The following is a 57,368-nucleotide window of genomic DNA, read 5'->3' as shown; positions in this document are numbered from 1 at the left end:
GGATCCAAAGGTCACTGAGCCCCGGGACCTTCGTCCCGTCCCCGCTGCGCCCTCACGGCCGGTCGAGCCGCAGCCGCTCCGCCCTCGGCAGACCCGCGACCACCAGGTCGTACGAGTCCTCGATCAGCTCCCGCACCAGCGCGTCGGGCAGAGCGCCGACCGTCACGGTGTTCCAGTGCCGCTTGTTCATGTGCCAGCCCGGCGCGATCGCCTCGTGCTCCTCCCGCAGCCGCACCGCCAGCTCCGGTTCGCACTTGAGGTTGACCTTCAGCGGTTCGCCGTCCAGCGCGGTCAGCGCGAACATCTTCCCCAGCACCTTGAACACCGAGGTCTCGGGCGTGAAGGGGAACTCCTCCACCGCCGCGTTGAAACCCAGGCAGAACGCACGCAGCTCCGCCGGCGTCATTCGCCCTCCTCGCCCTCGCCCGCCGCCGGGCCCACCGGCTCCACCAGCACCGTCACGATCTTGTTGCGCCGGCCGGCCGGGGACTCGGCCGTGAGCCGCAGCTGCCGCCCGTCCGGCAGCTCCACGACCGCCGAGGCGCCCGCGATCGGCACCCGGCCGAGCGCCTTCGCCAGCAGTCCGCCGACCGTCTCCACGTCCTCGTCGTCGTAGTCCTCGACCTTGAACAGCTCGCCGAGGTCGGTGATGTCGAGCCGCGCCGTCACCCGGTAGCGGTCCCCGCCCAGGTCCTCGACGGGCGCGAGCTCGCGGTCGTACTCGTCGGTGATCTCGCCGACGATCTCCTCGAGGATGTCCTCGATGGTGACGATGCCCGCCGTGCCGCCGTACTCGTCGATGACCACGGCCACGTGGTTGCGCACCTGCTGCATCTCCCGCAGCAGATCGCCCGCGTTCTTGGTGTCCGGTACGAACACCGCCGGCCGCATGGCCGTCGTGACCAGGTCGGCCTCCGCCTCCCGGCTGATGTGCGTCTTGCGGACCAGGTCCTTCAGGTACACGATGCCGACGATGTCGTCCTCGTTCTCGCCGGTCACCGGGATGCGCGAGAAACCCGAACGCAGCGCCAGCGTCGTCGCCTGACGGACCGTCTTGTACCGCTCGATGCAGACCAGATCGGTGCGCGGCACCATCACCTCGCGCACGAGGGTGTCGCCGAGCTCGAAGACCTGGTGCACCATCCGGCGCTCCTCGTCCTCGATCAGCGACTCCTTCTCCGCCAGGTCGACCATCGCGCGCAGCTCCGCCTCGGAGGCGAACGGCCCCTTGCGGAAGCCCTTTCCGGGCGTGAGCGCGTTGCCGATGAGGATCAGCAGCTGCGGGATGGGCCCCATGACGCGGGCGAGCGGGACCAGGACGTACGAGGCCGCCGTCGCCGTGTTGAGGGGGTGCTGGCGGCCGATGGTGCGCGGGGAGACGCCGACGGCCACGAAGGACACGAGCACCATCACCGCGATCGCGATGAGCAGCGCCTTCCAGTTGTCGCCGAACTCGTCGAGGCAGACGTACGTGACGAGCACGCCGGCCGCCATCTCGCAGGTGACCCGCACGAGCAGCGCCACGTTGAGGTAGCGGGTGGGGTCGGCGGCGACCTGCGCGAGCTTCGCGCTGCCGCGCCGGCCCTCCCGTACGGCCTGCTCGGCGCGGAAGCTCGAGATCCGGGCGATCCCGGACTCGGCGCACGCCGCGAACCAGGCCACCACCACCAGCAGCACCGCGCCGGTGATCAGCTGCGGGGCGGTCACGAGACGGTCGGGGCCGGGGACGGACCGGTCATGCCGCGCTCACCGCGCCAGCCGTCGACGATGGCCGCCTGGAGGCCGAACATCTCGGCCTTCTCGTCCGGCTCCTCGTGGTCGTACCCGAGCAGGTGCAGCACCCCGTGGACGGTCAGGAGCTGGAGCTCCTCGTCCATGGAGTGCTGCGTCGGGGCGTCCTCGCCCTGCTTCTTGGCCACCTCGGGGCAGAGCACGATGTCGCCGAGGAGCCCCTGCGGGGGCTCCTCGTCGTCCTTCGCCGGCGGACGGAGCTCGTCCATCGGGAAGGACATGACGTCGGTGGGTCCGGGCAGGTCCATCCACTGGATGTGGAGCTGCTCCATGGCGTCCTCGTCGACGACGATGACGGACAGCTCGGACAGCGGGTGGATCCGCATCCGGGTGAGTGCGTAGCGGGCGATGTCGAGGATCGCCCGCTCGTCGACCTCGGTTCCGGACTCGTTGTTGACGTCGATCGACATGGTGCGCTGGGTTCTACTTCCGCTGGTAGCCGTTCCGGGACTGCTGGGCGTCCTGGCTGTCGTCGTACTTCTCGTACGCATCGACGATACGGCCGACCAGCTTGTGCCGGACGACATCCTCGGACGTGAGCCGCGAGAAGTGGATGTCGGGAACCCCTTCGAGGATCGCCTGGACCTGGCGCAGGCCGGACTTGGCGCCGCCGGGCAGGTCGACCTGGGTGATGTCGCCGGTGATGACGATCTTCGAATCGAACCCGAGCCGGGTCAGGAACATCTTCATCTGCTCGGTGGTCGTGTTCTGCGCCTCGTCGAGGACGACGAAGGCGTCATTGAGCGTCCGGCCACGCATGTACGCGAGCGGCGCCACCTCGATCGTGCCCGCAGCCATCAGGCGCGGGATCGAGTCCGGGTCGATCATGTCGTGCAGCGCGTCGTACAGCGGGCGCAGGTACGGGTCGATCTTGTCGAAGAGCGTGCCGGGCAGGAAGCCGAGCCGCTCTCCGGCCTCGACGGCGGGGCGGGTCAGGATGATCCTGCTGACCTGCTTGGACTGCAGGGCCTGGACCGCCTTGGCCATGGCGAGGTACGTCTTGCCGGTACCGGCGGGGCCGATGCCGAACACGATCGTGTTCTTGTCGATCGCGTCGACGTACCGCTTCTGGTTGAGGGTCTTGGGCCGGATGGTGCGGCCGCGGCTGGAGAGGATGTTCTGGGTGAGCACCTCTGCGGGCGTCTCGTCCGGCCCGTTGCCGTTGCCGCTCGCCTTGAGCATGGCGATCGAGCGTTCCACTGCGTCCTCCGTCATCGGCTGCCCGGTGCGGAGCACCAGCATCATCTCGTCGAACAGGCGCTGGATCAGGGCGACTTCCGTCGCATCGCCGACCGCGCTGACCTGATTGCCCCGAACATGGATGTCGGCCTTCGGGAAGGCCTTCTCGATCACGCGCAACAGGGCATCGCCAGAGCCGAGCACCGCGACCATCGGGTGCCTGGCCGGAACGGTGAAGTGGGCTCGCGCCTGCCCCGGCGCCGGTGTCTGGGCTGTGGGTGTCTGAGTCATGGGCCGGCACTGTGGCCTGCACATACCTCCCGCTGAGGGGCCGCGCCGATCGACGACCTCCGGAGTACCAAGGGTACGACTCCGCCGCGCCATCCCCGAGGGGTTTTCCGGCGCCCCCGGAGCCCCTCCCGGCCACCCCCGGGACTTCCCCTATGCCGGGTGGCGGAAGCCGATCGTCGGGACGGCCCTGCGGCGGGAGGCCGGCTCCGTGCCCGGCGGGACCAGCTCGTCCAGGAAGCCGTAGCGCGGTCTCAGCACCTCGGGGGCCGCACGCCACCAGTGGGCCACCTCCGGCCAGCCCGGGGCCGAGAGCGAACCGCCGAACTCCTGGACCGACAGGGCCGCCGTCAGGCCCGCGAAGGCCAGCCGGTCCGCCAGCGGCCAGCCCGCCAGGGTGCCGGTGACGAAACCCGCCACGAAGACGTCCCCCGCCCCCGTCGGGTCCAGCGCGTCCACCGCGATCCCGGGGACCTCCGCCTCCTCGCCGGTCCGGCCGTCCACCGCGTACGCGCCCTCCGGGCCCATCGTCACCACCGCGAGCGGCACCTTCTTCGCCAGCGCCCGCGCCGCCGCCCTCGGGCAGTCGGTCCGCGTGTACCGCATGGCCTCCCCCGCGTTCGGCAAGAAGGCCTCGCAGTGCTCCAGGTCCCCGAGGTCCCCCAGGTCCCAGCGCCCGCTCTCGTCCCACCCCACGTCCGCGAAGATCCGCGCCCCGCGCCGCGCCGCCTCCGCGATCCACGGGTCCGTCCGCCCCGGGCCCAGCGAGGCCACGGCCGCACGGGTGCGCGGCGGGCACTGCGGGAAGGGCGCGGGGGCCGCAGGGGGCGGGGCCTCGTGGCCGTGCGAGACCATCGTGCGCTCGCCCTCGTACGCCATCGAGACCGTGACCGGGCTGTGCCAGCCGGGGATGGTCCGCGACATCGACAGGTCGATGCCCTCGCCCTGCTCGAGCGCGTCCCAGCAGTACTCGCCGTAGTGGTCGTCGCCGAACGCCGCGGCCAGCGAGGTGCGCAGGCCGAGCCGGGCCAGCGCGGTGGCCATGTTGGCCACGCCCCCGGGGCTGGACCCCATGCCGCGCGCCCAGGACTCCGTACCGCGGACCGGGGCGGAGTCCAGGCCGGTGAAGATGATGTCGAGGAAGACCGTGCCGGTCAGGAACACGTCGCACCACGGCTCCTGCGGGTCCCGCAGCGGACCGAGCGGGTCCACGGGCGGGGTGAGACTGGTGGTGCTGTCCCGACTGGTCACGGTGTACTCCCCGTTTGTGCGAAGGGCCGTTTCTGCGCGCGGGCATGCGCGGGGAAACTGCCAACCTTGCCCTCCCCCGGCACGCCCAAAACACAGTGTGTCGCAGATCACGATCGGGTCGCTCTTCTCCGCATCGTGAACCACTTGATAGACAAAGGCGCCGCGGCTCCGCGGATCCTCTCGCCGCACCTGCGCACCACCGGGAACAGCCGTGTCCGACAGCACCACCGCGCCGCCCGCCGCCCGGCCCCTGGTGGCCCTCTTCACGGCCGGCTACGTCGCCCCGTACCTGCTTCCCACCGTCGTCGGACGGCTCGACGCCCATCTCCCCCTGACTCCCGCGCAGGCGGGGCTCGTCGGCACCGCCCTGCTGCTCGGCTCCGCCACGGCCGGACTCACCCTGGCCTCCCGCATCCCCCGCCACGGGCAGCGCCCGCTGGCCCGGCTCGGCCTGCTGCTCGCCACCCTCGGCTACGGCACGGCGGCCGCGACCACGCTGCTCCCGCTCGTGGTCGCGGGTGTGGTGGTCGGCGGCTTCGGTTCCGGTACGGCCACCGCCGTGGCCGCGTCCGGGATCGCCGGGCAGCGCGATCCGCACCGCGTCTCCGCCCTCGGGCTGCTGTCGGTCTCGGCAACCGCGGGGGCCCTGTACCTGACCCTGCCGCACCTCGCCGGCGGGCACGCACTGCCGTTCGCGGCCATCGCCCTGGTCGCGGCCCTGGCCTGGCCCGCGACCGGCCGCCTCGGCGGGCCCACCCGCCCGGGTCCCGCCGTACGGGGCTCCGGGCGGCTGCCGTACCCGCGCGCCGGGGCGGTGCTGGCGGGCTGCCTGCTGCTCTGGTCGCTGACCCAGGAGGCCCTGTGGGGCGTCAGCGGCCGGATCGGCGCCGAGCAGGCGGGGCTGCCCGAGGCCACGCTCGGCGTCGTCTTCGCGGTGGCGCTGGGCGCGGGCCTGCTCGGGGTCACGGCCGCCTCCGCCTTCGGGGCCCGGCTGGGGCGGGCGGTCCCGATCGGGGCGGGCACCGCGGCCATCGCGGGCTGCGTGGTGCTGACCTCCTCCGCGGACGGGCTCGCCGGGTTCGCCGCCGGGGAGATCCTGTGGAACGCGGTCTACCCCGTCGTCCTCTCGTACGTGATCGGCCTCGCGGCGGCCCTGGACGCGCGGGGCCGCTGGGCGGTGCTCGCCGGCTCCGCCTCCTCGCTGGGAACGGCCTGCGGGCCCGTGGCCGGCAGCCTGCTCGCCGAGGGGTTCGGCTTCCGGGGCATGGGGCTGGTGCTGGGTGCGCTGCTGCTGGTGGTGGCGGGGCCGATGACCGCGGTCGCGCTCCGCGCCGGCGGGCGCGGGCCGGTTCCGGCCGAGGAGCCGGTCCGCCGCGGCGGTACCCCGGCCACGGCGGTCCGGCCCGGCCCCGGGACGGGACCGCCCGTCCGCGTACGCCGCACCCCGCGCCGGGTGCTGCTGCTCTCCCCGGCGGCCCGCCGGTCCCGGAACCAGGAGCGGGCCGGGGTCTCCGAGGCCTCCTAGGGGTGGCGTCAAAGTCCCGTCTGGCCGGCCCTCACGGGCAGACGACGCTACTTTGATGACACCCCCTAGCCCCGCTTCGGCAGGGGGACCCGGGCGAGGTCGGCGGCGATCGTCAGCTCGCCCTCGAAGCCGGCCGCGCGGGCTTGGCGTTCGAACTCCTGCGGGTCCGCGTAGCGCTGCGAGAAGTGCGTCAGGACCAGGTGCCGTACGCCCGCGTCGCGGGCGACCCGGGCCGCCTGGCCGGCGGTGAGGTGCCCGTGGTCGGTGGCCAGCGCCTCGTCCTCGTCGAGGAACGTGGACTCGATCACCAGCATGTCGCAGCCCGCGGCGAGCGCGTCCACGCCGGGACACAGCCGGGTGTCCATGACGAAGGCGAAGCTCTGCCCCGGCTTGTGCTCGCTGACGTCGTCGAGCGTGACCCCGCCCAGCCGCCCCTCGCGCTGGATCCGGCCGACGTCGGGCCCCTTGATCCCGTGCTGCGCGAGCAGTTCGGGCACCATCCGGCGCCCGTCGGGCTCGGTGAGCCGGTAGCCGAAGGACTCGACCGGGTGCGAGAGCCGGCGGGCCTCGAGGGCGTACGCGGGCCCCTGGGCCAGCGTTCCGTCCGCGGCCACGGGTTCCTCGCGGAGCGGGACGGTCTCCCGGTAGGCGGTGGCGTACCGGAGCCGCTCGAAGAACCTCTGCCCGGAGGCCGGGTAGTGCGCGGTGACGGGGTGCGGGACCCGGTCCAGGTTGATGCGCTGGATCACGCCCGCGAGGCCGAGGCTGTGGTCACCGTGGAAGTGGGTGATGCAGATCCGGTTGATGTCGTGCGCGGCCACCCCGGCTCGGAGCATCTGGCGCTGGGTGCCCTCGCCCGGGTCGAAGAGGATGCCCTCGCCGTCCCAGCGCAGGAGGTAGCCGTTGTGGTTGCGGTGGCGGGTGGGCACCTGGCTGGCGGTGCCCAGCACCACGAACTCTCGTACGGACACGGTTTATCCGGGGGGCCACTGGAGGCCGCGCCCGCCGAGGACGTGCGCGTGCGCGTGGAAGACGGTCTGGCCGGCGCCTGCGCCCGTGTTGAACACGATCCGGTAGCCGTGCTCGTCGATCTTCTCCTCGGCGGCGATCTCGCCGGCCACGCGCAGCAGGTCGGCGGTGACGGCCGGCTCGGCGGCGGCGAGCGAGGCGGCGTCCGGGTAGTGCACGCGCGGGATCACGAGGACGTGCGTGGGCGCCTGCGGGTTGATGTCCCGGAAGGCGAAGGTCGTCTCGGTCTCCCGGACCACGGTCGCCGGGATGTTCCCCGCGACGATCTTGCAGAACAGGCAGTCCGCCTGCGGTTCCCCGGCCATTGCTCCGCCTTCCGTGACAGTGGCGTTGACGGGCCGTCGACGCCGACGTTGATCAGCTCCGGCATCGTAACCGGCCCCGTCGGCGGCCCCGTACGCGTTTTCAGGACCAGCGGCCGGTGCGCGCCAGCAGGACCGCCGTCGCCGCGGTGCCGGCGGTGGAGGTGCGCAGGACCGAGGAGCCCAGGCGGTAGGGGTGGGCGCCGGCCTGCGCGAAGACGGCCAGCTCCTCCGGGGAGACCCCGCCCTCCGGTCCGACGACCAGGACGATGGAGCCCCCGGCCGGGAGCTCGGCCGTGGCCAGGGCCCCCGAGGGCGCGTCCCGGTCCTCGTGGAGGACCATCGCCAGGTCGGCGCCGGCCAGCAGCGCCGCGACCTGCTTCGTGGACATGGCCTCCGCCACCTCCGGGAAGCGGACCCGGCGGGACTGCTTGCCCGCCTCCCGGGCCGTGGCCCGCCACTTGGCCAGGGACTTGGCTCCGCGGTCGCCGCGCCACTGGGTGATGCAGCGCGAGGCCTGCCAGGGGACGATCGCGTCCACGCCGGTCTCGGTCATGGTCTCGACGGCGAGCTCGCCGCGGTCCCCCTTGGGCAGGGCCTGGACGACCGTGATCCGGACGGCAGGCTCCGGCTCCTCCTCGACGTGCAGGTCCGTGACGACCAGCCGGTCCTTGCCCTCGGCGGCCTTGACCACGCCCTGCGACCAGTGGCCGCGCCCGTCGGTGAGGACCACGTCCTCGCCGGGGTTCAACCGTTTCACGGAGACCGCGTGCCGGCCCTCCGGGCCGTCGAGCACGAACTCCGGCCCCGCGGGGACCTCTTCGACCACGAACACGGGGGCGGTCATGACGTACTCCTGTTCTGCATTGCCTTCAACGCGCTCTGGGCCTCGGCCAGTTCGGCCGCCAGCACCTCCACCAGCTCCCCCGCGGGCAGCGCCCGCGCCAGCCGGTGCCCCTGGCCCGCCCACAGGGCCATGCCCTGCGGGTCCCCGGCCGCGGCGGCCGCCTTGCGCAGCCCGGCGGTCATGTGGTGGATCTGCGGGTACGCGGCCGGGGCGTACGGCCCGTGCTCCCGCATGAAACGGTTCACCAGGCCCCGGGCCGGCCGCCCCGAGAACGCCCGGGTCAGCTCCGTGTGGGTGAACAGGGGGTCCGTCAGCGCCTTCTTGTGCAGCGGGTGCGCACCCGATTCGGGGCAGGCGAGGAACGCGGTGCCGAGCTGGGCCGCCTCCGCGCCCGCCGCCAGCAGCGCCGCGATCTGCGAGCCGCGCATCAGACCGCCGGCCGCGATGATCGGGAGGTCCACGGCCTCGCGCACCTGCGCCACCAGCGCGAGCAGGCCCACGCCCGCCGTGCCGTCCGCCTGCGGGTCGTCGCGGTGGGTGCCCTGGTGCCCTCCCGCCTCCACGCCCTGGACGCAGACGGAGTCGGCGCCCGCGGCCTGTGCGGCGCGGGCCTCGTCGACCGAGGTGACGGTGACGACCGAGTACGTGCCCGCCTTGCGCAGGGAGGCGAGGACCACGGGCGTGGGACAGCCGATGGTGAACGAGACGACGGGAACGGGATCTTCGAGGAGGATCGCGAGCTTGGCGTCGTAGCCGTCGTCGCTGGTGCCGATGATGTCCTCGTCGGCCAGGGAGATGTCGTACCAGCTGGCCTCGCCGGCCAGCTGCCCGCGGTACGCCTCCACGGCGGCCGGGTCCACGTAGCCGGTCTGCGGCATGAAGAGGTTCACGCCGAACGGGCGCCGGGTGAGCGCGCGCAGCCGTTTGATCTCCTGGTACATGCCGTCGGCGGTCTTGTAGCCGCCGGCCAGGAAGCCCAGCCCGCCCGCCTCGCACACGGCAGCGGCGAGCGGCGGACAGGAGGCGCCGCCCGCCATGGGAGCCTGCACGATCGGGTACGGGGAGAGACCGTTCGGTGCGGAGGACATGCACTGCATCGTGCCACGTCCCGCTCACCGGGCCGAATCACGGCATTCGCCTGGCATAGTCCGCTTCACCGGCGGCGTCCGGATCGATGCGGCGAGCCCGGTCCGGGGTATCCCCGGACCGGGCTCGTACGTGTGCCGACAGGCCGGTCAGCGGCCGTTGAAGGCGTCCTTCAAGCGGCTGAACAGGCCCTGCTGACCCGGCGCGAACTGGCCCATGGGCCGCTCCTCGCCGCGCAGCTTGGCGAGCTGGCGCAGCAGCTCCTCCTGCTGGGCGTCCAGCTTGCCCGGGGTGGTCACCTCGACGTGGACGATCAGGTCGCCGCGGCCGCCGCCGCGCAGGTGCGTGACGCCGCGCCCGTGCAGCGGGATCGACTGGCCCGAGCCGGTGCCGGGGCGGATGTCGATCTCCTCCATGCCGTCCAGCGTCTCCAGCGGGCACTTGGTGCCGAGGGCCGCGGCCGTCATGGGGATGGTCACCGTGCAGTGCAGGTCGTCCCCGCGCCGCTGGAAGGTCGGGTGCGAGAGCTCGTGGATCTCCACGTACAGGTCGCCGGCGGGGCCGCCGCCGGGGCCGACCTCGCCCTCGCCCGCGAGCTGGATCCGGGTGCCGTTCTCGACACCGGCCGGGATCTTGACCGTGAGGCTGCGGCGGGAGCGGACCCGGCCGTCGCCGGCGCACTCGGGGCACGGGGTGGGGACCACGGTGCCGAAGCCCTGGCACTGGGGGCAGGGGCGCGAGGTCATGACCTGGCCCAGGAAGGACCGGGTGACCTGCGACACCTCACCGCGGCCACGGCACATGTCACACGTCTGCGCCGAGGTGCCGGGGGCGGCACCCTCACCGGAGCAGGTGGTGCACACGACGGCGGTGTCGACCTGGATGTCCTTGGTCGTGCCGAAGGCCGCCTCGTCCAGCTCCAGGTCGAGGCGGATCATGGCGTCCTGGCCGCGGCGGGTCCGCGAGCGCGGTCCGCGCTGCGAGGCCTGGCCGAAGAAGGCGTCCATGATGTCGGAGAAGTTGCCGAAGCCGCCCGCTCCGAAGCCGCCGGCGCCACCGCCGCCGCCCGAGGAGGACAGCGGGTCGCCGCCGAGGTCGTAGACCTGCTTCTTCTGCGGGTCCGAGAGCACCTCGTACGCCGCGTTGATCTCCTTGAAGCGCTCCTGCGTCTTCGGGTCCGGATTCACGTCCGGGTGGAGTTCGCGCGCGAGGCGGCGGAAGGCCTTCTTGATCTCGTCCTGCGATGCGTCGCGGCGCACGCCGAGAACGGCGTAGTAGTCCGTGGCCACTTACGACTCCGCCAGGATCTGTCCGACGTAACGTGCCACTGCGCGTACCGCTCCCATCGTTCCGGGGTAGTCCATGCGGGTCGGTCCGACCACGCCGAGTTTGGCGACTGTTTCGCCGCCCGAACCGTAGCCGACCGAGACGACGGACGTGGAGTTCAGTCCCTCGTAGGCATTCTCATGCCCGATCCGTACGGCCATTCCCGACTCGCTGGCCTCGCCGAGCAGCTTGAGGAGCACGACCTGCTCCTCCAGCGCCTCGAGCACCGGCCTGATCGTCAGGGGAAAATCGTGTCCGAAGCGCGTGAGATTGGCGGTTCCGCCGATCATCAACCGCTCCTCGGCCTCCTCGACCAGCGTCTCCAGCAGGGTCGCGAGCACGGTCGACACCGTGCTGCGGTCATCCGGATCGAACGACTCCGGCAGGTCCTGCACGAGCTGCGGCACGTCGGTGAACCGGCGGCCGACGACCCTGCTGTTGAGCCGTGCCCGCAGATCTGCGAGCGAGGTCTCGCCGAACGGGGTCTGGCAGTCGACGAGCCGCTGCTCGACCCGTCCTGTATCGGTGATCAGCACGAGCATGAGCCGGGCCGGAGCGAGCGACAGCAGCTCGACGTGCCGGACCGTGGACCGGGTCAGGCTCGGGTACTGGACGACGGCGACCTGCCGGGTGAGCTGCGCGAGCAGCCGCACCGTACGGCCGACCACGTCGTCGAGGTCGACGGCGCCGTCGAGGAAGTTCTGGATGGCCCGCCGCTCGGGCGTCGACAGCGGCTTGACCCCCGCCAGCTTGTCGACGAAGAGCCGGTAGCCCTTGTCCGTGGGGATCCGGCCGGCGCTGGTGTGGGGCTGCGCGATGTAGCCCTCCTCCTCCAGCACGGCCATGTCGTTGCGCACGGTGGCGGGCGAGACGCCGAGCCGGTGCCGCTCGGTGAGCGCCTTGGAGCCGACCGGCTCCTCCGTCCCGACGTAGTCCTGGACGATGGCGCGCAGCACTTCGAGTCTGCGTTCGCTGAGCATCGCGCGCACACCTCCAGCTCTGGTCCGTTGTCTTTGGTCGTTGGCGTCATTGGCACTCTGATCGTTCGAGTGCCAGAGATCCCCCGCTCAGTGTACGGCCGGGTAGTAAGACCCTGGCAAGGGAGGCCCGCCAGGGTAGCGTCGCGGCATGGACGTGCGTTGGGAAGAGGCGGGCTGGGAGCGGCTGACCGGGCGGACCGGACGGCGACGGCTCCCGGTGTGGGACTGCACGGTGGGACTGGTGGTGGGGGACGAGTCGGTGCTCCTGATCGATCCGGGGTCGTGCGTACGCGAAGGCGCACAGCTGCGGGCCGAGGCGGAGCGGCTGACCGGCCGGCGCGTGACGCATATCGCATTCACGCACGGCCATTTCGATCACGTACTGGGCGTGGCCGCGTTCGCCGGGGCCGAGGTGTACGGGGCGGTCGGGCTGGACGCGGAGCTGAAGGCCGGCCGCGAGGAGCTGCGCGACGACGCGGTCCGGCAGGGGCTGGCGGAGGCCGAGGCCGCCGAGGCGGCGGACCTGCTGGTGGTGCCGCGGCACTCGGTGTCGGGCGAATGGACGCTGGAGCTGGGCGGGGTGCAGGTGCTGCTGGCCAACGTCGGGCCCGGGCACACCCGGTACGACCTGGCGGTGTTCGTGCCGGGCGAGCGCGAGACGGTGTTCTGCGGGGACCTCGTCGAGGAGTCGGGCGAACCGCAGGCGGGCAGCGACGCGGTGCCGGCGCAGTGGCCGGCGGCGCTGGACCGGCTGCTGTCGCTGGGCGGGGACGACGCGCTGTACGTGCCGGGTCACGGAGCGGTGGTCGACGCCGCCTTCGTGCGTGCGCAACGCGCCACACTGGCCGCCCGTTTCGGCGTGTCGTAGCCATGATCGGCGCGCTTCTCCTACTCTCTGCCGGATGCGTGAGTACTCCCCCGACCTGACCCCGCAGTGGAAGCACCCCAAGGCCGTACCGGAGGTGGCGGCCGAGCCGGACCTGGTGGTCGAGGTGGCCGGTACGGACTTCTGCGGTGCGGTGGTGGCCTGCGAGGCGGGCACGGTGACCCTGGAGGACCGGTTCGGCAAGCAGCGGGTGTTCCCGATGGAGCCGAGCGGGTTCCTGCTGGAGGGTGCGGTGGTCACCCTGGTCCGCCCGCCCCGGGGCCCGGCGGCGCCCGCCCGTACCGCCTCGGGCTCGATCGCGGTCCCTGGCGCCCGGGCCCGGGTGGCCCGCGCGGGCCGGATCTACGTGGAGGGCCGGCACGACGCCGAGCTGGTGGAGCGGGTCTGGGGCGACGACCTGCGGATCGAAGGCGTGGTGGTGGAGTACCTGGAGGGCGTCGACGGCCTCCCCGCCATCGTGGCGGACTTCGGCCCGGCCCCGGACGCCCGCCTGGGGATCCTGGTGGACCACCTGGTCCCGGGCTCGAAGGAGTCCCGCATCGCGGCGTCGGTGACCTCTGCGGACGTCCTGGTCGTCGGCCACCCGTACGTGGACGTCTGGCAGGCGGTGAAGCCGTCCGCGCTGGGCATCGGGGCGTGGCCGGTGGTCCCGCGCGGCCAGGACTGGAAGACGGGCGTCTGCAGGGCGCTGGGCTGGCCGGAGAACACCGGGGCCGCCTGGCAGCACATCCTGTCCCGCGTGACGTCCTACAAGGACCTGGAGCCGGTCCTGCTGGGGCGGGTGGAGGAACTGATCGACTTCGTCACGGTCGGCGGTGGGGCCTGACTCCCTGATAGGTGCCGAATTCGTTGGTGTCCAGCTCGATGCCGAGCATTTCCAGCGGAAGCGGCTCACCGAACTTCGTGATCTGCTGGGCCCGGTAGTCGGCTTCGTCGCCCCTGCCGACCGGGACGGTGAGCAGGACACAGTGCGCCACGACCGGGTCGATGATCAGATAAGCAGGCACCTCGCCTGCGGCGTAGATCGAGCGCTTGACGCCGTAGTCCCTGTCGACGCTGGTCTTGGAGACTACCTCCACCACCAGGGTGATCAGCTTGGACGGCAGGAGGCGCCCCGAGTCAGGGTGGACCTGGCGATCGACGACCACAAGGTCCGGGACGGGCTCGCTGGCCTCGTCGGTGACGTCGACGTCCTGGGTCTGCAGCCTTGCCCACCGCTTGCGCGGGATCTGGTCCTGCACGTCTTCGACGATCAGGTTGTGAACCAGATCGGGACTGGCCATCATCACGATTTCCCCCCGGAGGAGCTCGACCTTGACGCCCTCGGGAGGCTCGAACTGATCGAAGAACTTCGCCATCCCACGCTCGTCCACAGCGGTCATCTCCGTGGTCCTCCACATCCGCCGCGTACTGTCGACGGCAGCCTAGGGACAGAGTAGGCAGGCTCAGGCCGGTTCGTCGGGGATTCACCGCCGCGAGGGATCAGTCCACCAGGTCGCGGACCACCGCGTCCGCCAGCAGGCGCCCGCGCAGGGTCAGGACGGCGCGCCCCGCCTCGTACGGGGCGGCCTCCAGGAGGCCGTCGGCCAGGGCCCGGCGGGAGGCCGCGAGGCCGGCCGGGGCGAGCAGGGACAGCGGGACGCCGTCCACCAGGCGCAGCTCCAGCAGGATCCGCTCGACCCGGCGGTCCTCCTCGGAGAGGAGCTCGCGGCCCGCGCCCGGGGAGCGGCCCTCGGCCAGCGCCGCTGCGTAGGCGCCCGGGTGCTTCACGTTCCACCACCGGACGCCGCCCACGTGCGAGTGCGCGCCGGGCCCGGCGCCCCACCAGTCGGCCCCGCGCCAGTACAGCTCGTTGTGCAGGCAGCGACCCGCCTCCGAGGTGGCCCAGTTCGACACCTCGTACCAGGAGTACCCGGCCTGTGCCATGACCTCGTCGGCGATCAGGTAGCGGTCGGCGTGCACGTCGTCGTCCGTCATCGGGACCTCGCCGCGGCGGATCCGGCGGGCCAGCTGGGTGCCCTCCTCGACGATCAGCGCGTACGCGCTGATGTGGTCCGGGCCGGCGCCGAGGGCGGCGGCCAGGGAGGCCCGCCAGTCCTCGTCCGACTCCCCCGGGGTGCCGTAGATCAGGTCGAGGTTCACGTGCTCGAAGCCCGCCGCCCGTGCCTCCGCGACGCACGCCTCCGGCCGCCCGGGGGTGTGCGTGCGGTCGAGCACCTTCAGGACGTGCTGCTTCGCGCTCTGCATGCCGAAGGAGATCCGGTTGAAGCCGCCGGCCCGCAGCTCCGCCAGGTACTCCGGGTCCACCGACTCCGGATTGGCCTCCGTGGTGATCTCGGCGTCCTCGGCCAGGCCGAATTCGTCGCGGATCGCCGCGAGCATCCGTACGAGGTCCGCGGCCGGCAGCAGCGTCGGCGTACCGCCGCCCACGAACACCGTCCGGACGGCCCGCGGGTCGTCGCCGAGCACCTTGCGGGCGAGGCGGACCTCGTCGATCAGGGTGTCCGCGTAGTTCTCCCGGGAGGCGAGCACGCCGCCGGTGCCGCGCAGCTCGGTCGCGGTGTACGTGTTGAAGTCGCAGTACCCGCACCGCGTGGCGCAGTACGGGACGTGCAGGTAGAACCCGAGCGGCCGGTCCCCGGCACCCGTCAGGGCGTGCGACGGCAGCGAGCCGTCTTCGGGCATGGGTTCACCGTCGGGCAGTGCGGAAGGCATGCACCCATTGTCCCGCACCCGCCGCCGCGCCCGCCCCGGCTCGCATCACGCGAGACCGCGGCGGGCGCCCTGGCAGGCGCTGCGCCTGGTGCTACGCCTCGCGCGAGCCCTCGTACATCTCGTCGATCAGGTGCTTGAACTCACGCTCGACGGCCGGCCGCTTCAGCTTCAGGCTGGGTGTGAGGTCGCCGTGCTCGACGTCGAGGTCGCGGGGCAGGATGCGGAACTTCTTGACCGTCTGCCAGCGCTGCAGGCCCTCGTTGAGGGTCTGCACGTACGTCTCGATCAGCCGGTTCGTCTCCGGCGCGGCCAGGACCTCGCCGTACGTCCTGCCCTCGAGCCCGTTCTCGGCGGCCCAGCCCATGATCGACGGCTCGTCGAGCGCGACCAGGGCGGCGCAGAAGTTCCGGTCGGCGCCGTGGACCACGATGCTCGACACGTACGGGCAGATCGCCTTGAACCGGCCCTCGATCTCGGCCGGGGCGACGTACTTGCCGTTCGAGGTCTTGATCAGGTCCTTCTTGCGGTCCGTGATGCGCAGGTAGCCGTCGGGCGAGAGCTCGCCGATGTCGCCCGTGTGCAGCCAGCCGTCCTCCTCCAGCACCTCGGTGGTCTTCTCCGGCTGCAGGTGGTAGCCCTGCATGATGCCGGGGCCGCGCAGCAGGATCTCGCCGTCGTCGGCGATGCGGACCTCGGTGCCGGGGAGCGGCTTGCCGACGGTGCCGGTGCGGTAGGCCTCGCCCGGGTTGACGAAGGAGGCCGCGCTGGACTCGGTGAGGCCGTAGCCCTCGAGGATGTGGATGCCGGCGCCGGCGAAGAAGTAGCCGATGTCGGGGGCCAGGGCGGAGGCGCCGGAGACGGCGGCGCGCAGCCGGCCACCGAAGGCCTCGCGGAGCTTGGAGAAGACGAGCGCGTCGGCGATCTTGTGCTTGGTGGTGAGGCCGAAGGGGGCCGTGGCGCTGCCGGTGCGCCGGTAGTTGTCCTGGGTGACCTTGGCGTACTCGCGGGCCACGCCGACCGACCACTGGAAGATCTTGTACTTGGCGCCGCCGCCGGCCCTGGCCTTGGCCGCGACCCCGTTGTAGACCTTCTCGAAGATGCGCGGGACGGCCGCCATGTAGGTGGGCTGGACGACCGGCAGGTTCTCGATGATCTTGTCGATCCGGCCGTCGACGGCGGTGACGTGGCCGACCTCGATCTGGCCGGAGGTCAGGACCTTGCCGAAGACGTGCGCGAGCGGCAGCCACAGGTACTGGACGTCGTCGCTGTGGATCATGCCGGTGGCGACGGTCGCCTTGGCCATGTACGACCAGTTGTCGTGCGGGAGCCGTACGCCCTTGGGGCGGCCGGTGGTGCCGGAGGTGTAGATCAGCGTGGCGAGCTGGTCGGCCGTGATGGTCGCGATCCGCTCCTTGATCGCCTCGGGGTGCTTGGCGAGGTACTCCTTGCCGCGCGCCTCCAGGTCGGCGAGGGAGAGCACCCAGCCCTCCGGGTCGCCGGCGGCCGGTACCGCGTCGGCGGATTCCAGGACCACCACGTGGGCGAGCTCGGGCAGGTCGGCGCGGCGCTCGCGGGCCTTGGCCAGCTGGGCCGCGTCCTCGGCGATCAGCACGCGGCTGGCCGAGTCGGCGAGGATGAACGCCGACTCCTCGGCGTTGGTGCTCGGGTAGATCGTGGTCACGGCGCCGCCGGCGCACATGACGCCCAGGTCGGCGAGGATCCACTCGACGCGGGTGTTGGAGGCGAGCGCGACCCGCTCCTCGGACTGCAGGCCGAGGTCCAGCAGGCCCGCGGCGATGCCGAAGACCCGCTCGGCCGCCTGGCCCCAGCTCAGCGACTTCCAGTCGTCGGGGCCTCTGCCGCCGGCCGCGGGCACCGGGAACCGGTAGGCCTCGGCGTTCGGCGTGGCTGCCACACGCTCAAGGAAGAGGGCCGCCACGGTGGGCGGGCGGTTCTCGATCAAGGTCTGTGTGTCGCTCACGGACGTCCTCCGGACCACGCGGCAGGGCCTGTCATCCAAGGCGGTGAATGACGGCTTCCAACAGGGCTTGCAACCAGGGCTTGTAACTGGCGAGTAACCAACGGGCAGTGATCAGACTAGGGGCCCTCCGCCTGGCGCGTAAGAGCCCTTGAGACGCCGATTCATAACGAAACAGGCCCCCGCGCGACTGCACGGGGACCTGTTCCGTATACGGATCAAGGCGGTTCGAGGCCGTGGACGGCCCGGGGGCTACTTCTTCTTGCCGCCGGACTCGTCGCTGGAGAGGACGGCGATGAAGGCCTCCTGGGGCACCTCCACCGAGCCGACCATCTTCATGCGCTTCTTGCCTTCCTTCTGCTTCTCCAGCAGCTTCCGCTTACGGGAGATGTCACCGCCGTAGCACTTGGCGAGGACGTCCTTGCGGATGGCGCGGATGGTCTCGCGGGCGATGACGCGCGAGCCGACGGCCGCCTGGATCGGCACCTCGAAGGCCTGCCGCGGGATGAGCTCGCGCAGCTTGGCGACCAGGCGCACGCCGTAGGCGTACGCGGCGTCCTTGTGGCAGACGGCGGAGAAGGCGTCGACCTTGTCGCCGTGCAGCAGGATGTCGACCTTGACCAGGCTGGAGGCCTGCTCGCCGGTGGGCTCGTAGTCGAGGGAGGCGTAACCGCGCGTCTTGGACTTCAGCTGGTCGAAGAAGTCGAAGACGATCTCCGCGAGGGGGAGGGTGTAGCGGATCTCGACCCGGTCCTCGGAGAGGTAGTCCATGCCGAGCAGGGTGCCGCGGCGGGTCTGGCAGAGCTCCATGATCGCGCCGATGAACTCGGTGGGCGCGAGCACGGTGGCCCGCACGACCGGCTCGAAGACGTCCTTGATCTTGCCCTCGGGGAACTCGCTCGGGTTGGTGACGGTGACTTCCTTGCCGTCCTCCAGCACCACCCGGTAGACCACGTTCGGCGCGGTGGCGATCAGGTCGAGGCCGAACTCGCGCTCGAGGCGCTCGCGGACCACGTCCAGGTGCAGCAGGCCGAGGAAGCCGACGCGGAAGCCGAAGCCCAGGGCCGCCGAGGTCTCCGGCTCGTAGACGAGCGCGGCGTCGTTGAGCTGGAGCTTGTCCAGGGCCTCGCGCAGGTCCGGGTAGTCGGAACCGTCGAGCGGGTACAGGCCCGAGAAGACCATCGGCTTCGGGTCCTTGTAGCCGCCGAGCGCCTCGGTCGCACCGTTGTTCAGGCTGGTGATGGTGTCACCGACCTTGGACTGACGGACGTCCTTCACGCCGGTGATGATGTAGCCCACCTCGCCGACGCCGATGCCGTCGGCCGGGGTCATCTCCGGGGAGGAGACGCCGATCTCCAGCAGCTCGTGGGTGGCGCCGGTGGACATCATCCGGATGCGCTCGCGCTTGTTGAGCTGGCCGTCGACCACACGGACGTAGGTCACGACGCCGCGGTACGAGTCGTAGACCGAGTCGAAGATCATCGCGCGGGCGGGGGCGTCCTTGACGCCGACCGGGGCCGGGACGGTGGCGACGACCTTGTCGAGCAGGGCGTCGACGCCGAGACCGGTCTTCGCGGAGACCCGCAGGACGTCCTCGGGCTGGCAGCCGACCAGGTTCGCCAGCTCCTCGGCGAACTTCTCCGGCTGGGCGGCCGGCAGGTCGATCTTGTTAAGGACCGGGACGATCGCGAGGTCGTTCTCCATCGCCAGGTACAGGTTGGCGAGGGTCTGGGCCTCGATGCCCTGGGCGGCGTCCACCAGGAGGACCGTGCCCTCGCAGGCGGCGAGGGAGCGCGAGACCTCGTAGGTGAAGTCGACGTGCCCGGGGGTGTCGATCATGTTGAGGATGTGGGTCTTGCCCTGACCCTCGCCCTCGGTCGGCGCCCACGGCAGCCGCACGGCCTGGGACTTGATCGTGATACCGCGCTCACGCTCGATGTCCATGCGGTCGAGGTACTGGGCGCGCATCTGCCGCTGGTCGACGACGCCGGTGAGCTGGAGCATCCGGTCGGCAAGCGTCGACTTGCCGTGGTCGATGTGCGCGATGATGCAGAAATTGCGGATCAGCGCCGGGTCGGTACGGCTCGGCTCGGGCACGTGGCTGGGGATCGCGGGCACGCAGTGTCCTGATTCTCGGGTCGCAGTCGGAAGCGTTTCCGGCTCTCGTCGGATCTGTACGCAGGTTCCCATGGTCCCATGGACGGGGCGATGCGCTCGGTTTGGGCCGGTCGGAGCGTGCCTGGTAGCCTGGGCAGCTGTGTCTCGTATGCCCTCTCAGCTGTCGGGACACAATCCGAAGATCAAACTCTGAACCTGAAAAGGCTCTTTCGTGGCGAACATCAAGTCCCAGATCAAGCGGAACAAGACGAACGAGAAGGCGCGCCTGCGCAACAAGGCCGTCAAGTCTTCGCTCAAGACCGCGATCCGCAAGGCCCGTGAGGCCGTGGCCGCGGGTGACGTCGAGAAGGCCACCGTGGCTTCTCGCGCCGCCTCGCGCGCGCTCGACAAGGCTGTCTCGAAGGGTGTCATCCACAAGAACGCCGCCGCCAACAAGAAGTCGGCGCTGGCGTCCAAGGTTGCCTCCCTTCAGGGCTGAGCTCCCTGATGTGATCGCCGGAAGGGATCCAGCGGGCCCTCTCTCCCGCTCCTGACCGGCCCCCCGCGCCGCACACGAAGCGTTCGCCACGCGGGTGCGGTGCACAAGCAACACCGAAGGCCCCGGCGCCCCCCTTCCCCAGGGCGGCCCCGGGGCCTTCGCTTTTGCCCGCCAGCCTGCTGGCCCGCTGACCCATCCAGCCCCGCCGGCGTTTGAGGCGCGGGGTCCGGGGCGGAGCCCCGGGGAACGGGCGAAGGGCGGGGAGGGGCAAGCCCCGCGCAGCGGACCCCACCCTGCTCCGGGTCCGGGCCGCGACGGCCCGTCGGGGTCACGGCGGCGGCACACGTGCCAAGGCGAGCCCGACCAGCCGGGCCGGAAGCCGAAAGAACCGCCCCGCCGGAGGCTAGCGGCGCTGCGGCCGCGCAGCCCTGGCCACGGCCACGACCGCCTTCTCGAGCGCGTACTCGGGATCATCGCCCCCGCCCTTGACCCCGGCGTCGGCCGCAGCCACAGCCCGCAGCGCCTCCGAGACCCCGTCCGCAGACCAGCCCCGCATCTGCTGACGCACCCGGTCGATCTTCCACGGCGGCATGCCCAGATCCCGCGCCAGATCCCCCGGCCGCGCCCCCCGCGGCGCGGAGGCGAGCTTGCCGATCGCCCGCACCGCCTGCGCCAGCGCGCTCGTGATCAGCACCGGCGCCACCCCCGTGGACAGCGACCACCGCAGCGCCTCGAGGGCCTCCGCCGCCCGCCCCTCGACCGCCCGGTCGGCGACCGTGAAGCTGGAGGCCTCGGCCCGGCCGGTGTAGTACCGGCCGACCACGGTCTCGTCGATCGTGCCCTCGACGTCCGCGCACAGCTGCGCGGCCGCACTCGCCAGCTCCCGCAGATCGCTCCCGATCGCGTCCACCAGCGTCTGGCACGCCTCCGGGGTCGCCGACCGGCCCAGCGTGCGGAACTCGCCCCGCACGAACGCCAGCCGGTCCGCCGCCTTCGTCATCTTCGGGCAGGCGATCTCCCGGGCCCCGGCCTTGCGGGCCGCGTCCAGCAGCCCCTTGCCCTTGACGCCGCCCGCGTGGAGGAGCACGAGGATGATCTCCTCGAACGGCGCCGCGAGATACGCCTTGACCTCCTTGACCGTGTCCGCGGACAGGTCCTGCGCATTGCGTACGACCAGCACCTTGCGCTCGGAGAAGAGCGACGGGCTGGTCAGCTCGGCGAGCGTGCCGGGCTGGAGCTGCTCGGGTGCGAGGTCCCGCACGTCCGTGTCGGCGTCGGCGGCCCGGGCGGCCGCCACCACCTCCCGTACGGCGCGGTCGAGCAGCAGGTCCTCCTGCCCCACCGCGAGGGTGAGCGGGGCGAGCGGATCGTCGGTGGGGTTCTTCCTGGTGGCCATCGCGTCCAGCATCCCACGCCGCACTGACAACCCCCCGCACCGCGGGCGCCCTCGCCCCGTACCCGAGAATGGCCGCGTGAACGTGCGACATGTACTGGTGCTGCCCGACCGCGACGCCGCCGAGGAGGTGGCCCAGGAGGCCGTCGACCGCTTCGGCCTCCCCGAGGAACCGCAGCTGGTCCGCGACGCGCTGGCCGGCGAGGACGACGCCGAGGACGCCCAGTGGCTGGTGGTCGTCGAGGACCCGCAGGAACGGCTCGAAGCCACGGTGCTGGACGACCTCGCCGCCGAGTACGAGGGCTGGCTCGAGACCCCGTAACGCCCCGCGGGCCCACGCACGATGTCCGGTCAGGCCTTGTGCACGATCTGGATGTCCAGCGCCACTTCCACGCTCGAGCCGATCGCCGCTATCCCGTGGGCCAGCACGGACTGCCAGTTGAGGGTGAAGTCCTCGCGGTGCAGCTCGGTGGTGGCCCGGCAGGCCGCACGCGGTTCGCCCTCCAGCCCGGTGCCGAGGCCCAGGTACTCGGTGTCCAAGGTCACCGAGCGGCTGACCCCGTGCAGGGTCAGGGCGCCCGCGACGGTCCAGCGGCTGCCGCTGCGGTGGATGAACCGCTCGCTGTAGAACTCGACCGTCGAATGCCGTGCCGCGTCCAGGAAGTCGCCGGACCGCAGGTGGTCGTCCCGCAACCGCACACCGGTGTCGATGCTCGCCGCGTCGATGATCACGTGCATGGAGGAGTCCTCCATGCGGTCGGCTATCCGTACCGCCCCGGCGAACGTGTTGAACCGGCCGCGGATCCGGGCGAAGCCGATGTGCTGGGCCGTGAACGCGATGGACGAGTGCGTCGGGTCGAGTTCCCAGTGCCCGGGCGCCGGCAGCAGCGGCGGCTCCACGGCGTCGAGGACGATCTCCCCGGTGCCCGGCTGCGTCGCGTCCCCCACCAGCGTCGCCCCGTGGAAGGGCGCGTAGCCCTCGGCGGTGACGGAGAGCCGGTACTCGCCCTCCGGCACGGCCGCGGTGAACCCGCCGTACGGGTCGGTCTCGCCGCTGACGATGCGCCGGCCGATCGGGTCCGTGACCTCGAACTTGGCCTGCCTGACCGGCTGGTGGACGGTGTCGAGGACACGGCAGCTGAGCAGTCGCGCCGCATGAGGCAGCGTCAGTGTCGCGGATGTGTGCGGAACGGCACTTCCTGCCGTCTCCATCCCTCTTCGGCGACCGAACATGGTTGGTGCACCCCCGTGCTGTGTGGACTCGTACCGCTCTGGCGAAGACGCATTCGATCATGCTGTCGGGTTGTGGGCAAACAGAAGGACGGTGTCCGGTATGCCCGTGTCGGCGGCGCCTGCGCCGGGAGGTGAAGGCCCGTATCCGCGGGCCGTTCCCGGCGACGGCGATCGAGCCGTCGATGTCGGTGCGCAGTACGGTCGCGCCCAGGGTCCGCAGGTGGGCGAGCGTACCGGGTGCGGGATGTCCGTAGCGGTTGCCCGCACCGACGGGGACGATCGCGAGCCGGGGCCGGACCTTCGACTGCAGGCCGGGGTCCTGGTGTGCGGAGCCGTGGTGGGCGACCTTGAGGACGTCGACCGGGCCCAGTTGCGGATGGGCCGTCAGAAGTGCCTGCTGCGAAGGCGGTTCGAGATCTCCTAGCAGGAGGAGGGTCAGGCCGGCGCCACGGACCAGCAGGGCGACGCTGGCGTCGTTGGGCCCCTCCGGCCGCGGGCCGTCGGGCGGGGGCCAGAGCACCTGCCACTCCAGAGGTCCGGCCCGGCGCCGCTCCCCTGCCGCGGCCGTTACGACGGGTACGCGGGCGGCGGCCGCGGTCCGCCGGACGAACTCGGCCTGACCGGTCGGCTCTTCCAGCGTGGTGGTCTGAATCACACCCACGGCCCGCCCCCGCAGCACCCCGGACAGGCCGCCGACGTGGTCGGCGTGAAAGTGCGTCAGCAGGAGCAGCGGTACGCGGCTCACCCCGAGGGCGCGCAGGCATGCGTCCACCGGACCCGGTTCGGGACCGGCGTCCACCACCACCGCAGTGCCCGGGCCGGCGGCGAGTACGGCGGCGTCGCCCTGGCCCACCGCGCACTGGACGTAGCTCCAGTCGGGCGGCGGCCAGCGGGTGAGCGTACGGGTGAGCTGCGGCGGCCGCAGGACGACCAGGAGCAGCAGCACGGCCAGGGCGGAGCACACCCACGGCCGGTGCCGGATCCGTGCGCCGAGCCCTACGACGGCCAGGGTGGCGGCGGCCAGCAGCAGGCCGCCCGCGAATCCGCCCGGCCAGGCCAGCTCCGCACCCGGCAGCCGCGCCCCGGCCCGCGCCACGCCGGCGATCCACCCCGCCGGCACCCCCGCGCAGCGGGCGAGCAGCTCCGCGACGGGCGGGGACACCGGCGCCGCCGCGAGCGCCGCGAAGCCGAGGACGGTCGCCGGCCCCGCCGCGAGCTCGGCGAGCAGATTGCAGGGCACCGCCACCAGGCTCACCCGGGCCGAGAGCACGGCGACCACCGGCGCACAGACCGCCTGCGCGGCCGCGGCGGCACCCAGCGCATCGGCGAACCGGGGCCGCATCCCGCGCCGCTGCAGGGCATCGCTCCAGCGCGGGCCGAGCGTGAGCAGGGACCCGGTGGCCAGGACCGAGAGGAGGAAGCCGGGACTGCGGGCCAGCCACGGGTCGTAGAGCACCAGCAGCAGAACAGCGGCCGCCAGGGCGGGGATCAGGGATCTGCGCCGCCCGGTGGCGATGGCCAGCAGGGTGATCGTCCCGCAGGCCGCGGCCCGCAGCACGCTCGGCTCCGGCCGGCACACCACCACGAACGCCAGCGTCAGCGCCGTCCCGCACAGGGCCGTCGCCCGCAGGGACAGCCCGAGGCGGGGTGCGAGCCCGCCCCGCTCGGCGCGCTGCGCGGCGGCGGCCGGGCCGATGAGCAGGAACAGCACGACGGTCAGGTTGGACCCGGACACGGCCAGCAGGTGCAGCAGGTCGGTGGAGCGGAACGCCGCCTCCAGGTCGGGCGGCACCCGGGAGATGTCCCCGACCACCAGCCCCGGCAGCAGGGCCCTGGCGTCCGGTGCGAGTCCGTCGGTGGCCTCGCGCAGCCCGGCCCGCAGCCTCCCGGCGAGCCGCTGGACGGTGCCGGGGCCGCCGGTCACCCGGGGCGGGGTGTCCCCGGTGGGCCGCAGCAGCGCCACGGCCCGCTCGCCGCCCCGGCCCGGGGCCAGCCGGGCGACGACCGAGACCCGGGTGGAAGGCTGCAGCCGGGTCCACTGCGGATGCCCGGCCAGCACCCGTACCGGGGTCTCGACACGGGTCTGCTTCCCGTCGGGCCCGGTCACCCGGGTCACCACCGCATCCAGGACGACCACCGGCGGCCCGCTCCCGCTGCGCGCGGTCCGCGGGTCGGAGCCGACGGTGAGCTCGGCGAGGACCCGGGCCTGCTCCCCGGCCAGCCCCACGACCGGCCCGGCCCGCGCCTCGGCCCGCTGGAGGCCCGCCACCCCGGCGCCCGCGGCCGCGCAGAGCAGGACGGCGGCCGCGGCCGTGCCGACCCGCCACAGCGACTCCGGACGCCGGCACCCGGCCAGGAGCAGCAGCCCCGCACCGAGGACCGCGAGCCCGGCCCCGGCGGCGGTCCAGCCGGGCGGCGCATCCAGGGCCAGGGCGGCCCCCGCCCAGGCGGCCAGCGCCGGTACCGCGAGGCGCAGATCCAGCGGGCCGGCGCCCTCGGGGCGGTTCACGGCCTGACCAGCTTGCGCAGGTCGGCGAAGCGCCGCTCGCCGATGCCGTCGACCTGCCGGAGCTCCTCCACCGAGCGGAAGCCGCCGCGGGCGGTGCGGAACTCCACGATGTGCTGCGCCAGGACCGGGCCGACCCCGGGCAGGCCGTCCAGCTGCTCCACCGTGGCCGTGCCGAGGCTCAGCGGGCCGGCAGCCGAGCCGACGCCCTGCCCGGCTCCGGAACCCGGCCCGCCCGGGGCAGGCTGCGCCGGGGCGCCCACCACCACCTGCTCGCCGTCGAGCAGGACCCGCGCCCGGTTGAGCCCGGTGGTGTCCGTACCGGGCCGCACTCCCCCGGCGGCGGCCAGCGCGTCCTCGACCCGCGAACCGGCGGGCAGCCGCCGCACTCCGGGGTCGCGGACCTTGCCGCTGACGTCCACCACGATCCGCGAGCCGGCACCTCCTCCGGCGACGGGAGCCCCGGGACCGGGCGCCGGCGCCTGGGTGACCACCGGGGGCGCGGTCACCGGCTGCGGCCGGGCCGACGAGTACTGCTGCGCACCGAAAGCGACCGCGGCGACCAGCACCACCGCCACGGCGGCCACCGTCCGCGGCTCCACCCCGCACCGGGTCTGCAGCCACAGCGGCAGCCTCTCCCGCACGGCGAGCCGGAACGCCACTGCGCCGGACAGCGGGATCTCCTGGGGCGGCGGATCGGCCACGGACCGGATCCCGGCCCCCGGACCCGACGCCGCCTCAGGCCGCGGCACCTCCGATGACGAGGCCTCCCGCCCCGCCGCGCCCGGCGGCGGCGCCTGCGGCGGGCCGCTGCCGCCGAGCAGGGCTTCGGCTCGGCGGCGCACCGCCGCGGGCTCGGGATGCTGCGGGCGGGCGCGGCCCCGGCGGTGGCGCAGCCGCCCGTCGAAGAAACGGGGACGGCCGGGTCCGCTGGTGGCTCCGGAGGGATGCGAGGTACGCGTGCGAAGAGTCATGCCACGACGTTAAGGACGAATCCCGGCCGCGGTCCGGATTTATCAATTCCGGTGGATATCCCGGTCGTTGTGGATAACCGGGCCACTCGTTCCGGTGATCAGCGGGGCGAGACGACCGCCGCCAGCAGCCCCGGCCCCGTGTGCGCGCCGATCACCGCACCGACCTCGCTGACGTGCAGCTCGACCAGGCCGGGAATGCGCTCCCGGAGTCGCTGCGCGAGCTTCTCGGCCCGCTCGGGCGCGGCGAGGTGGTGCACGGCCACGTCGACGCTGCCCGCCCCGGCCCGCTCGACGGCCAGCTCCTCCAGGCGGGCGATGGCCTTGGAGGCCGTACGCACCTTCTCCAGCATCTCGATCCGGCCGCCCTCCAGCGTGAGCAGCGGCTTGACGGCGAGGGCCGAGCCCAGCAGGGCCTGGGCGGCCCCGATACGGCCCCCGCGGCGCAGGTAGTCGAGGGTGTCCACGTAGAAGTACGCCGACATCTCCGCGGCCCGCTTCTCGGCGGCGGCCACGGCCTCGTCCACGGAGCCGCCCGCTTCGGCCGTCTCGGCGGCGGCGAGCGCGCAGAACCCGAGGGCCATCGCGACCATGCCGGTGTCGACGACGCGGACGGGCACCGGGGCGGTCTTGGCGGCGACGACGGCGGCGTCGTAGGTGCCGGAGAACTCGGCGGACAGGTGCAGGCTGACGATGCCGGTCGCGCCGGCCTCCGCGGCCGCCCTGTAGGCCCGTACGAACTCCTCCGGGCTGGGGCGCGAGGTGGTGACCGACCGACGCTTCTGCAGGGCCAGGGCGAGGCTGCGGGCCGAGATCTCGGTGCCCTCCTCGAGGGCCTCGTCACCGAGCACCACGGTCAGCGGGACGGAGGTGATTCCGTGCCGCGACATGGCCGGTTGAGGCAGGTAGGCCGTGGAATCGGTGACGATCGCGACATGGCGGGACATGAGCCGGAGGTTACCGCCAGTGGGGGCGGTACGGCAGCCCAGGCCCCTGACCAGGGGGCACGGGGACACCGCGCCGCCGCTTTCGCCGCGGCGACGGAGCCGAGGCGGCGACGGAGCCGCCCTGCCGCAGGGCGCCCGCCCGCTCAGTGCCCGCGGTTCAGGTCGTCGCTTCCGGTCGCGGGGTCTTCTGCCACGGGTGGCGGGTCGGCGGGGCTGACGGGTTCAGAGCCGCCTGCTGTGGGTTCTCGGTGCGCCCCGGGTGCCCCGCCGGGGGCTCCGGAGCGCGCCCCGCGGGCCCCGTCGGCGGCTGCTGGGCGTCCCACGCCGCTGCCGCCGCCGCGAGGTCGTCCACCGATTCACGCGACCAGTCCCGCAGCGCGCCCGACTCGACCTCGATCTGTGCCGACAGCGTCGACAGGTCGTCCTCCGCGAAGCGCCGGGCCCGGTCGCGGGCCGCCCACCGCAGCGAGTCCGCGGCCTGCGTGACCTTGGCCGTGCGCTCCTTCAGCTCCGGCAGCATCCCGCTGATCCGCCCCCGGTCCGGCTCCTGCTCCAGCCGCTTCAGCTCGTCGTCCAGCTCGTGCCCGTGCGCGCTCAGCCGCTCGAACAGTCCGATCGACTCCTTCAGCGAGGCATCCGTCTGAACCCCCTGGTACAGCGCCTGCTGCGTGGCCCGCATCGACGTCCGCAGGTCCAGCCGCAGCTGCGCCAGCGCCCCCGCCACGCCCACCTGCCCGAAGCTCTTCGCCTTCAGCGCGGTGTCCTCCACGGTCCGGCGGGCCTGCGTAAGAGTGCGGTCCACGCCGCGCTTCGCCGCGCCGACCACCTTCACCGTGGCCCAGGCACCCAGCCCCAGGAAGGCGAACAGCACCAACAGGGCAAAGATGATGATCAACGCGCCCGCCTCCATGAGAGGCTCCCTTCCCCTGCCGATACCGTCCCCTCCACCGTAAACGCCACGGGCAGGTTGGGGGTTCCAAACGAACCCCCAACCTGCCCGTACGGGAATACCCCTAGATCACCGGATCAGGGGCACGGCACCTCAGACGACGATGTTCACCAGCTTCGGCGCACGCACGATCACCTTGCGGATCTCGGCCCCGCCCAGCGCCGCCACGACCGCCGCGTCGGCCAGCGCCAGCTGCTCCAGGTCACCCTCGGAGATCGTCGGCGGCACCTCCAGGCGGGCCTTGACCTTGCCCTTGATCTGGACGACGCAGGTCACGCTCTCGTCCACCACGTAAGCCGGGTCCGCGACCGGGAAGTCCTGGTGGACCACCGAGTCGCTGTGCCCCAGCCGGTGCCACAGCTCCTCCGCGATGTGCGGGGCCAGCGGGGCGATCAGCAGGACCAGCCGCTCCGCGACCGAGCGCTCCAGCGGGCGCCCCGCCTTGGTCAGGGCGTTGTTCAGCTCGGTGATCTTCGCGATGGCGGTGTTGAAGCGCAGCCCCGCCATGTCCGCGCCGGCCCCGTCGATCGCCTTGTGCAGCGCACGCAGGGTGTCCTCGCCCGGCTCCCCGTCCACGACGGTGACCTGGCCGGTCTCCTCGTCGACGATGTTGCGCCACAGGCGCTGCAGCAGGCGGTACTGGCCGACCACGGCGCGGGTGTCCCACGGACGCGAGACGTCCAGCGGGCCCATCGCCATCTCGTACAGGCGCAGGGTGTCGGCGCCGTACTCCTCGCAGATCTCGTCGGGCGTGACGGCGTTCTTCAGGGACTTGCCCATCTTGCCGTGCTCGCGCTTGACCGGCTGCCCCTCGTAGAAGTAGCCGCCGTCGCGCTCCTCGACCTCGGCCGCCGGCACGTACACGCCGCGCGCGTCGGTGTACGCGTACGCCTGGATCATGCCCTGGTTGAACAGCTTGTGGAACGGCTCGGCCGAGGAGACGTGACCCAGGTCGAAGAGCACCTTCGACCAGAAGCGGGCGTACAGCAGGTGCAGCACCGCGTGCTCGGCGCCGCCGACGTACAGGTCGACACCGCCGTGCGGCGCGCCCTCGCGCGGACCCATCCAGTACTGCTCGATCTCCGGGTCGACCAGCGCGGACCCGTTGTGCGGGTCCAGGTAGCGCAGCTCGTACCAGCAGGAACCGGCCCAGTTGGGCATGGTGTTGGTCTCGCGGCGGTACGGACGCACGCCGCGGCCGTCGCCCAGGTCCAGCTCGACGTTGACCCACTCTTCGTTCCGCGACAGCGGGGTCTCCGGCTGGGAGGTGGCGTCGTCCGGCTCGAACGTGCGCGGCGAGTAGTCCTCGACCTCGGGCAGTTCCAGCGGCAGCATCGACTCGGGCAGCGGGTGCGCGACGCCGTCCTCGTCGTAGACGATCGGGAAGGGCTCGCCCCAGTAGCGCTGACGGCTGAACAGCCAGTCGCGCAGGCGGAAGTTGACGGTGCCCTCGCCGATGCCCTGCTCGGCCAGCCACGCGGTGATGGCGGCCTTCGCCTCGACGACGCCCAGACCGTCCAGGGAGACGCCCTCGCCCGTCGAGTTCACGATGGTGCCGTCGTACGAGGAGAACGCGTCGTCCCACTCGGCCGGGTCTGCGTCGCGGTCGTCCGAGGGCTCCACGACGCAGCGCATCGGCAGCTCGAAGGCGCGCGCGAACTCGAAGTCGCGGCTGTCGTGCGCCGGGACGGCCATGATCGCGCCGGTGCCGTAGCCCATCAGCACGTAGTCCGCGATGAAGACGGGGACCTGGTCACCGCTGACCGGGTTGATCGCGTACGCGCCGGTGAAGACACCGGTCTTGTCCTTGGCCTCGGCCTGGCGCTCGACGTCCGACTTCCCGGCGGCCTGCTTGCGGTACGCGTCGACGGCCTCGCCGGGGGTCGCGGCGCCGCCGGTCCACACCTGGTGGGTGCCCTCGGGCCACTCGGCCGGGACGATCTTCTCGACCAGCTCGTGCTCGGGCGCCAGCACCATGTAGGTGGCGCCGAACAGGGTGTCGGGACGCGTGGTGAACACCGTGACGGCGTCGTCGCCGACCGCGAAGTCGACGCGCGCGCCCTCGCTGCGGCCGATCCAGTTCCGCTGCTGCAGCTTGATGGCCTCGGGCCAGTCCAGCGCGTCCAGGTCGTCCAGCAGCCGGTCGGCGTACGCGGTGATCCGCATGTTCCACTGGCTCAGCTTGGCCTTGAAGACCGGGAAGTTGCCGCGCTCGGAGCGGCCGTCCGCGGTGACCTCCTCGTTGGCCAGTACGGTGCCCAGCCCGGGGCACCAGTTCACGGGCGCGTCCGAGGCGTACGCCAGCCGGTACTGGTTCAGCACGCCGGCGCGCTCGCCCGCGGTCAGCTCGGCCCAGCCGCGGCCCCCGGGGACCTCACGGGAGCCGTCCTCGAAGGCGGCGACCAGCTCGGCGATCGGGCGGGCCTTCGCCGCGTCCGCGTCGTACCAGGAGTTGTAGACCTGCAGGAAGATCCACTGGGTCCACTTGTAGTAGTCCGGGTCGATCGTCGCGAACGAGCGGCGCTTGTCGTGGCCCAGGCCCAGCCGGCGCAGCTGGAGCTTCATGTTCTCGATGTTCGCCTCGGTCGACACGCGCGGGTGCGTGCCGGTCTGCACGGCGTACTGCTCGGCCGGCAGGCCGAAGGCGTCGAATCCCAGGGTGTGCAGGACGTTGTGGCCGGTCATCCGCTGGTGGCGGGCGAAGACGTCGGTGGCGATGTACCCCAGCGGGTGACCGACGTGCAGGCCCGCACCGGACGGGTACGGGAACATGTCCATGATGAACTTCTTGGGCCGCGCGACGACCGCGGCGTCCCCGGCCAGGTCACCGGTCGGGTTCGGGGCCTCGTAGGTGCCCTGCGCGTCCCATACGTCCTGCCAGCGTGCCTCGATGTCGGCGGCCATGGCAGCCGTGTAACGGTGCCCCTCGGCCGCCTCGGGGGCCGGGGTGTTCGTCTCGCTCATGATTTCTGAAGCTCCATCGATCGTCTCTGCCGTCTCTGCCTGCCCAAACGAAAAAACCCCTCGCACAGGAGGGGGCGCCGCGCCGATGCCGACCGTCTCGAAGGGTCGGCACTCATCAGCGCGGCTCGGTAAGCAGAAGGCGTACGGCACGCATGGCGCCAGGGTACCGCAGCGGGTCCGGCGGCCGCTCGACCGTTCCGCACAACGAGAAGCGGACCACCCGATCCGGGTGGTCCGCTTGTCTTCTGTGGAGCTAAGGAGAATTGAACTCCTGACCTCCTGCATGCCATGCAGGCGCTCTACCAACTGAGCTATAGCCCCTTGCTTCTCTGCCGCCGGGCCCCTGCTCGGTTTCCCTGGCCGGTTCCCCCTGGCGACATCGAGAACATTACACGGTCATGGCCCAGGTCCAAAAATCGATTTCCGGGCGTTCGACTTTGCCCGGTTCGTCCCGTTCCGGACCCGCGCCTCATCTCCGTTCCGCGCCGCGGCCCTAGGCTCTGGCGAACTGGTAGAACCGCTTGAGCGTGCAGTGCTCGTCGAGCAGCCGTCCGTAGATCGGCTCCCCCTCCAGCTCGCGGTAGGTCTCGATCGGGTCGCCTTTTATGATCAGCGCCCGCGCGCATTCCTCGCACCAGTACTGGTAGTCGGGGTTGACCGGGTCCATGTCCCGCACGATCGGCGTGCCGTTGTTGCACCAGTCGCACCGCCGCCGGTGTGCACCCATCCGTCAGCGACTCCCTCCCGCATCGGGCCGTCGACTCCCCCTCCGGCGCTCCGATTCTGCCACGCGGGTACGGGGCAGGTCAGCAGGCACCGAAGGAACAAACGGAAGGATCCCGCCCCCTGTTGGGGACGGGATCCTGATTGTGGAGCTAAGGAGAATTGAACTCCTGACCTCCTGCATGCCATGCAGGCGCTCTACCAACTGAGCTATAGCCCCGCTCTCCGCTGCGCTCCCCCCGTTTCCGGTGTTCTGCGCTGCGAACAAGAAGAACTCTAGCCTGTGACCAGCCGGAAAGTGAAATCCGGGTGGGAGCCGCCCTGAGGCGGGCTCAGTCGTCGTCGCCGAGCACCGGTTCCGGCAGCGTGCCGGCGTTGTGCTCCATCAGACGCCAGCCGCGCGCGCCCTCGCCGAGGACGGACCAGCAGCAGTTGGAGAGCCCGCCCAGACCCTCCCAGTCGTACGCCGCCAGGCCCAGCAGCCGGCCGATGGTCGTACGGATGGTCCCGCCGTGGCTGACCACGACGAGCGTGCCGCCCTCCGGCAGCCGGTCGGCGTGCTCCAGCACCACCGGCGCCGCCCGGTCGGCGACCTCGGTCTCCAGCTCGCCGCCGCCGCGGCGCACGGGCTCGCCGCGCTTCCACGCCGCGTACTGCTCGCCGTACTTCTCGATGATCTCGTCGTGCGTGAGGCCCTGCCACTCACCGGCGTACGTCTCGCGCAGCGCGGCGTCGCGGGTCACGGCCAGGCCCGTGACGGCGGCCAGCTCGGCTGCCGTGGCGGCGGCCCGCTTCAGGTCGGAGGCCACGATGGCGTCCGGCTGCAGCGAGGCGAGCAGCCGGGCGGCGCGGCGCGCCTGCGCCACACCCGTCTCGGTCAGCTCGATGTCCGTGGAGCCCTGGAAGCGGCGCTCCAGGTTCCACGAGGTCTGGCCGTGTCGCCAGAGGACGATCTTCCGGCCGGTCTTCCGGGTGGCGGTGGTGCTCAGAACAGATCACCGTCCAGGTCGTCGTCGCCCGCCGCCTCGCGCAGCTTGGCGTGCTCCTCCGCCTTGCCCTTGGTGAGCTTGGCGTCCTCGGGCAGCTCGATCTCGGGGCAGTCCTTCCACAGGCGCTCCAGCGCGTAGAAGACCCGCTCCTCGCTGTGCTGCACGTGGACGACGATGTCGATGTAGTCGAGCAGGATCCAGCGGGCGTCGCGGTCGCCCTCGCGGCGCACCGGCTTGGCGCCGAGCTCCTTGAGCAGGCGCTCCTCGATCTCGTCGACGATCGACTTGACCTGGCGGTCGTTGGGCGCCGAGGCGAGCAGGAAGGCATCGGTGATCGACAGCACGTCGCTGACGTCGTACGCGATGATGTCGTGCGCGAGCCGGTCGGCCGCGGCCTGGGCGGCGGCGGTGATGAGCTCGATGGAGCGGTCCGTGGCGGTCACTGGCCATGCTTTCGGGTTGGCGGGCAGATCCATACAAGGGTCTCATGTACCGCCGACCCCGCCCGCGCGCAGCGTCCCGCGCGGGCGGGCGCACTGCCCGGGGGCCGGGTCAGGCCCGGGTCATGCCCGGGTCAGGACGGTTTGTAGTCCTTGCCCAGGGTCACCACGACGTCGGCGTTCACGGCGTTCTCGCCCTTCTTCACCGCGGTCTCCGGCAGGCCCAGCGTCTTGGCGACCTCGACCGCCTTGGCCCGCTGCGCGTCGTCCTGGTACGTGATCTGCGTGGCGGGCTGGGTCTTGTCGGCCTTGCCCCCGTCCACGAAGGTGTAGCCGCCGTTGAGCAGGGCGGCCTTCGCCGCGACCTGCGTCTTGTCGTCGCCGGTGGCGTCCTTGAGGCCGACGCGCGGCGCGGTGCCGGCCTGGGCCGCCGTGAAGCTGCCGCCGAGCACCTCCTTGACGACGTTCTTGTTGGCGTCGTCGGTGAGCATGCCGTCCGGCTTCACCGCGAGGACGTCCGTGCGGTACGCGTCGGTGCCCTCCTTGGCGTGCTCGCCGAGCCTGGCGAGCAGGGCGCCGAGTGCCTGGGCGTTCAGGGAGGGGTCGAGGATCTGGCCCATGCTCTCGACGGTGACGGTCGCCGACTTCGCGTCGCCGGGGACCTTGCGCAGCACCCCGTAGAGCACCTTGCCGAGCCGGTCGAGCTGCTTGGCCTCGGGCTCGCCCTGGCCGCGGTACGTGGCGTAGGCGACGGCCATCGCACCGCTGAGGTGCTGCTTCGGGCCCTGCCCCACGGCCGGGATCTTGGCGGCGTCGTCGGCCGGGACCGCGACGTCGGTGTCGGTCTCGATGCCGCCGACCAGCTCGACCAGGTTCTCCAGGAACGGGGTGTCCAGGCGCCAGGTGCCGCCGATGTGGGTGCCGAGCACCGAGTCGAGGGAGTCCCGTACGCCCACGCCGCCGTCCTCGACCGCCTTGCCGAGGGCGGCGGCGGTGCCGTCCTCCTTGGGGACCCCCAGCGTGTTCGGCAGCAGGACGGTGGCGCCCTTCTTGGTGGTGACGTTGTCGACGAGCAGCGCCGTGGACGTGCCGCCCTTCTTGGTGTTGTGCAGGTGGACGACGATCATGTCGCGCTTCTGCGGTCCGGCCGCGGCCGCGCTGTCCTTCTTCTGCCCGGGTCCGTCGAGGAACGGCAGCTTGCCCGCGTACCAGAGGTAGCCGGCGCCGCCGACGACGAAGAGGGCGAGGACGACGATCAGCGCGACCACCCGGTTGCGGCCGCGGCGGCGGGCCTCCTCGCGGCGCTCGGTCCGGCTCTCGGTGAACTTGAGCCAGTCGATGACGTCCTCGGAGTCCTCGTCCGGCTGGTCGATGAACGCGAACTGCTCGGTGCGGTAGTCGGGGGCGTCCTGCCCGTCCTCCTCGGCCCGGCGCGGTTCGGGGACCTGGGCGGGGCGCGGGGGCTGCGGCGCCGCCGCGGGGGCCGGGGCGGGGGGCTCGGGGGCGGCCTGCTGCGGGATCCACTGCTGGCTCTGCTGCGTGTGCTGGGTGTCGTACCCGTAGCCGGGCGTCCGGGGGTACTCCTGCTGCCCGTAGTCCGGGGCGGCCGGCTGCTGCTGCGGCTGCTGCTGCTGCTGGGGGTAGTACGCCTGCTGGCCGTAGCCCTGGTCGTAGCCGTACTGCTGCTCGTACGCCTGCTCGTACTGGGCGGGCTGCGCGGGCACCTGGCCGTACACCGGCCGCCCGTACGCGTCGTAGCCGATGAGCTGCTGCTCATGGGTGGCGTACGGGTCGTACGGATCCTGTCGGTCGTTCACCGCGGGGCCCCTCTCTCCGGAAGCTCAGGCTCCCCGGTACAGCTCACGCTTGTCGATGTAGCGCACCACACCGTCGGGCACCAAATACCAGACAGGATCCCCCTGGGCGACCCGTGCGCGGCAGTCCGTGGACGAAATCGCCAGCGCGGGCACCTGCACCAGGGAGACGCCGTCCTCGGGGAGCCCGTCGTCGGTGAGCACGTGGCCCGGTCGGGTCACACCGATGAAATGGGCGAGCGAGAAGAGCTCGTCGGCGTTCCGCCAGGTCAGGATCTGGGCGAGGGCGTCGGCGCCGGTGATGAAGAAGAGGTCGGCGTCCTCGTTGAGCGCGCTCAGATCACGCAGGGTGTCGATCGTGTACGTCGGCCCGCCGCGGTCGATGTCGATGCGGCTCACCGAGAACTGGGGGTTCGAGGCCGTCGCGATGACCGTCATCAGATAGCGGTCCTCGGCGGGGGACACGGCGCGCTGCGACTTCTGCCACGGCTGGCCGGTCGGTACGAACACCACCTCGTCGAGGTGGAACAGGGCGGCCACTTCGCTGGCGGCCACCAGGTGTCCGTGGTGGATCGGGTCGAATGTCCCGCCCATCACGCCGAGCCGGCGCTTGACCGGGCCGGTAGGCATCTCCTGCTCTCCCATGAGCGCAGAGCCTACTGGCCCGGCGGAGCGGTGCGGACCCGCATTCGAGCGTGTGCGCGAGCGCGGGTTCAGCGGTCGCGGTTCAGGCGCGTGGTCACCCAGAGCATCAGCAGCAGGATGAACAGCGCGCCGCCACCGGTCAGGTACGGGCTCAGGCTGTCGTGGTTGCCGCCGTGCTGCTCGGCGCCCTCCGACGCGAGAACGACCAGGTTGTGGGCGGTGGTGGAGAGGCTCATCAGGCAGATACCTATCGAGTCGGGGAGCGAGCGGAGACTTCGCTCACATCGTATGCGGGGGCCTGGGGCACGCTCACGCCGACTCAGGCGTTGGAGAGGATAGACGCACAAGCGCACAGGCCGATCAAGGGGGAGGGCGTTATGACGGAGACCGGGTTCGAGAAGGTGCCGGCGCGGGACCGCAGGAGGTTTCCCGGTATTTCCTCGCGCGCGTACGAGCACCCGGCGGACCGCTCGGCGTTGGTGGCGCTGCGCAAGCTGAGCGGCTTCGACACCGTGTTCAAGGCCCTGAGCGGGCTGCTTCCGGAGCGGAGCCTGCGCCTGCTCTTCCTGTCGGACTCGGTGCGGGTGGGCGAGACGCAGTTCCCGCACCTGTACGCGATGCTGCGCGACGCCTGTTACATCCTGGACCTGGAGAGGGTCCCGCAGATGTACGTGCAGCAGGACCCCAAGCCGAACGCCATGTGCATCGGGCTCGACGAGCCGATCATCGTGGTGACGACGGGCCTGGTCGAGCTGCTCGACGAGGAGGAGATGCGGGCGGTCGTGGGCCACGAGGTGGGCCATGCGCTGTCGGGGCACGCGGTGTACCGCACGATCCTGCTGTTCCTGACGGGTCTGGCGCTGAAGGTGGCGTGGATCCCGCTGGGCAATGTGGCGATCATGGCGATCGTGACGGCGCTGCGGGAGTGGTTCCGCAAGTCGGAGCTGTCGGCGGACCGGGCGGGGCTGCTGGTCGGACAGGACCTGCAGGCCTCGATGCGGGGCCTGATGAAGCTCGCGGGCGGCAACCACCTCCACGAGATGAACGTGGACGCGTTCCTGGCCCAGGCCGAGGAGTACGAGTCGAGCGGTGATCTGCGCGACTCGGTGCTGAAGATCCTCAACATGCTGCCGCGGACGCACCCCTTCGCCACGGTGCGGGCGGCCGAGCTGAAGAAGTGGTCTCAGAACAGGGACTACCAGCGGATCATGGACGGCCACTACCCGCGGCGGGACGAGGACAAGGACACCTCGGTCACGGACTCCTTCCGGGAGTCGGCCGCGCACTACGCGGACGCGGTGCGCAGCAGCAAGGACCCGCTGTTCAAGCTCGTCGGCGACATCGCGGGCGGCGCGGCCGACGTCGGCGGCAAGCTGCGCGACAAGTTCACGGGCGCGGCCGGCGGCGCCGGTACGGGCTCGGGCGCGAGCTCCGCGGACAAGGGCGGCCCCGCTACGGAGCAGGGCTGACGGGAGCGGTCCCGGCGGCCGTGGGCGGCGCCAGTACCCCGCACAGCCCGGCGGTGCGCCGCGGGCTGCCGCTGGCGTACGGGTCGCTCGCGGCCGGGCCGACCGTGGTCGGTCCCGCCCCGGCCAGGACCGGGCGGAAGCCCTCGGCGGGGTCGGTGGAGCAGTCCTGCGGACCGGCCATCACGTAGGCCTGGACCAGCTCCGCCCGCCGGGCCGCCAGGTCTTCCCGGTCGAAGCGCAGCCGCAGCTCGCGCCGGACGGTGAAGAGCGAGGCGCCTTCGGCCGCGGCCGGGGATCCGGTGGCGGGGCGCACGGCGTACACGAAGGTGTGGTCGGTGATCACCTCGAGGATGTCCGCCGAGACCTCGTCGAAGGCCAGGGTTCCGCTGACCCGGACCCGGGTGTCGGCCACGGCGGCCGTGCCCGGGTCGAAGCGGACCAGCCAGCCTGTGGCCGCGTGCCGCCCGTCGCCGGAGGGCGAGGTCATGCTGCGGTCGAACTGCGCGAGCTGGTCGGGATCGAGCAGGACGCGCACGGGCCGGGTCGCGGCTCCGGCCAGTACGTCGGGGTCGAGCGAGGACTGCACCAGGTAGTCCTTGGCGATGGACAGGGCGGTGACGACCTGCCCCTCGGTGAAGTGGTGGGTGCGGCGCACGGCCGGCAGGGTGATCCCGGCCGCCCCGACGCGGTAATCGGCCGCCGGGCTCTTGGCGTACAGGTCGACGGGCCGCCCGCCGGGCACGGCGGTGCTCGGCGCGAGGGGCACGACCGTGCTGCTCAGCGGATCGGTCCGGCTGGTGGACAGGGGGACGGTCGGATTGCTCAGGCCCATGTAGACGGCCGCGGCGAAGGCCACGGCGATGAGCAGCACCAGCAGCATGCCCTGGCGGGCTCCCCGGCCGGGCGTGCTGGTCCGCGGCCGGGAGGAGCCGCCGCCGGCCCAGATGGACCGGCTGCGTACGGCTCGTGCGTGCTCGCCCATCCGCTCCTGGGCGGAGAACTCCTGGAGCCGGGCAGCCCGGACGAAGTCCTCGTCGAACACCACCGATCGGTACTCGTCCGACCGGAACTCCTCGTCGCCCCCGCCGATGCCGTCGGGGGTGCCGTCGGGTGGATCTCCTGGCACGGCCATTGCTTCTCCCCGCTGTCCCCGCTTCAGAGAAGCCCCCAGCTCCGACTGACGCGAGTGGGGTCGTACCTTCAGGGTTGGCGGCCGACGGGGTACATAAACGCTCCGGCGCCGCTGACTTCCGTCAGCGGGGTGCTGGCGGGCGCGGGAGCGTGGTCCGCGTCGCTCGAGGCGCTGCGGTAGACGGCGCTGAAGGCGAGCGCGACCATGCCGAGGCCCATCACGAAGGCGAGCACCCAGGCGACGGGGCGCAGCCAGGGCGAGCGGCCCCGGTAGGGGCGCAGGGAGCCGCCGTAGGCCCCGTACGGGCCTTCCGCGTAGCTGGAACCGTGTTCCCAGCCGGGTTCGTCGATGCCGTACCCGTCGGGGCGGCCGTAGCCGTACACGTCGTAGTCGTCGTCGGACGTCCAGCCACCGGCCACGGCGCGGGCGGCTTCCGCCTCGGCGCGCGCCCGGTCGGCGGCCCGCTGGCGTTCCGCGGCGCTCGGTTCATGGATCTCGGCGTTCCGGACGAAGTCCTCGTCGAACACCACGGAGGCGAAGTCCTGATCCGCGCCTCCGCGGTCGTCGTTGTCGGGCTCCCCGTCGTCCGGGTACTTGCCCCCCACGTCGTCCGGCACAGCAACAGCCTAGACCTGGGGGGCTGCTTTGGGCAGGGTGTCCGCTGAAATCCGGCCACCCGGTGTTTGCGGCCCGACTACCGAACGTGACCGTCGCCCGTGACGATGTACTTCGTGGAGGTGAGCTCCGGGAGGCCCATCGGGCCGCGGGCGTGCAGTTTCTGCGTGGAGATCCCGATCTCGGCGCCGAAACCGAACTGGCCACCGTCGGTGAACCGGGTGGAGGCATTTACGGCGACCGTGGTCGAGTCGACCAGCTGGGTGAAGCGGCGGGCGGCGGCCTGCGAGGTGGTGACGATCGCCTCGGTGTGGCCGGAGGTCCAGCGGCGGATGTGCGCGACGGCGTCGTCGAGGGAGTCCACGACGCCGGCGGCGATGTCGTAGGAGAGGTACTCGGCGGCCCAGTCCTCGTCGGTGGCGGGGAGCGCGGTGGCCTTGGAGTCCTCGGCGGCCGCGAGGACCCGGGCGTCGCCGTGGACGGTGACGCCGGCGTCGGCGAGGGCGTCGAGGGCGCGCGGCAGGAAGGCGTCGGCGATGTCGCGGTGGACGAGGAGGGTCTCGGCGGAGTTGCAGACGGAAGGCCGCTGCGCCTTGGAGTTGATGAGGATGTCCACGGCCATGTCGAGGTCGGCCTGGGCGTCCACGTAGACGTGGCAGTTGCCGGTGCCGGTCTCGATGACCGGGACGATGGACTCCTCGACGACGGTCTTGATGAGGGAGGCGCCGCCGCGCGGGATGAGGACGTCGACGAGCCCGCGGGCGCGCATCAGCTCGCGGACGGAGTCGCGGGACTCGCCGGGGACCAGCTGGATCGCGTCGGCGGGGAGGCCCGCCTCGGTGATGGCGTCGCGGAGGATTCCGACGAGGGCGGTGTTGGAGGCGTAGGCGGAGGAGCTGCCGCGCAGCAGGACCGCGTTGCCGGACTTGAGGCAGAGGGCGGCGGCGTCGACGGTGACGTTGGGGCGGGCCTCGTAGATGATGCCGACGACGCCCAGCGGGACGCGGATCTGGCGCAGGTCGATCCCGTTGGGGAGGGTCGAGCCGCGGACGACCTCGCCGACGGGGTCGGGGAGGGCGGCGACGTCGCGCACGTCGGAGGCGATGGCGCGGACGCGCTCCGGGGTGAGGGTGAGGCGGTCGATGACGGTCTCGCTGGTGCCGGCGGCGCGGGCCTTGTCGGTGTCGACGGCGTTGGCGGCGACGATCTCGGCCGTACGGGCCTCCAGGGCGTCCGCGATGGCCAGCAGCGCGGTGTCCTTGGCGGACCGCGGGAGGGGGGCGATGGCCGCGGCGGCGGTGCGGGCCGCCTGCGCGGTGGCGATCACGGGCGAGACGGGGGCGTCGAGCGAGGTCATGCCGCCCAGGGTAGTCCCCGGCCAGGCCGGGGCCGACGGGATTCCATCCCGCGAGATGGCGGCCGCGGGGTCCGCTGCGCGGAGCCTCTCCCCGCCCCGCCCTTCCGCCGTTCCCCGGGGCTCCGCCCGGACCCCGCGCCTCGGACGCCGGCGGGGCCGGGGTGCGACGGGCGGGCCGGCCGGGCCGGATGGGGCTAGTACGGGTGGACCCCGACCGGGTGGGCCGGGGGTGGGCCGTAGCCTTCCGCCACCCGGAGGTGGTACGTCGCGCGGTCGATGACCTCCAGGCCGACGATCTCCCACGGCGGGAGCTGCGCCGAGGAGCGGTGTTCGCCCCACAGGCGCAGGGCGACGGCCGCGGCGTCGTGGAGGTCGCGGGCCTCCTCCCAGTACCGGATCTCCGCATGGTCGTCGGCGTACCGGCTGGTGAGGAGGAACGGGTGGTCGTGGGCCAGCTGTTCCAGCCCGCGCCGGACCTCCGACAGCGGCGCCGGCTTGCCCGAGACGCTCAGGGTGACGTGCCAGAGGCGGGAGGCTTCGCCCTGCTCGCCGTCCCCGCCGCCGCTGATGCTGGTCAGCGCTCGTCTCACCAGCCCGCCTCCTGTCTGCGCCATGCCTGTCCGCCCCTCACAGTTGACCAGTCCCCGGCCCGCCGCGCGGCGGTTTTACCGAACCTCAGCCCTGCAGCAGGACCAGATCGTCGCGGTGTACGACCTCGCGCTCGTACTCCGGGCCGAGTTCCTTCGCCAGCTCCCGGGTGGAGCGGCCGAGGAGCTGCGGGAGTTCCTTGGCGTCGAAGTTCACCAGCCCGCGGGCCACGGCACGGCCGTCGGGCGCGCGCAGTTCCACCGGGTCGCCCGCGACGAACTCGCCCTCGACGGCGGCGATCCCGGCGGGCAGCAGGGAGCTGCCGCGCTCGGTCACCGCGCGTACGGCTCCCTCGTCGAGGACCAGGTGTCCCTGCGGGGTCGATGCGTGCTGCAGCCACAGCAGCCGGTCCGCCGAGCGGCGGCCGGTGGCGTGGAAGTGCGTGCCGGTCGGCCGCCCTGCCAGGGCGTCGGCCGCCTGGCTCGCCGAGGTGAGGACGACCGGGATGCCGGCCGCCGCCGCGATCCGCGCCGCCTCGACCTTGGTGACCATGCCGCCGGTGCCCACGCCCGCCTTGCCGGCGCTGCCGATGGAGACGTGCGCGATGTCCTCGGGGCCGCGCACCTCGTCGATGCGGGTGGTGCCGGGCAGCGACGGGTCGCCGTCGTACAGGCCGTCCACGTCGGACAGGAGGACGAGGAGGTCGGCGCGGACCAGGTGGGCGACGAGGGCCGCGAGCCGGTCGTTGTCGCCGAAGCGGATCTCGTCCGTGGCGACGGTGTCGTTCTCGTTGACCACCGGCAGGGCGCCCATGGCCAGGAGCTGGTCCAGGGTCCGGTACGCATTGCGGTAGTGGGCGCGCCGGCTCGTGTCGTCGCTGGTCAGCAGCACCTGGCCGACGCGGACTCCGTACCGGGCGAAGGAGGCGGTGTACCGGGCGACCAGCAGCCCCTGCCCGACGCTGGCGGCGGCCTGCTGGCGGGCCAGGTCGGTCGGGCGGCGGCGCAGGCCGAGCGGGGAGAGTCCGGCGGCGATGGCTCCGCTGGAGACGAGGACGATCTCCTTCTCGCCGCCGCTGCGGGCCTTGGCCAGTACGTCGACCAGGGCGTCCACCCGGTCGGCGTCGAGCCCGCCGGCCGCGGTGGTCAAGGAGGAGGATCCGACCTTGACCACGATCCTGCGGGCGTCCACGACACCTTGCCTAGCCGCTGACACGTCTGTCCCCTTGCCCCTTGCCGGTACGTCTGCCACCTCAATCTACGGGGTGCCCCGGAGAGGCCGCTCCGGGGTTTCAGACGGTGGACTCAGCCCGCGGACCCGCTGCGGGCCGGCGCCGGGTTCTCCGTCTGTGCGGCGGCGCCCGGGACCAGGATCTTGCGGGACAGCAGGTAGGTGAACGGGATGGCCACGACGGCGGCGACGAGCGGGGCGATGCGGGTGTCGAGCCCGGCCCAGGTCACCAGGGCGTAGAGCCCGGCGGACTGGATCACGTAGTTCGTGACGTTCGTCAGGGGGAAGAGGAGGAACTTCTTCCAGGTGGGCTTGGTCCGGTAGGTGAAGTAGGTGTTCATGAAGAACGAGCCGACCATCGCCAGCAGGAAGGCGAGGGTGTAGGCGAGGAAGTACGGCATCCACGGGTGCAGGAGCAGGTAGATGACGAAGAAGGTGCCGGTGTTGACCGCGCCGACGAGGCCGAAGCGGAGGATCTGGCCCAGCTGGGATCGCATGCCTCAGCGCACCTCGCGCTCGGCGGAGACCGTCAGGCGCGCGGCGGACAGGCCGCCGCGTTCGCGTTCCGCCTGGACCCGGGTGGTGTCGGGCCGGGCCTCCCGGTCGGCGCCGTGCGCCTCCTTGACCAGGAAGTGCGGGCGGCGCTTGGTCTCGTAGTAGATGCGGCCGATGTACTCGCCGATCAGACCCAGCATGATCATCTGAACGCCGCCGATGCCGACGATGATCGCGACGAGGGTGACGTAGCCGGGCGCGTCGACCCCGTTGGTCATGGCCATGATCGCGATGTACACGGCGTACAGGGCGGTCAGCGCCACCAGCGACACGCCGGCCCAGATGCCGATGCGCAGCGGCCGGTTGTTGAAGGAGATCAGCCCGTCCATGGCGTAGTTCAGCAGGGAGCCGAACTTCCACTTCGTCTCGCCGGCCTCGCGCTGGGCGTTGCGGTAGTCGAAGTGGACGGTGTCGAAGCCGATCCAGGAGAAGAGGCCCTTGGAGAAGCGGTTGTACTCCGGCAGCGACAGCAGCGCGTCCACGGCGGGCCGGGACAGCAGGCGGAAGTCGCCGACGCCGTCGGTGAGCTCGACGTCGACCCAGCGGTTGACGCCCCGGTAGTAGAGGCGGCTGAGCGCGGAGCGGACCTTCTTGTCGCCCTCACGGGTGCGGCGGGCGATGATCTGGTCGTGGCCCTGCCGGTAATAGTCGAGCATGGTGGCGATGAGCTCCGGCGGGTGCTGGAGGTCGGCGTCCATGATCACGACGGCGTCGCCGGTGGCCTCGCGCAGGCCGGCGAGCATGCCGGCCTCCTTGCCGAAGTTGCGGCTGAAGGAGACGTACCGGGTACGGTCGCCGTGTTCGGCGGCGATCTTGCGGAGCTTGACGAGGGTCCCGTCGCGACTTCCGTCGTCGACGTAGCAGACCTCGTACTCGACGGGCAGGGAGTCCAGGACCCTGCGGATCTCCACGTCGAAGCTGTCGATCACGGCTTCTTCGTTGTAGCAAGGGACGACTACGGACAGCTTCGTCATGAACACTTCCTGCTGGGTCCGAACGGGTGATTGTCGGCGACCGGACCCGCCACACACCTCTTCCTAAGAAGTATGCACGCCGAGGGTCGGCCTGCCGGATCCGAGCGCGGCACACGGTAGCTTTGACGGGTTAAGCGGAATGGAACGAAGGGATCGAGGTGCACGTGCCTGACGTCTCCGTGGTCGTCATCGTCTACAACGACGCAGAGCGTCTGCCGACAGCCGTCCAGTCGGTTTTGGACCAGACCCTGCACGGGGTCGAAGTCGTGATCGTCGACGACTGCAGCAAGGACCGGTCGTATGCGGTCGCCCAGGAGCTCGAAGCTGCGCACCCGGACAGAGTGCGCGCCTTCCGGCTGCCCGAGAACAGCGGCGGCTGCGGCGCCCCGCGCAACCACGGCATCCAGCAGGCCACCGGCACGTACGTCATGTTCCTGGACAGTGACGACGTGCTGGAACGAAACGCCTGCCGGAACATGCTGGCCGCGGCCGAGCGGACCGGCTCCGACCTGGTCTCCGGCATGTGCGTGCGCGTGCACCTCGACAACCGGTGGGGCAAGACCACCGAGTGGTACCCCTGGATCTACTCCCGCACCCGCACGCTGGAGTCGATCACCGAGGACCCCGACCTGCTGGTCTACGACACCCTCTCCACGAACAAGTGCTACCGGCGCGCGTTCCTGCTGGAGCAGGGCCTGGAGTTCCCGGTCGGCATCCACTACGAGGACCTGCTGTTCTCCGCGCAGGCCTATGTCGCCGCCCGCCGCATCACGCTGATCCCGAACCACGTCTACTACTGGAACGTGGTCGAGAAGGCCGCGGCCAAGTCGATCAGCAACCGGCGCCACGAGATCGCGAACTTCGTCCACCGGATGGAGATCCACCGCCGCGTCGACGAGCTGCTGGCCTCCAAGGGCCACACGGACATCAAGTCCGCGAAGGACGCCAAGTTCCTCAAGCACGACCTGGTGCTGCACCTGCGCGACCTGCCCCTGCTGGGCGATGCGTACCGCCAGGAGTTCGCCCGCCTCGCCAACGGCTACCTGGCCGGCATCGACCCGGCCGCGTACGAGCACGTCACGTACCTCCAGGCGATCTGCGCCTACCTGCTGGGCAAGGAGGACTGGGACAACCTGCTCCCGGCCGCCGACGCCATGACCAACAAGGGCCGGCTGTCCTCGCCGCTCGCGGAGCGCGACGGGCGCGTCTACTGGTGCGGGCAGCACATCGACGACCCCGACGGCGCCGAGGCCGCCGAGGCCCGCCGGATACTGGACGTCACCGGGCAGGGCTTCCACACCACCCCGCTCACCTCCCTCTCGCTGGGCAACCGCCTCACCTCGTACGAGGACGACGGGCGCGGCACCGTCACGCTCTCGGGCGCCGTGGTGAACCCGCTGGGGAGGATCAGCCCCGAAGCGGAACTGGGGGCCACCCTGGAGTTCCGGGCCCGCCGGCAGATCGGCGTGCGCTCTTTCAGCTTCCCGGCGGCAACCGTGCGCCATGCCGGTGACACGATCGAGTGGACCGCCACGGCCGACATCGCCGGCACCGTCCGCCCCCTCGGCATCATCGACGCCGTCTGGGACGTCCGTCTGAAGCTGACCGCCGACGGCGAGCGCCTCACCACCCGCGTCTCCGTCGGCGGGGTCGACCTGGAGTCGGCGGCCCGGCTGCGCGTGCGCCCGCGGCTGACGCGGCTGGTCTCCGACCGTTTCGAGCCGGAGGTGACCAAGAAGGGGAACCTCTCCTACGTCCTGACCGCCGAGAGCGCCGCCGCCGTCCGCACCCAGACGCTGATCAGCAGCGCGATGCACGGCAAGGCCGCGGGCGTGGTCAAGCGGGGCCTGCGCAAGGCCCTGCGGGCCCGCCGCAACCTCGGCTCGGGCGAGCAGAAGGTGAAGGTCTACCACGAGGTCTTCTCGAAGCTGCCGGTCAAGAAGGGCACGGTCGTCTTCGAGAGCCACATGGGCAAGCAGTACAGCGACAGCCCGAAGGCGATCTACGAGGAGATGGTCCGCCAGGGCGTCCCGTTCGAGGCGATCTGGTCGTACGCGGGCGGCAAGCCCACCGGCTTCCCCAAGGAGGCCACCCTGGTGCGCCGCTGGAGCTGGCCGTACCTGCGCGCGCTGGCGCAGGCCGAGTTCTGGGTCGACAACCAGGGCTTCCCCCTGGCCCTGGCCAAGCGCGAGGGAACCACGTACATCCAGACCTGGCACGGCTCCGCGCTCAAGCGCATGGGCTTCCACGAGCCCCGCACCAAGGCACAGGGCAAGGCCGGCCAGGACCGCTTCCAGGCGGCCGTCAACCGCTTCGACCACTTCCTGATCCGCTCCGAGCACGACACCCGCACCCTCGCCAGGGCCTTCCGGCTGCGCGACGAGGTGCTGCTGCGCACGGGCTACCCGCGCAACGACGCCCTCGTCGAGGCGCAGCGGGCCGAGGCGCAGAGCGGGGAGCGGGTGCGCGGTCCGCTCGCAGCCGAGCTGGACATCGACCCGGGGAAGAAGGTGCTTCTGTACGCGCCGACCTTCCGGGCGAGCGCGGACGGTGCGGTGGAGGGCTTCGAGTTCCCGTTCGACGTGGAGGAGTTCGCCGAGCGGCTCGGCGACCGTTTCACGCTGCTGGTGCGCACCCACTACCTCAACAGCGTCTCGCTGCCGCCGTCGGTCGCGGGCCGGGTGATCGACGTGTCCCGGCACCACGACATCACCCCGCTGCTGGCGCTCGCCGACGGGCTGATCACCGACTACTCGTCCGTGATGTTCGACTACGCGGTGCTGGACCGGCCGATGCTGTTCTTCGCGTACGACTACGAGAAGTACGCGACCGACATCCGCGGCACGTACTTCGACCTGAAGGAGAAGGCCCCGGGCCCGGTGGTGGCCACGGCCGACGAACTCCTGCAGGCCCTCTCCGCCTTCGACGAGGCGGACGCCAAGTACGCGGAGGCGCGGCAGCGCTTCCTCACCGAGTTCGGCGAGTACGACCGCGGGGACGCGGCCCGCCAGATCGTCGAGAAGTTCTTCACCAGGAGCGGCAAGTGAGCCAGCAGACCGCCGAGTCCGGCGCGCGCGACGAACAGCCTGGCGGCCGTGACGTCTTCATCGTCTCCAACAGCGTCGACGAGCTCGGCGGCGTGACGACCTGGTCGCACCAGATGGCCCGGCTGTTCACCGACCGCGGTCACCGGGTGCACATCGTCGGCATTGCCCCGGTCGCCGAGGAGATCCGGCAGAAGCTGCCGCAGGACCTGCCGTACGCGATGACCACCCTGTACGACGCCCACCCGCCGAAGGCCCGGCGCCTGCGCGGGATCAAGGGCCGGCTGAACGCCCCCGAGCGGCGCCGCCAGGCGGCGCGGCGGGCGAAGATGCGGGCGAAGGCGGAGAGGCTGAACGAGCTGTTCCGCGCCGCCCGCCCCGGGGCCGTCGTGATCGTCACGCAGGTCTGGGCGATGGAGTGGGTGGCGCTCGCCGACACCAAGGGGCTCGGCGTCATCGGCATGAGCCACGAGTCGTTCGAGGCCAGCCAGAAGTCCACCCGCGCCGAGCGGGTCCGCCGGTACTACCCCGAGGTCGACCGGCTGCTGGTGCTGACCCCCGAGGACGCGGACCTGTGGATCCGGGCCGGCATGGAGAACGTGGGCAGCATGCCGAACCCGCTGCCGTTCATGCCGGACTCCCCCGCCCCCCGCACGGAGAAGGTCGTCGCCAGCGTCGGCCGCCTCGCCTTCGAGAAGGGCGTGGACCTGCTGCTCGACGCATGGGCGGAAGCCGCCCCGCAGCACCCCGACTGGGTCCTGCGGATCTACGGAGCGGGCGTGGAGGAGCCGGCGCTGCGGGCGCACGCGACCACGCTCGGCCTGGACGACTCCGTGGAGTGGATGGGCAGCACCGACGACGTGCTGGGCGCGCTGCGCGGGGCCTCGGTCTTCGCGCAGGCCTCGCGGGCCGAGGGCTTCCCGATCACCCTGCTGGAGGCAATGGCGGCCGGCCTGCCGGTGACCGCCTTCGACTGCGCGCCGGGCGTACGGGAGATCGTCGAGCACGGCGAGGACGGTCTGCTGGCCCGGCTGGGCAACACGATGGAGCTGGCCGGGCACCTCGACGTGCTGATGTCGGACCGCGGGCTGCGCGACCGTCTCGGCGACAACGCCTTCCGCAGTGTGCAGCGCTACTCCAGCGCCGAGATCACCGACCGCTGGGAAGAGCTCTTCGCGTTCCTGGAGCGCTGAGCGAGCGCTGAGCCCGCGTACGCAGGACGAAGCCGCCCGCCCCGGAACGCATCCGGGGCGGGCGGCTTCGTCCTGTGCGCTGCGGCGTACGGGCTCAGCGCGCGACGTGCGGCAGTTCGCCCTTGCGGTTGGCCTCCCAGCCCGCCCAGGCCGAGGTGATCATCTCGCGGACGTCGTGCTTGGCCTTCCAGCCCAGCTCCGCGGCGATCTTGTCGGCCGAGGCCACGACCTTCGCCGGGTCGCCGGGGCGCCGCGGGACGACGACGGGCTCGTACGTGTGCCCGGTGCCCTCGTTCAGCAGCTGCGCCATCTCCCGTACGGAGACGCCCTCGCCACGGCCGATGTTGACGGTGAGGTCCTTGTAGTCCCCGGTCGCACCCCACTCGACGAGCTTGCGGGCCGCCACCACGTGGGCCTCGGCGAGGTCCTCGACGTGGATGTAGTCGCGGATGCAGGTGCCGTCCGGGGTCGGGTAGTCGTCGCCGAAGATGCGGGCGCCCTCACCCTTGTCGAAGCGCTCGAAGACCATCGGGACCAGGTTGAAGACCCCGGTGTCCGCGAGCTCCGGGGCGGCCGCGCCCGCCACGTTGAAGTAGCGCAGGCAGGCGGTGGAGATGCCGTAGGCCTTGCCGGCGGCGCGGACCAGCCACTCGCCGGCCAGCTTCGTCTCGCCGTACGGGCTCAGCGGCGCGCACGGGGTCTCCTCGGTGACGAGCTCCACGTCGGGCATGCCGTACACGGAGGCGGAGGAGGAGAACAGGAAGTTGCGGACGCCGGCGGCGGCCACCGCCCCCAGCAGGACCTGAAGGCCCTCCACGTTTTCGTGGTAGTAGAACAGCGGCTTCTCGACGGACTCGCCGACCTGCTTCTTGCCCGCCAGGTGCACCACACCGGTGATCTTGTAGTTCCGGAGGGTCTCGTCCAGGTTCAGCCGGTCCAGGACCGAGCCGATCACCAGCGGGACGCCCTCCGGGACGCGGTCCTCGTTGCCCGTGGAGAGGTCGTCGAAGACGACGACCTTCTCACCTGCGGCGAGCATCGCGCGGACGACGTGGGAGCCGATGTAGCCGGCGCCACCAGTGATCAGAAAAGTCATGCGTATCTCCCTGGGGTCCCCGGACCGGGTCCGGGGTCCTGTCCGAAATCTCGGGCGGCCTTGCGGCCGCCGCCTGTCTTCACTCCGATCCGCGGCCGGCCCGGGCCCGGTGGAGCCGGTTGCGTACGAGGCTCAGCGCGCCCGCGGCACCCGGCGCGAGCCGCAGGGCCAGTGAACCTCCGCCCGTGCGGAACGGCTGCGCCAGCAGAACACCGTACCTGCTGCTGGGCAGGGCCCGGCGGTGGAGGAGGTCGTCGAGGGGGCGCGGGGAGGTGACCAGGGAGCTCCCGTCGGCGAACTCCACGCCCACCTGGACGCCCCACGCCTGCATGCCGCGGCGGCCCTGGCGGCGCCCGGCGGAGGCCACGCCGGTCAGCCGGAACGGCAGCGCGGCGATCCAGCCGTCGCCGTCGGCGGCGGGGCGCAGCTCGACCGGCCGGTCGAGGACGGGCTCGCCGCCCGAGCGGGGTACGAAGCGCAGCCGGGCGGTGCGCGGTCCGGCCTCGGCGAGGCGCCCGTACAGGTCGCGCACCCGGATCCGGAGCCGGCCGGCACCGACCGGTTCGGCGTCGATGCTGACGGGCAGATCGGCCATCGGCAGCCCGTCCAGCCCGTCCAGGACCACCGGGAGCTCCTCGCTCCACACGGGCAGCCCGTCCGGGCCGGTCGCGTACGGGGGCAGCAGCCGCGGCGGCTCGGCGGCGAAGCGGGTGAGCCGCTCCACGTCGGCGGGCGGGGCCGGGGTCGCCCGCAGCAGCCGGACGATCCAGCGGGCGTGCGCCCCGGCGGCCTCGACCGCGGCCTCGTCGAACCCGGCGACGTAGTCGCGGGTCAGCGTCCACCAGGCGGCCTGGTACCCGGGGTCCTTGCCGAGCTCGCGCAGGTACATGCGCAGGTCGTACTCCAGGAACTTCACCTGGCAGGCGAGGCCCAGCTGCGGGGAGGAGTCGGTGATGATCCGGCGGGCCTCGCGGTGGGCCTCGATCCGGGAGCGCCAGTTGCCGACGTCCTTGCGGTCCAGGGAAATCGACACCTGGGCGGCACTGCGGCGCACGTGCCAGACGTAGACGAGGTCGCCGATGACGGCGATGCGGGGCGCGGCGGCCAGCACGCGCGCGGTGAAGACGAAGTCCTCGTAGACGAACCGGCCGTCGGGAAAGCGGATCGTATGCTTTTCCAGGAAGGACCGGTCGTACAGCTTGTTGACGCAGAGGGTGTCGCGGACCAGCTCGGGCCGGTCCGCGGGCCGCTCGATCACATCGCCCGCGGTGTACAGCCCGGGCATCCAGGGCACGTCGTGGTACTGCGGCAGCTCGCGGCGCACGCACGCCCCGACGGTCACGGGCGCGCGGTGCTCCTCGGCGGCGCGTACGAGGGCCTCGGCCGCCCCCGGGGGCAGGACGTCGTCGCTGTCGAGGAAGAGGACGTACGGCGAGGTCGCGCGTGCGATCCCGTCGTTGCGCGGCGTACCGCATCCGCCGCTGTTCTCCGTGCGGTGCACGACCTTCAGGCGGGGATGGGCTGCGGCCAGCTCGTCCAGTACGCGCGCGGTGCCGTCGGCCGAGGCGTCGTTCACGGCGATCACCTCGGCGACGACCGGGCCCTGGGCGAGAGCCGAGGCAACGGCCTCGCCCACGAGCACGGCGTCGTTGTACGCGATCACCACGACGGAAACGCTGGGAGTGTTGGTGCTGCTCACCCGGTGGATCCTAGGCGACCGGGGTAAACATCACTTCAACTCCGCCGTCCGGGGCAAAAGAACGGCAAAACAGCAGATCAGAAGGGCCGGAATTCGTCGTACTCCTGCTGCGCCGAGTCCCCGCGCTTGGCGTCCTTCTCCTTGCGGCGCTGGGTGGCCGGGCGCGGGGCCTCCAGACGGTGGTCCTCACCGCGGCGGCCCAGCATCTCGGCGCCGGCCATCATGGTCGGCTCCCAGTCGAAGACGACCGCGTTCTCGTCGGAGCCGATGGCGACGCCGTCACCCGCACGGGCACCGGCCTTCTTCAGCGCGTCCTCGACACCGAGGCGGTTGAGGCGGTCGGCCAGGTAGCCCACGGCCTCGTCGTTGTTGAAGTCGGTCTGGCGGACCCAGCGCTCCGGCTTCTCGCCCCGCACGTTGTAGACGTCCTCGACCTCGTCGTACGTGACGGTGAAGCCGGCGTCGTCCACGGCCTTCGGGCGGATGACGATACGGGTCGCCTCCTGCTTCGGCTTGCGGGCGCGGGCCTTGGCGATGCCCTCGGCCAGGAAGTAGGAGAGCTCCTTGAGGCCCGTACGGGCGACCGCGGAGACCTCGAAGACCTTGTAGCCGCGCGCCTCGAGGTCGGGGCGGACCATGTCGGCGAGCTCCTGGCCGTCCGGGATGTCGACCTTGTTCAGGACGACGAGGCGCGGGCGCTTCTCCAGGCCGCCGCCGTAGAGCTTGAGCTCCTCCTCGATGACGTCGAGGTCGGCGATCGGGTCGCGGTCGGACTCCAGGGTGGCGGTGTCCAGGACGTGCACGAGCACCGAGCAGCGCTCGACGTGGCGCAGGAACTCCAGGCCGAGGCCCTTGCCCTGGCTGGCGCCCGGGATCAGGCCGGGAACGTCGGCGATCGTGTAGACGGTCGAGCCGGCCGTGACGACGCCCAGGTTCGGGACGAGGGTGGTGAAGGGGTAGTCCGCGATCTTCGGCTTGGCCGAGGAGAGCACCGAGATCAGCGAGGACTTGCCGGCGCTCGGGAAGCCCACGAGGGCCACGTCGGCGACGGTCTTGAGCTCCAGGACGATGTCGCCCGTGGTGCCGGGGACGCCGAGGAGCGCGAAGCCGGGGGCCTTGCGGCGGGCGGAGGACAGTGCGGCGTTGCCGAGGCCGCCGCGGCCGCCCTCGGCGGCCACGTAGGTGGTGCCCTGGCCGACGAGGTCGGCGAGGACGTTGCCCTCCTTGTCGAGGACGACGGTGCCGTCCGGCACGGGCAGGACCAGGTCCTGGCCGTCCTTGCCGGAGCGGTTGCCGCCCTCGCCCGGCTTGCCGTTGGTGGCCTTGCGGTGGGGGCTGTGGTGGTAGTCCAGCAGGGTGGTGACCGCCTGCTCGACGACCAGGATCACGTCGCCGCCACGGCCGCCGTTGCCGCCGTCGGGGCCGCCCAGCGGCTTGAACTTCTCCCGGTGAACGGAGGCGCAGCCGTGGCCCCCGTTACCCGCGGCGACATGCAGCTCGACGCGGTCCACGAAGGTGGTCATGGTTGTTCCTCCAGATACATACGGGAATGTCCCGGGCAGGCCTTGCTGCCCATTAAACGTGCCTAACCGTGCCTATGTGCCAACGCGCCGAGGGCGGACCTCTCTTCCCGGCTTGCGCCGGGAAGAGCTGAGATCCGCCCTCGGGAAGTTACGTACCGCTGATCAGCAGGAGCTGGATCAGGCGGCCGGAACGATGTTGACGACCTTGCGGCCACGGTGCGTGCCGAACTGCACGGCACCCGCCTGCAGCGCGAACAGCGTGTCGTCGCCGCCACGGCCGACGCCCGCGCCCGGGTGGAAGTGCGTGCCGCGCTGGCGGACGAGGATCTCACCAGCGGAAACGACCTGACCGCCGAAGCGCTTCACGCCGAGCCGCTGGGCATTGGAGTCGCGCCCGTTCCGGGTGGACGATGCGCCCTTCTTGTGTGCCATGTCTCAGTCCCTCTTACTTCGCAGCCGTGGGGATACCGGTGACCTTGATCGCCGTGTACTGCTGACGGTGACCCTGGCGACGGCGGTAGCCGGTCTTGTTCTTGTAGCGCAGGATGTCGATCTTGGCGCCCTTGTGGTGGTCCACGATCTCGGCCTGGACCTTGATCCCGGCCAGCACCCACGGGTCGCTGGTCACGGCGTCGCCGTCGACAACGAGCAGGGTCGAGAGCTCGACCGTGTCGCCAACCTTGGCAGTGGAAATCTTGTCAACCTCAACGATGTCACCAACAGCAACCTTGTGCTGGCGACCACCGCTGCGCACGATGGCGTACACGCGGATCTCTCTCTCACTCGGGACGGATGCTCCTGAAGCCAGCCGCTCAGACGGGCCCCTACTTCTCGACGGGGTCCGCACGGATCCGGATTGGACGAGCGGCCTCTCCTGCGGGCGGTGCCCGGCCGGAGGAAGGTGCTCAGGAGCTCGACGCGCACTAGACGTAAATCATCTAGGACATGCCGACGGTCTAGGTTACGGGGCCGGTTCCGGAGGGTCAAACCGGGCCCCGCGCGGCCGTGGGCCCCGCCTCTCGGCGGGGCCCACGGCCGTGCAGGGGATCAGGCTTCGGTCGGAGCCGAGACGGACGGCTGCGACTGCTGCTCGGCCGCCGCGGTCTTCTTCGTCGCCCGCTTGGCCACGGTCTTCTTGGCCGCCGCCTTCTTCGCGACGGTCTTCTTGGCCGCCGTCGCCTTCTTGGCGGCGGTGGCCTTCTTCGCCGGGGCCTTCTTGGCGGCCGTCTTGCGGACCGCCTTCTTGGCCGCCGGGGCGGCCTCCTCGGCCTCTGCGCCCTCCGCTGCTCCGGCCGGGGCCGGGGCGGCCTCGGGCTCGGCGGCGGGGGTCTCGACGACCAGTACGGCAGCCTCCGCCGCACCTGCCGGGGAACCGGCCGGTGCAGTGGCCTTACGGGTGGCACGCCGACGCGGACGGGCCGGTGCGGCCTCCGCCACGGCGGCCTCCGCGGCCGGCGCCTCGGCGACCGGGGCGACGGGCTCGGGCTCCGCTGCCACGACGGGCTCCGGGGCGGCCTCCACGACCGGCTCGGGCTCCGGGGCCGCCTCGGCCGCAGCAGCAGCCGGAGCGCCCGCCGCGGCCGTGGCCTTGCGGGTGGCACGGCGACGCGTGCGTCCCTTGGGCGCGGCCTCGACCGTCTCGGCCGCTTCCACGGCCTCGGCGACGACCTCGGAGACCGGCTCGAGCACCGTGTCGGCAGCCTCGGTCACCGGCTCGGCCTCGACGACCGGCTCCGCCGCAGCGGCGACGGGCTCGGCCTCGGGGGCCGGAGCCGGGACAGCCGGAGCAGCCTGGGCGGCACCGCGCGGGGCGCCCGCCGGAGCGGTCGCCTTGCGGGTGGCACGGCGGCGGTTGCGACGGCCGCTCAGGCCGGCCGCGGCCTCCGCCTCCGCCGGGCTGCCGTAGAGCTCCTCGTCCGCGGCGAACGCCGGCTCGGGCAGCGCCACCGGCGCCGCGAGCTCGGCGGCCACCTCGGCCTCGGTCTCGGCCTCGAGCACCTCGTGCTCGACGGTCGCAGCGCCCTCGATCTCGTGGTCGTGCTCGTGGCCACGGCCGCCGCGACGCTTCGCGCGCTTGCCGTTGCCACCGCCGCCGATCGCGGTCGGCGTCTCCATGTGCACGATCACACCGCGCCCGTTGCAGTGGACACAGGTCTCGGAGAAGGACTCCAGCAGGCCCTGGCCCACCCGCTTGCGGGTCATCTGGACCAGGCCCAGCGAGGTCACCTCGGCGACCTGGTGCTTCGTACGGTCGCGGCCCAGGCACTCCAGCATGCGCCGCAGGACCAGGTCGCGGTTCGACTCCAGGACCATGTCGATGAAGTCGATCACGACGATGCCGCCGAGGTCGCGCAGCCGCAGCTGGCGCACGATCTCCTCGGCCGCCTCCAGGTTGTTCCTGGTGACGGTCTCCTCGAGGTTGCCGCCCTGACCGGTGAACTTGCCGGTGTTGACGTCGATGACGATCATCGCCTCGGTCTTGTCGATCACGAGGGAACCGCCCGAGGGCAGCCACACCTTGCGGTCGAGCGCCTTGGCGAGCTGCTCGTCGATCCGGTACGTCGCGAAGACGTCGACCTCGGAGGTCCAGCGCGACAGCCGGTCGGCCAGGTCCGGGGCCACGTGCGAGACGTAACCGTGGATGGTCTCCCAGGCGCTGTCACCGCTGACGATGACCTTCGAGAAGTCCTCGTTGAAGATGTCGCGCACGACGCGGACGGTCATGTCCGGCTCGCCGTACAGCAGGCTCGGCGAAGAGGTCGAGATCTGCTTCGACTTCTTCTGGATGTCCTCCCACTGGGCCTGCAGACGCTCGACGTCGCGGCGCAGCTCGTCCTCGCTCGCACCCTCGGCGGCGGTGCGCACGATGACGCCCGCGTCCTCGGGGACGATCTTCTTGAGGATGGTCTTCAGGCGCGCGCGCTCGGTGTCGGGCAGCTTGCGGCTGATACCGGTCATCGAGCCCTCGGGCACGTAGACGAGGTAGCGGCCGGGCAGCGAGACCTGGCTGGTCAGGCGGGCACCCTTGTGGCCGATCGGGTCCTTGGTGACCTGCACGAGGACCGACTGGCCGGACTTGAGGGCGGACTCGATGCGGCGCGGCCCGTTGGCCATGCCGAGCGCCTCGAAGTTGACCTCACCGGCGTACAGGACGGCGTTGCGGCCCTTGCCGATGTCGATGAAGGCGGCCTCCATCGACGGCAGCACGTTCTGGACCTTGCCCAGGTAGACGTTGCCGACGTACGAGGTGGCTTCTTCCTTGTTGACGTAGTGCTCGACGAGCACGTTGTCCTCGAGGACGCCGATCTGGGTGCGCTCGCCGGCCTGGCGGACGACCATCACGCGCTCGACGGCCTCACGGCGGGCCAGGAACTCGGCCTCGGTGATGATCGGCACGCGGCGGCGGCCCTGCTCGCGGCCCTCGCGGCGGCGCTGCTTCTTCGCCTCCAGACGGGTCGAGCCCTTGATGGACTGCACCTCGTCGGACGGCTCGGCCTTCTCGCGCGCCGGGCGCGGCTCGCGGACCTTGACGACGGTGCGCACGCCGTCCTCCTCGCCCGCTTCGCCCTCGGCACCGGTGTCACCGCTGCGGCGGCGACGGCGACGGCGGCGACGGCTGGAGCTGGAGCCCAGGGCGCCGGCCTCCTCGTCCTCGTCGGCCTCTTCCTCTTCCGCCTCTTCGCCGGCCTCGGCCTCTTCCTCGGCGGACTCGTCGAGGTCGGCGGCCTCACCGCGGCGACGGCGGCGGCCGCCACGGCGGCGGCGCCGGGACGGGCGCTCGCCCGTCTCGTCACCCTCTTCGAACTCGGCAGCCTCTTCGTCGAGCTCGGCGGCCTCGGCCTTGGCCTCGTCCTCCATGAGCTCGACGTCGGAAAGGGACACCGGCGCGGACTCGGCGGCCGGGGCGGCCTCGACCGCACCGCGGCCACGGCGGCGGCGACGGCCGGCCGGCTGCGGGGCGGGGGCCTGGACGGTCTCGGCCTCGGCCTCGAGCTCGTCCTCCTCCTCGACCTCTTCCGCCTCGGCGGCTGCGGCGGCGGCCGCGGCGGCCATGGCGGCGGTCTCCGGGGTCTGGAACATCGGCTCGGTGAAGACCGGGGCCTGGAACACGGCCACGGCGGGGCGCGCGGCGCGGCGGCCACGCGCCGGGGCGGCGGGCTCTTCCTCGGCGGCGGGCTCCACCGGGGCGGCGGCCTGGGCGGCCGGAGCGGCGGAGGCCGCGGAGCGGGTGGCGCGGCGGCGGCCGCCGCGCTTCGGGGAGTCCACGGCGTCGGCGACGGTGACGGTGGCCTTGGGAGCGGCCTCCTCCACGACGGCCTCGGCGGCGGGCGCCTCGGGGGCGGTCACGGCGCGGGTGGCACGGCGGCGGGCACGCGGCGCCGGAGCGGCAGCCTCCTCCGCGGCCGGAGCAGCCGGAGCAGCCGGAGCAGCCTCGACGACGGCCTCTGCAGCGGGGGCCTCCGGCGCGGCCACGGCACGCGTCGCACGGCGACGGACACGCGGCGCCGGAGCAGCAGCCTCCTCGACAGCCGGAGCAGCCGGAGCAGCAGCCTCGACGACGGCCTCGGCGGCGGGCGCCTCGGGGGCGGCCACGGCACGGGTCGCACGGCGGCGGGCACGCGGCGCCGGAGCAGCAGCCTCCTCCGCGGCCGGAGCAGCCGGAGCAGCCTCGACGACGGCCTCTGCAGCGGGGGCCTCCGGCGCGGCCACGGCACGGGTCGCACGGCGACGGACACGCGGCGCGGGAGCAGCAGCCTCTTCGGCAGCCGGGACGACGGCCTCGACCACGACCTCGGCGGCAGGAGCCTCGGTGGCGGCCACGGCGCGGGTCGCGCGGCGGCGGGTACGGGCCGGGGCGGCGGCCGGAGCGGCCTCCTCGACGGGGGCGGCGGGGGCGGCCGGAGCGGCCTCGGTCACCTCGGCGGCCGGGGTCACGGTCGCACCGGGCGGGCCGGCGGGGCGCGACGCGGCACGGCGACGCCTGCGCGGAGGCAGGTTGTCGCTCGGGCTGCCGCTGTCGGCGCCACCGGTGGTGTTGTTGGTTTCGTTGTTGAGCATGCGGGCGGTTCTCCCGTCACGCTCCCGGGCGCCGCGGCTGACTTCCGGTCCGGCACGGCCCCGCGCGATCAGCGCGGAACCGGCCTCCGGGGCGCGTTCGCCACACGGGAGCTGTAGTCCATGGCCGCCGGTTCCGTACGTGTTGTCCGTACGGCCTGGCGGAAGTCTTCAGGTCTGTGCGCGGCCCGACCCAGGTGGCTCCCGAGTGCCAGGGCTGCGCGACGACGACGATCCCTACGCGGCGGGACCTTCCGGCGCCTTCGCGTCGGCGGCTACGGCGGCCGTGGGTGGGGCGGCCGTGACAGCCTCGCGGTCGGGCGCGAGCGGGTCGGTCACCGTGCCGGACTCCTCGTCGAAGAGCCCCTGCGCCAGCCTGGTCACCGCTGCGGGGACCGGCGGCGCCAGGTCGGCCACAGCTCGGAGACCGGACAGGACGTCGTCGGGTCGCACGGCAGGTGTCAGATGCCGAACAACCAGCCGCA

At 72.1% G+C, this 57,368-nt stretch carries 49 protein-coding genes, 2 tRNA genes and 1 pseudogene (1 of these 52 only partly in view); 8 read left to right on the top strand and 44 right to left on the bottom strand.

From position 1 onward, the window contains the following. Positions 1–52: 52 nt before the first annotated feature. The 5 genes from AB5J51_RS26285 to AB5J51_RS26265 all read right to left on the bottom strand — a co-directional run bounded on the left by AB5J51_RS26285 (position 53) and on the right by AB5J51_RS26265 (position 4,509). Entirely contained in the window at positions 53–406 is a 354-nt protein-coding gene (locus tag AB5J51_RS26285; protein ID WP_053786785.1) for an MmcQ/YjbR family DNA-binding protein, read from the bottom strand. Then, the gene (locus AB5J51_RS26280; protein ID WP_369778782.1) at positions 403–1,707 is read right to left on the bottom strand and encodes a hemolysin family protein; all 1,305 of its coding nucleotides are present in this window, start codon (positions 1,705–1,707) and stop codon (positions 403–405) included. The genes AB5J51_RS26285 and AB5J51_RS26280 overlap by 4 nt, the downstream gene beginning before the upstream one ends. Continuing rightward, on the bottom strand, positions 1,704–2,201 hold the full coding sequence (ybeY, locus tag AB5J51_RS26275; RefSeq protein ID WP_030862467.1) for an rRNA maturation RNase YbeY: 498 nt from the start codon (positions 2,199–2,201) through the stop codon (positions 1,704–1,706). Before ybeY ends, AB5J51_RS26280 begins: the two co-directional genes overlap by 4 nt. A gap of 13 nt (positions 2,202–2,214) precedes the next feature. Further along, positions 2,215–3,261 carry a PhoH family protein gene (locus AB5J51_RS26270; protein ID WP_078987347.1) on the bottom strand — a complete coding sequence of 349 codons (1,047 nt, stop codon included), beginning with the start codon at positions 3,259–3,261 and terminating at the stop codon, positions 2,215–2,217. A gap of 150 nt (positions 3,262–3,411) precedes the next feature. Then, a complete protein-coding gene (locus AB5J51_RS26265) occupies positions 3,412–4,509 on the bottom strand; it encodes a carbohydrate kinase family protein (protein ID WP_053786788.1) in 1,098 nt (365 codons plus the stop codon). Between the two features lie 211 nt (positions 4,510–4,720). Here AB5J51_RS26265 and AB5J51_RS26260 point away from each other — a divergent pair, with 211 nt between their 5' ends. After that, positions 4,721–6,034 (top strand): MFS transporter, encoded by a 1,314-nt coding sequence (locus AB5J51_RS26260; RefSeq protein ID WP_369778781.1) that lies wholly within the window; start codon positions 4,721–4,723, stop codon positions 6,032–6,034. Positions 6,035–6,099: 65 nt separating this feature from the next. On the opposite strand, the gene AB5J51_RS26255 is transcribed toward AB5J51_RS26260, so the two are convergent. The 6 genes from AB5J51_RS26255 to hrcA all read right to left on the bottom strand — a co-directional run bounded on the left by AB5J51_RS26255 (position 6,100) and on the right by hrcA (position 11,604). Beyond that, a complete protein-coding gene (locus AB5J51_RS26255; RefSeq protein ID WP_369778780.1) occupies positions 6,100–7,005 on the bottom strand; it encodes a ribonuclease Z in 906 nt (301 codons plus the stop codon). 3 nt (positions 7,006–7,008) lie between these two features. Further along, positions 7,009–7,368, bottom strand: coding sequence for a histidine triad nucleotide-binding protein (locus tag AB5J51_RS26250; RefSeq protein WP_136224846.1), 360 nt, complete (start codon positions 7,366–7,368; stop codon positions 7,009–7,011). A 100-nt stretch (positions 7,369–7,468) separates the two neighbouring features. Then, complete coding sequence (locus AB5J51_RS26245; protein WP_053786792.1) at positions 7,469–8,212, bottom strand: 16S rRNA (uracil(1498)-N(3))-methyltransferase; 744 nt, start codon at positions 8,210–8,212, stop codon at positions 7,469–7,471. Continuing rightward, positions 8,209–9,300: a nitronate monooxygenase gene (locus tag AB5J51_RS26240; RefSeq protein ID WP_369778779.1), complete on the bottom strand. Its 1,092-nt coding sequence runs from the start codon at positions 9,298–9,300 to the stop codon at positions 8,209–8,211. The genes AB5J51_RS26245 and AB5J51_RS26240 overlap by 4 nt, the downstream gene beginning before the upstream one ends. Positions 9,301–9,447: 147 nt before the next feature. Beyond that, positions 9,448–10,587: a molecular chaperone DnaJ gene (gene dnaJ / locus AB5J51_RS26235; protein WP_030297168.1), complete on the bottom strand. Its 1,140-nt coding sequence runs from the start codon at positions 10,585–10,587 to the stop codon at positions 9,448–9,450. Further along, entirely contained in the window at positions 10,588–11,604 is a 1,017-nt protein-coding gene (hrcA, locus tag AB5J51_RS26230; protein WP_053786794.1) for a heat-inducible transcriptional repressor HrcA, read from the bottom strand. 148 nt (positions 11,605–11,752) lie between these two features. On the opposite strand from hrcA, the gene AB5J51_RS26225 reads away from it, so the two are divergent. Then, positions 11,753–12,472 (top strand): MBL fold metallo-hydrolase, encoded by a 720-nt coding sequence (locus AB5J51_RS26225; protein ID WP_053786795.1) that lies wholly within the window; start codon positions 11,753–11,755, stop codon positions 12,470–12,472. Positions 12,473–12,506: 34 nt separating this feature from the next. Further along, positions 12,507–13,316, top strand: a complete 810-nt coding sequence (locus AB5J51_RS26220) for a DUF3097 domain-containing protein (protein WP_369778778.1) — start codon at positions 12,507–12,509, stop codon at positions 13,314–13,316. Here the strand turns inward: AB5J51_RS26220 and AB5J51_RS26215 are convergent. From AB5J51_RS26215 to lepA, 4 genes are all read right to left on the bottom strand, one after another. Next, a complete protein-coding gene (locus tag AB5J51_RS26215) occupies positions 13,294–13,872 on the bottom strand; it encodes a Uma2 family endonuclease (protein WP_234382103.1) in 579 nt (192 codons plus the stop codon). The genes AB5J51_RS26220 and AB5J51_RS26215 overlap by 23 nt on opposite strands. 100 nt (positions 13,873–13,972) lie before the next feature. Further along, positions 13,973–15,205 carry a radical SAM family heme chaperone HemW gene (gene hemW / locus AB5J51_RS26210; protein WP_369778777.1) on the bottom strand — a complete coding sequence of 411 codons (1,233 nt, stop codon included), beginning with the start codon at positions 15,203–15,205 and terminating at the stop codon, positions 13,973–13,975. 91 nt (positions 15,206–15,296) lie between these two features. Next, positions 15,297–17,186, bottom strand: a complete 1,890-nt coding sequence (locus tag AB5J51_RS26205) for a long-chain fatty acid--CoA ligase (RefSeq protein ID WP_369778776.1) — start codon at positions 17,184–17,186, stop codon at positions 15,297–15,299. A 249-nt stretch (positions 17,187–17,435) separates the two neighbouring features. Next, on the bottom strand, positions 17,436–19,301 hold the full coding sequence (gene lepA / locus AB5J51_RS26200; protein WP_053786800.1) for a translation elongation factor 4: 1,866 nt from the start codon (positions 19,299–19,301) through the stop codon (positions 17,436–17,438). A 211-nt stretch (positions 19,302–19,512) separates the two neighbouring features. Between lepA and rpsT the strand changes: the two genes are divergently transcribed. After that, complete coding sequence (gene rpsT / locus AB5J51_RS26195) at positions 19,513–19,779, top strand: 30S ribosomal protein S20 (RefSeq protein WP_030297183.1); 267 nt, start codon at positions 19,513–19,515, stop codon at positions 19,777–19,779. Between the two features lie 403 nt (positions 19,780–20,182). Here the strand turns inward: rpsT and holA are convergent, their stop codons facing one another. Then, positions 20,183–21,175 carry a DNA polymerase III subunit delta gene (gene holA / locus AB5J51_RS26190; protein ID WP_199828044.1) on the bottom strand — a complete coding sequence of 331 codons (993 nt, stop codon included), beginning with the start codon at positions 21,173–21,175 and terminating at the stop codon, positions 20,183–20,185. A gap of 76 nt (positions 21,176–21,251) precedes the next feature. On the opposite strand from holA, the gene AB5J51_RS26185 reads away from it, so the two are divergent. Continuing rightward, positions 21,252–21,494, top strand: a complete 243-nt coding sequence (locus AB5J51_RS26185; RefSeq protein ID WP_053786802.1) for a hypothetical protein — start codon at positions 21,252–21,254, stop codon at positions 21,492–21,494. 29 nt (positions 21,495–21,523) lie between these two features. Here the strand turns inward: AB5J51_RS26185 and AB5J51_RS26180 are convergent, their stop codons facing one another. From AB5J51_RS26180 to AB5J51_RS26115, 14 genes and pseudogenes are all read right to left on the bottom strand, one after another. Further along, positions 21,524–22,405, bottom strand: a complete 882-nt coding sequence (locus tag AB5J51_RS26180; RefSeq protein WP_063785157.1) for a YceI family protein — start codon at positions 22,403–22,405, stop codon at positions 21,524–21,526. A 136-nt stretch (positions 22,406–22,541) separates the two neighbouring features. After that, positions 22,542–24,914 (bottom strand): annotated as a pseudogene (locus AB5J51_RS26175) (ComEC/Rec2 family competence protein); the annotation flags it as partial. Next, positions 24,911–25,885, bottom strand: coding sequence for a helix-hairpin-helix domain-containing protein (locus AB5J51_RS26170; RefSeq protein WP_369778775.1), 975 nt, complete (start codon positions 25,883–25,885; stop codon positions 24,911–24,913). The gene AB5J51_RS26170 and the pseudogene AB5J51_RS26175, both read right to left, overlap by 4 nt. A 98-nt stretch (positions 25,886–25,983) precedes the next feature. Next, positions 25,984–26,829 carry a DegV family protein gene (locus AB5J51_RS26165; protein ID WP_133898084.1) on the bottom strand — a complete coding sequence of 282 codons (846 nt, stop codon included), beginning with the start codon at positions 26,827–26,829 and terminating at the stop codon, positions 25,984–25,986. A 157-nt stretch (positions 26,830–26,986) separates the two neighbouring features. Beyond that, positions 26,987–27,739, bottom strand: a complete 753-nt coding sequence (locus tag AB5J51_RS26160; RefSeq protein ID WP_133898083.1) for a hypothetical protein — start codon at positions 27,737–27,739, stop codon at positions 26,987–26,989. Positions 27,740–27,871: 132 nt separating this feature from the next. Next, on the bottom strand, positions 27,872–30,742 hold the full coding sequence (leuS, locus tag AB5J51_RS26155; RefSeq protein WP_168724274.1) for a leucine--tRNA ligase: 2,871 nt from the start codon (positions 30,740–30,742) through the stop codon (positions 27,872–27,874). Between the two features lie 248 nt (positions 30,743–30,990). Continuing rightward, positions 30,991–31,063: transfer RNA gene (locus AB5J51_RS26150), tRNA-Ala, on the bottom strand. A gap of 172 nt (positions 31,064–31,235) precedes the next feature. Beyond that, positions 31,236–31,469 carry a hypothetical protein gene (locus AB5J51_RS26145; RefSeq protein WP_008738908.1) on the bottom strand — a complete coding sequence of 78 codons (234 nt, stop codon included), beginning with the start codon at positions 31,467–31,469 and terminating at the stop codon, positions 31,236–31,238. Positions 31,470–31,612: 143 nt separating this feature from the next. Continuing rightward, positions 31,613–31,685, bottom strand: a tRNA-Ala gene (locus AB5J51_RS26140). 112 nt (positions 31,686–31,797) lie between these two features. Then, positions 31,798–32,454, bottom strand: coding sequence for a histidine phosphatase family protein (locus tag AB5J51_RS26135; RefSeq protein ID WP_030297199.1), 657 nt, complete (start codon positions 32,452–32,454; stop codon positions 31,798–31,800). Then, entirely contained in the window at positions 32,451–32,897 is a 447-nt protein-coding gene (gene rsfS, locus AB5J51_RS26130; protein ID WP_053786810.1) for a ribosome silencing factor, read from the bottom strand. The genes AB5J51_RS26135 and rsfS overlap by 4 nt, the downstream gene beginning before the upstream one ends. A gap of 131 nt (positions 32,898–33,028) precedes the next feature. Further along, positions 33,029–34,711: an LCP family protein gene (locus AB5J51_RS26125; RefSeq protein WP_369778774.1), complete on the bottom strand. Its 1,683-nt coding sequence runs from the start codon at positions 34,709–34,711 to the stop codon at positions 33,029–33,031. 24 nt (positions 34,712–34,735) lie between these two features. Further along, entirely contained in the window at positions 34,736–35,353 is a 618-nt protein-coding gene (nadD, locus tag AB5J51_RS26120) for a nicotinate-nucleotide adenylyltransferase (RefSeq protein WP_030297205.1), read from the bottom strand. A 68-nt stretch (positions 35,354–35,421) separates the two neighbouring features. Beyond that, positions 35,422–35,589 (bottom strand): hypothetical protein, encoded by a 168-nt coding sequence (locus tag AB5J51_RS26115; RefSeq protein WP_168724275.1) that lies wholly within the window; start codon positions 35,587–35,589, stop codon positions 35,422–35,424. Between the two features lie 141 nt (positions 35,590–35,730). On the opposite strand from AB5J51_RS26115, the gene AB5J51_RS26110 reads away from it, so the two are divergent. Further along, positions 35,731–36,822, top strand: a complete 1,092-nt coding sequence (locus AB5J51_RS26110) for a M48 family metallopeptidase (protein WP_369778773.1) — start codon at positions 35,731–35,733, stop codon at positions 36,820–36,822. Here the strand turns inward: AB5J51_RS26110 and AB5J51_RS26105 are convergent. From AB5J51_RS26105 to AB5J51_RS26075, 7 genes are all read right to left on the bottom strand, one after another. Continuing rightward, a complete protein-coding gene (locus AB5J51_RS26105; protein ID WP_053786813.1) occupies positions 36,806–37,954 on the bottom strand; it encodes a hypothetical protein in 1,149 nt (382 codons plus the stop codon). The two genes, AB5J51_RS26110 and AB5J51_RS26105, sit on opposite strands and share 17 nt — an antisense overlap. 68 nt (positions 37,955–38,022) lie before the next feature. After that, positions 38,023–38,571 carry a hypothetical protein gene (locus tag AB5J51_RS26100; protein WP_136224856.1) on the bottom strand — a complete coding sequence of 183 codons (549 nt, stop codon included), beginning with the start codon at positions 38,569–38,571 and terminating at the stop codon, positions 38,023–38,025. A 77-nt stretch (positions 38,572–38,648) separates the two neighbouring features. After that, positions 38,649–39,926, bottom strand: a complete 1,278-nt coding sequence (locus tag AB5J51_RS26095) for a glutamate-5-semialdehyde dehydrogenase (protein ID WP_053786814.1) — start codon at positions 39,924–39,926, stop codon at positions 38,649–38,651. A 194-nt stretch (positions 39,927–40,120) separates the two neighbouring features. Next, positions 40,121–40,540 (bottom strand): hypothetical protein, encoded by a 420-nt coding sequence (locus AB5J51_RS26090; protein ID WP_078987349.1) that lies wholly within the window; start codon positions 40,538–40,540, stop codon positions 40,121–40,123. A gap of 61 nt (positions 40,541–40,601) precedes the next feature. Then, a complete protein-coding gene (proB, locus tag AB5J51_RS26085; RefSeq protein ID WP_053786815.1) occupies positions 40,602–41,729 on the bottom strand; it encodes a glutamate 5-kinase in 1,128 nt (375 codons plus the stop codon). A gap of 89 nt (positions 41,730–41,818) precedes the next feature. Next, positions 41,819–42,241: a GtrA family protein gene (locus AB5J51_RS26080; protein ID WP_053786816.1), complete on the bottom strand. Its 423-nt coding sequence runs from the start codon at positions 42,239–42,241 to the stop codon at positions 41,819–41,821. Positions 42,242–42,244: 3 nt separating this feature from the next. Continuing rightward, a complete protein-coding gene (locus AB5J51_RS26075) occupies positions 42,245–43,273 on the bottom strand; it encodes a glycosyltransferase family 2 protein (RefSeq protein WP_243879012.1) in 1,029 nt (342 codons plus the stop codon). Positions 43,274–43,431: 158 nt separating this feature from the next. Here AB5J51_RS26075 and AB5J51_RS26070 point away from each other — a divergent pair, with 158 nt between their 5' ends. Then, complete coding sequence (locus tag AB5J51_RS26070; protein WP_369778772.1) at positions 43,432–46,320, top strand: CDP-glycerol glycerophosphotransferase family protein; 2,889 nt, start codon at positions 43,432–43,434, stop codon at positions 46,318–46,320. Next, positions 46,317–47,510 carry a glycosyltransferase gene (locus tag AB5J51_RS26065; protein WP_369778771.1) on the top strand — a complete coding sequence of 398 codons (1,194 nt, stop codon included), beginning with the start codon at positions 46,317–46,319 and terminating at the stop codon, positions 47,508–47,510. The genes AB5J51_RS26070 and AB5J51_RS26065 overlap by 4 nt, the downstream gene beginning before the upstream one ends. 94 nt (positions 47,511–47,604) lie before the next feature. Here the strand turns inward: AB5J51_RS26065 and galE are convergent, their stop codons facing one another. From galE to AB5J51_RS26030, 7 genes are all read right to left on the bottom strand, one after another. Beyond that, the gene (gene galE, locus AB5J51_RS26060) at positions 47,605–48,606 is read right to left on the bottom strand and encodes a UDP-glucose 4-epimerase GalE (protein ID WP_053786820.1); all 1,002 of its coding nucleotides are present in this window, start codon (positions 48,604–48,606) and stop codon (positions 47,605–47,607) included. A 79-nt stretch (positions 48,607–48,685) separates the two neighbouring features. Then, complete coding sequence (locus AB5J51_RS26055) at positions 48,686–50,305, bottom strand: glycosyltransferase family 2 protein (protein ID WP_369778770.1); 1,620 nt, start codon at positions 50,303–50,305, stop codon at positions 48,686–48,688. 77 nt (positions 50,306–50,382) lie between these two features. Continuing rightward, a complete protein-coding gene (obgE, locus tag AB5J51_RS26050; protein ID WP_053786822.1) occupies positions 50,383–51,828 on the bottom strand; it encodes a GTPase ObgE in 1,446 nt (481 codons plus the stop codon). Between the two features lie 177 nt (positions 51,829–52,005). Beyond that, a complete protein-coding gene (gene rpmA / locus AB5J51_RS26045) occupies positions 52,006–52,260 on the bottom strand; it encodes a 50S ribosomal protein L27 (protein WP_008738950.1) in 255 nt (84 codons plus the stop codon). Positions 52,261–52,273: 13 nt separating this feature from the next. Then, on the bottom strand, positions 52,274–52,594 hold the full coding sequence (rplU, locus tag AB5J51_RS26040) for a 50S ribosomal protein L21 (protein ID WP_030159347.1): 321 nt from the start codon (positions 52,592–52,594) through the stop codon (positions 52,274–52,276). A gap of 281 nt (positions 52,595–52,875) precedes the next feature. Next, positions 52,876–56,886, bottom strand: a complete 4,011-nt coding sequence (locus AB5J51_RS26035; RefSeq protein WP_369778769.1) for a ribonuclease E/G — start codon at positions 56,884–56,886, stop codon at positions 52,876–52,878. 234 nt (positions 56,887–57,120) lie between these two features. After that, positions 57,121–57,368, bottom strand: the 3' end of a protein-coding gene (locus tag AB5J51_RS26030; protein ID WP_030297232.1) for a TIGR03936 family radical SAM-associated protein. It continues 532 nt past the right edge of the window; only the last 248 of its 780 coding nucleotides appear in the window; its start codon lies off the right edge, out of view; the stop codon is at positions 57,121–57,123.

It is taken from the genome of Streptomyces sp. R33, from assembly GCF_041200175.1.
Lineage (GTDB): Bacteria > Actinomycetota > Actinomycetes > Streptomycetales > Streptomycetaceae > Streptomyces > Streptomyces katrae_B.
The sequence above is the reverse complement of the archived record's forward strand: the minus strand, read 5'-3'. Positions and strand labels throughout refer to the sequence as shown.

Coding starts and splice junctions, on each gene's coding strand:
- AB5J51_RS26285 (WP_053786785.1), bottom strand. CDS start 406: ATGACGCCGGCGGAGCTGCGTGCGTTCTGCCTGGGTTTCAACGCGGCG.
- ybeY (WP_030862467.1), bottom strand. CDS start 2,201: ATGTCGATCGACGTCAACAACGAGTCCGGAACCGAGGTCGACGAGCGG.
- AB5J51_RS26270 (WP_078987347.1), bottom strand. CDS start 3,261: ATGACTCAGACACCCACAGCCCAGACACCGGCGCCGGGGCAGGCGCGA.
- AB5J51_RS26250 (WP_136224846.1), bottom strand. CDS start 7,368: ATGGCCGGGGAACCGCAGGCGGACTGCCTGTTCTGCAAGATCGTCGCG.
- AB5J51_RS26245 (WP_053786792.1), bottom strand. CDS start 8,212: ATGACCGCCCCCGTGTTCGTGGTCGAAGAGGTCCCCGCGGGGCCGGAG.
- AB5J51_RS26240 (WP_369778779.1), bottom strand. CDS start 9,300: ATGTCCTCCGCACCGAACGGTCTCTCCCCGTACCCGATCGTGCAGGCT.
- hrcA (WP_053786794.1), bottom strand. CDS start 11,604: ATGCTCAGCGAACGCAGACTCGAAGTGCTGCGCGCCATCGTCCAGGAC.
- AB5J51_RS26225 (WP_053786795.1), top strand. CDS start 11,753: ATGGACGTGCGTTGGGAAGAGGCGGGCTGGGAGCGGCTGACCGGGCGG.
- AB5J51_RS26220 (WP_369778778.1), top strand. CDS start 12,507: ATGCGTGAGTACTCCCCCGACCTGACCCCGCAGTGGAAGCACCCCAAG.
- AB5J51_RS26215 (WP_234382103.1), bottom strand. CDS start 13,872: ATGACCGCTGTGGACGAGCGTGGGATGGCGAAGTTCTTCGATCAGTTC.
- hemW (WP_369778777.1), bottom strand. CDS start 15,205: ATGCCTTCCGCACTGCCCGACGGTGAACCCATGCCCGAAGACGGCTCG.
- holA (WP_199828044.1), bottom strand. CDS start 21,175: ATGGCCACCAGGAAGAACCCCACCGACGATCCGCTCGCCCCGCTCACC.
- AB5J51_RS26180 (WP_063785157.1), bottom strand. CDS start 22,405: ATGTTCGGTCGCCGAAGAGGGATGGAGACGGCAGGAAGTGCCGTTCCG.
- AB5J51_RS26170 (WP_369778775.1), bottom strand. CDS start 25,885: ATGACTCTTCGCACGCGTACCTCGCATCCCTCCGGAGCCACCAGCGGA.
- AB5J51_RS26165 (WP_133898084.1), bottom strand. CDS start 26,829: ATGTCCCGCCATGTCGCGATCGTCACCGATTCCACGGCCTACCTGCCT.
- AB5J51_RS26160 (WP_133898083.1), bottom strand. CDS start 27,739: ATGGAGGCGGGCGCGTTGATCATCATCTTTGCCCTGTTGGTGCTGTTC.
- leuS (WP_168724274.1), bottom strand. CDS start 30,742: ATGAGCGAGACGAACACCCCGGCCCCCGAGGCGGCCGAGGGGCACCGT.
- AB5J51_RS26145 (WP_008738908.1), bottom strand. CDS start 31,469: ATGGGTGCACACCGGCGGCGGTGCGACTGGTGCAACAACGGCACGCCG.
- nadD (WP_030297205.1), bottom strand. CDS start 35,353: ATGGGAGAGCAGGAGATGCCTACCGGCCCGGTCAAGCGCCGGCTCGGC.
- AB5J51_RS26115 (WP_168724275.1), bottom strand. CDS start 35,589: ATGAGCCTCTCCACCACCGCCCACAACCTGGTCGTTCTCGCGTCGGAG.
- AB5J51_RS26110 (WP_369778773.1), top strand. CDS start 35,731: ATGACGGAGACCGGGTTCGAGAAGGTGCCGGCGCGGGACCGCAGGAGG.
- AB5J51_RS26105 (WP_053786813.1), bottom strand. CDS start 37,954: ATGGCCGTGCCAGGAGATCCACCCGACGGCACCCCCGACGGCATCGGC.
- AB5J51_RS26095 (WP_053786814.1), bottom strand. CDS start 39,926: ATGACCTCGCTCGACGCCCCCGTCTCGCCCGTGATCGCCACCGCGCAG.
- AB5J51_RS26090 (WP_078987349.1), bottom strand. CDS start 40,540: ATGGCGCAGACAGGAGGCGGGCTGGTGAGACGAGCGCTGACCAGCATC.
- AB5J51_RS26080 (WP_053786816.1), bottom strand. CDS start 42,241: ATGCGATCCCAGCTGGGCCAGATCCTCCGCTTCGGCCTCGTCGGCGCG.
- AB5J51_RS26075 (WP_243879012.1), bottom strand. CDS start 43,273: ATGACGAAGCTGTCCGTAGTCGTCCCTTGCTACAACGAAGAAGCCGTG.
- galE (WP_053786820.1), bottom strand. CDS start 48,606: ATGACTTTTCTGATCACTGGTGGCGCCGGCTACATCGGCTCCCACGTC.
- obgE (WP_053786822.1), bottom strand. CDS start 51,828: ATGACCACCTTCGTGGACCGCGTCGAGCTGCATGTCGCCGCGGGTAAC.
- rpmA (WP_008738950.1), bottom strand. CDS start 52,260: ATGGCACACAAGAAGGGCGCATCGTCCACCCGGAACGGGCGCGACTCC.
- AB5J51_RS26035 (WP_369778769.1), bottom strand. CDS start 56,886: ATGCTCAACAACGAAACCAACAACACCACCGGTGGCGCCGACAGCGGC.